The sequence below is a fragment of the Rhizobium giardinii bv. giardinii H152 genome, from assembly GCF_000379605.1.
Classification (GTDB): domain Bacteria; phylum Pseudomonadota; class Alphaproteobacteria; order Rhizobiales; family Rhizobiaceae; genus Pararhizobium; species Pararhizobium giardinii.
This window is the reverse complement of the sequence record NZ_KB902624.1, coordinates 57672-115342: the sequence shown is the minus strand read 5'-3', so window position 1 is coordinate 115342 and position 57671 is coordinate 57672. Positions and strand designations below refer to the sequence as shown.

Here is a 57671-nt window from a genome sequence, read left to right as displayed (position 1 = left end):
GGCAAGGGCAAGGTCGTAGCGCTCGGTGAACGGGATTGCTCTCTACAGCGCCGCAACCAGAAGGTCGTCGAGGAAACCCCGGCACCCGGCCTTACCGCTGCCACACGCACCCGCCTGCATCAGGCGGCTGTCGATCTGGGTAGCTCGGTCTCCTATGCCTCAGCGGGCACGGTCGAATTCATCTACGATCCTGTGGGAGAGGAATTCTACTTCCTCGAGGTCAACACTCGGCTGCAGGTCGAACACCCCGTTACCGAAGCCGTCTTCGGTATCGATCTCGTCGAATGGATGATCCGGCAGGCAGCAGGCGAAGATGTGCTTTCGGCCGTAGAACTCTTGAAACCGAAGGGTGCCGCAATCGAGGTACGCGTCTATGCCGAGATGCCGCATGCCGATTTCCGCCCGAGCGCCGGTCTGCTGACGGAAGTCGTATTCCCGCCGGACGTTCGCGTCGACAGCTGGATCGAGACGGGCACGGAGGTGACGCCGTTCTACGATCCGATGCTTGCGAAAATCATCGTTGCGGCCGACGACCGGCCGGCGGCGATCGCGAAGCTTCTGGCAGCCCTTGGCACGACTTCGATCACCGGGATCGAGACCAATCTCGACTATCTTCGTGAGATTGCTGCATCCGATCTCCTCGCAAGCGGCAGGGTGGCAACGACAGCGCTGCGCGATTTCATCTTCGTACCGGATGTCATCGAGGTCCTGTCACCCGGCGCGCAATCCAGTCTCCAGGAACTGCCCGGCCGTCTTGGCCTCTGGCATGTCGGCGTCCCGCCAAGCGGGCCAATGGACGAGCGCTCTTTCCGCCATGCCAATCGACTTGTTGGCAACGATGATACGACCGCTGCCCTGGAACTGACCGTGTCCGGGCCGACACTCAGGTTCTACACCGATGCGGTGATTGCGCTCGGGGGAGCGCAGATGTCGATGACCTGCGACGGGAAGCAGTTGCCGCACAACACGGCTGTGACAATTCGTGCGGGGCAAGTCCTGTCGATTGGGGCGATCGACGGCCCCGGCCAGCGTGCCTATCTCGCAGTTGCAGGCGGATTCGCCGCGCCGGTCGTGCTAGGCTCCCGCGCGACCTTCGGCCTCGGCCAGTTTGGCGGTAACGCCACCGGCGCGCTGAAGACGGGCCATGTGCTGCATCTTGCGCGGCAGGCACCGGTAAAACCACCGCAGGCCGCGAACGAGCCCGCCGATCTCACGCGCGAATGGGACGTCGGCGTTCTCTACGGCCCCCATGGCGCACCGGATTTCTTTCAACCAGGCGACATCGACACGCTGTTTTCAACCTCCTACGAAGTGCATTTCAACAGCGCCCGCACCGGCGTCCGCCTCGTCGGCCCGGCGCCGCGATGGGCGCGCAGCGATGGTGGCGAAGCGGGGTTGCATCCTTCCAACCTGCATGACAACGCCTATGCCGTCGGCGCCATCGATTTCACCGGTGACATGCCAATTATTCTCGGGCCCGACGGACCGAGCCTCGGCGGCTTCGTCTGCCCGGCGGTGATCGCCCGCAACGAGCAATGGAAGATGGGCCAGTTCAAGCCCGGGGACCAAATCCGCTTTCATGCCGTTATGCGGAGCCAAGACCCTATCGCCGGTCCTGCGGTTCATGCGTCTGCGCCGGATATCGGCTCGCCTATCGTTGGGACACACAACACTGGGCCCGTCTCCGTCGTCTACCGCCGCCAGGGGGACGACAATCTGCTCGTCGAATATGGCCCGATGGCGCTCGATATCGCGCTTAGGCTGCGCGTACACCTGCTGATGCAGGCCATCGCGGAAGCCCGCCTGCCCGGCCTCCTCGATCTGACGCCCGGCATCCGGTCGCTGCAGATCCATTATGATGGAACAACGCTGACAAGAAAGCGCCTGCTCGGACTGTTGGCGGATATAGAGACCGGTCTGCCGCCCGCACAGGCGGTGACAGTGCCGAGCCGCATCGTGCATCTGCCTCTGTCATGGAGCGATCCGGATGCCGAGCTTGCCATGCGCAAGTATCAGGAGTTGGTCCGCCCGAACGCACCCTGGTGCCCCTCGAACATCGAGTTCATTCGTCGCATCAACGGGCTTGCCGACGAGCAGGCGGTGAAGGACATCGTTTTTGACGCCAGCTATCTGGTTCTCGGTCTCGGCGACGTCTATCTCGGGGCGCCGGTCGCAACACCCGTCGATCCGCGTCACCGCCTCGTCACCACAAAGTACAATCCGGCCCGCACCTGGACCCCGGAAAATGCCGTCGGCATCGGCGGTGCCTATATGTGCATCTATGGCATGGAGGGACCTGGCGGCTACCAGCTGTTCGGCCGCACCATCCAGGTCTGGAACACATGGCGGCAGACGCCAGAATTCGCCAGGGACAAGCCGTGGCTGCTCAATTTCTTCGATCAGATCCGTTTCTTCCCCGTCAGCCATGACGAACTTACGGAGGCACGGGCTGCTTTCCCGCATGGCGGCTATCCCGTGAGGATAGAGGAGACGGAATTCTCCTATGCTGCGTATGAGACTGAACTGCAGGCGAACGCTGTGTCGATCAACCGCTTCAAGGCCACCCAGCAGGCGGCTTTCGACGCCGAGCGGCAAAGCTGGAAGGATGCAGGGCTCGACAGTTTCGTCAGCGAGGAAGGGACCGGAGAAAGCCTCAATGGCGACATTCCCGCTGGCTGCTTCGGTGTTGCCAGCAGCGTACCGGGCAATATCTGGAAACTCATGGTGAAGCCGGGAGCCTCTGTTGCTGCCGGCGAGACGATAGCCATTATCGAATCCATGAAAATGGAAATCAACGTCACTGCCCACAACGCCGGACGCGTCCGCGATCTGCGTGCAGGGCCTGGTCGAAATATCAAAGCCGGCGATATCATCGCCGTTCTGGAGAACTGCTGACATGCTGCCGACGATTCTCGATCTCTCAAGTCTTCGCGCCGCCTATAAATCTGGCCTGACGCCGCTCGATCTCGTTGAAGAGGTGATCAAACGCCGCGCCGCCTCCAAGGATCCGGCGATCTTCATCACCGCCACGCCGGAGGAGGATCTGCGCTCTGCTGCCCGCGACCTGATGGCGCGCGCGCCCGAGCCAAACAGCTTACCTCTTTGGGGTATCCCCTTCGCGGTGAAGGACAATATCGATGCCGCCGGCCTGCCAACCACGGCCGCCTGCCCCGCCTTTGCCTATGAGCCGGCAGCGGACTCAACCGTGGTCCAGCGCCTCAAGGCCGCAGGCGCCATAGTCATTGGCAAGACCAACCTCGACCAGTTCGCGACCGGACTGAACGGCACGCGGTCGCCCTATGGCGCACCACGCTCCGTCTTCGACCCCGCCTATGTGTCGGGCGGTTCGAGTTCCGGTTCGGCGGTCGCGGTCGCCTCGGGGCTTGCCACATTCGCGCTCGGCACGGACACCGCCGGTTCCGGTCGCGTACCCGCCGCCTTCAACAACCTTGTCGGCATCAAGCCGACCCCTGGGCTTGTGCCGAACGTCGGCGTCGTTCCAGCCTGCCGCAGCGTGGACGTGGTCACCGTCTTTGCCGCCACGGTTGGCGATGGTGTTGCGATCCGCAAAGTGATGGAAGGCTACGACGCTGCCGATCCATTCTCGCGTCATGCCGTGCCCGCAGTCCTGCCCGCCACCGGCTTGCGGATCGGCGTGCTGGAGAGCACGGAGCGTGAGTTCTTCGGAAACAGGGAAGTCGAGGCGCTTTACGATGCCGCGATCGAGCGGGCGAAATCGCTCGGCGCAACCATTGTGCCCTTCGATTATGCGCCGTTCCGGCAGGCAGCCGAACTTCTTTACAATGGCCCGTGGGTCGCCGAACGACTGGCGGCCGTCAAGAACTTCCTGGCCAGCAACGCGGACGATTTCGACACGACGGTTCGCACAATCATCGAAGGCGCGAAGGCCTATGATGCCGTCGCTGCCTTCGAGGGTAAATACAAACTCGAAGCGCTGCGGCAAAAGACGAAGGCCGAGTGGACGAAGGTGGACATCCTGTTGCTGCCGACCGCGCCCACCACGTACACGGTCGAGGAGATGCTGGCCGATCCGATCGCGAAGAACGGCCATTTCGGACGCTACACGAATTTCGTCAATCTCTACGACTATGCCGCAATCGCCATTCCGGCGGGCTTCGGCAGCAATGGTCTGCCCGGCGGCGTGACGTTGATCGGCCCGGCATTCACGGATGATGCGCTCGCCCCGTTTGCCGACGCCATGCACCGGGCGCTTGGGGCCGGCATGGGCAAGGACATGACGGCATCCCTGCCCGAAGAAAGCCGGATTTCGCCGCTTGACGACGGCTTTGTTCCGATCGTTGTCGTCGGGGCGCATCTGACCGGCATGCCACTCAATCACGAACTGACCGGACCCGGTGGATATCGCCTGAAAACCTGCCGCACAGCCGGTGACTACAGGCTTTTCGTGCTGCCGAACACCGTGCCGCCGAAACCCGGCCTCATCCGCGAACCCGGTTTCGCCGGCAATGGCCTCGAGGTCGAAGTCTGGGCGCTGCCACCCGCCGCCTTCGGCAACTTCGTTCAGAAAATTCCTGGGCCGCTCGGCATTGGAAAAGTAACTCTCGAAGATGGCAGCAGCGTCTCAGGTTTCCTCTGTGAGGCTTATGCCGTCGCAGACGCCGAGGAAGTGACCGCGCTCGGCGGATGGCGGGCTTACGTCAGGACCCGAATTGCAATCTAACCAGAGGGATGACAAAGGCGATGGCAACTATGATTATTCGTCTTCTCCGACACGGATTCATTGCTCGAACCCAAGCGATCGGCCTCAAATTAGCGCCGAGGGCCGGGATCGACCTTGGGCTATTGAAATCAACCGCAGCCTGACGCCGAAGCTGGAAAAGGGCTTTACCTTGCTTGCGAGGGTATTGACCCCGCAAGAGGCATTCTCGTCTATCCAGGAACAGAAGCTTCCCTTTTAGAGAGTGCGTTGAAGCCATGGCACCCTGAAGAGCACTGCTCAGGCGGTTGTCGACCTGCGCCAAGTGAAGGATGCAGGATCCGCAGGCGCCCAAGAGCCTTGGTCGGTCCTAACGGCGCAGGTCACACCCGTCGCTGCCGGGGCAAAGTTGATCGTTTGGCCGACACTAGGTGCCCGCGCCGGATGGCACATCGATTTCGCAACTGACTGATTGCGGTTCTTCCTCTGGCGAGGCGCTCGCAGATCAAACTTATCGACGTACTTATAAACAGCACCACACACTAGCGGCCCCAACCGCCGCGGGCGCGGGGTTTCCTTTCATGAAGTCATCCAGAGCCAGATGGTATTTTTCAACAGCTTGCTCGAAATCAGTGGCGTCAAGGGACACGTCTTCCTCCCTGTCCTTAATCTCTGATCTGGACTGGCGGCTCGCGCTGGTCAACGAGATGTCTGTCCCCAAGGGCGAGCTATATTCCGCCACTGCAGCGCAGTGCAGGTTGGCTGACAATATAACACGATGCGAGACAAGATTCCGACAATGCCGCTATCCGCCGATCTGACGCCGGGGCGGCGGTGGGCAGAGCACCAAGAAGGCGCCGCGGCCAGCGATAACATCGTAGACGGCATGGTGGAATGAATACGAAAAACGCTCCCTAGACGTAAAGCTAAAGACGCTAAGCAGTCGTGTACGTTCGGCGAACCCCTTATCTTTGCCCCGTGCCTCACCATCAAACGTGCTGACACCGTATTGGTACGGATGGATCGGAAGGCGAAGCTTGGCGATGGCCTGATATCAGTCAACACGTGGCTCGGCCGAACTATGTCGCTGACCTGTACGTCGTATCTGCGTACATCCATACGGAAAGCCAAACGAGCGCGATCGCAAACAGTAGCAGCGCTGAAATCATCCAAAATCGGCTCGATACGGCAGCTATCAATAACCGGTTAGACCACCCTGGTGACCTGCTTAAACGGCAAGAACGATCCTGCCATCGCTCCGAAAAGGGCGGCGGGCGCGAGAACGGTTCACTGCTCCTCCTTCGTTTTCCCAGGCCTGTACGTCGACGTCGTCGGCTTCAGGGGGCGGACTGCCCCTTACAGGGGACTTGCTCAACGTGCCTGGCGGACGTTGGATCGCGTAGCGCGGAATATTATGGAGCACTGCTTTGTCTTGCGTCTGGTCGAAACTGTACTCAACTTGCGCAGTTCGGGAATAGGCGCATTTGCCGCTCAGGAACGGTTTCATCATGAGCAAAGCAGTCTTGTCGAAACGCGGTTGAGCCGAGGCGATAGAGCTGGCGTCACAGTCGGCCTGGTCGAGGACGGACTGGATTGTTTTGAAGTCGGATGGGGAGATAGGGCGGCCGAAGCTGAATTTGGTGGACATGTGTTCCACTTTTTGGTCGGGGCGGGGGTAAAAAGCCCTCAAGCAGCAGCGCCCGTTATATGACTGCTGAGGCATTCATTCTCGGCGATCCAACGCTCATTAGCAAACTGTGAATTAAGGTCAATTCGAGGCAGTCATCCCGTTGAGGACAGTCGTGTTCTCTCACCTATTGCAGGCAGCGCCCTTTCTTTTGGTGGTGTCCATGCCCAGACTACGAGGGTTGGAAGATCGCCCGGTGGAAAGCTGCCACGGACGAAATCTTCCATCAGTCAAGCGTGTGGCACCAAGCTGGAAGGGATGCCTTAGGGCGCCTTACGAGGTACTGCTGCGAAAGCGCTAAGACCAAGCCACTTCTGTATGGTTCGGGCCAAATCCGGGTCTCCCTGAACGTCGAGCTGGTGGGCGTCCGCTTCCTGCATAACTGTGGAAAGACCCATCCAGATCGCGGTCATGGACTTAAGCGAGCTACGGACCAAAAGATCAAGTTCATAGCCGGGATCAAAATTGCAGAGATCCACCACGCCGTTTTCAACGACGAGCCACCAACTTTTCTGAGATGCCGAGAGTTCCGGATATAAAAACTGAATTGTGCAACGGTGTCTCGGCAGGTGGCTGGTGTCGACATTTCGCCGCATATCCCACATCAGCAACGACGGGTCTAGTTTTTGGAGGAACAGTCTGGATTCCATCCATCGTTGCGCCCAATTGCCGAGGCCCATGATAATGGGCCGGAGATCTTCGCCCGCCTCTGACAACCGGTATCGGCTGGTGCCATTCGGAAAACGGTCCACTATGACGATGCCAGCCTGCTCCAATTCTCTCAATCGTTTGGAAAGAAGTGCGGGAGACATTTTCGGGACACCTCGGCGCAACTCATTGAATCGCACCGAGCCACAAAGCATTTCGCGTATCACGAGCGTCGTCCATCGGGAGCAAAGGATTTCCGATGCCATCGAAACTGGACAGAACTGCCCGTAACCTTCATGCTCATGCATGTTAACACCCGCCCGGTCGGCCTGTTGGGAAAGTAGCTTCGAATGGACGAATTTCAACTCGAATATGACCAGTGGTCGGAGCGGTACAGTTCCTGAACTGGACCAACAACGCGGGGTGCTTCACCTTCAGCCCGTGGATATAACCATTGGAGGGTTAGTCATGTCAGGATTGGAACACGCTACGGGACACGCTGAAGCATTTTTATCCGGACGCCAGGGTGTTGCAGCCATCGCATCGGCGCTCGCACCTATTATTGAAAAAAACTCGGGAACGGCAGACGAAAACGACCTTTTTGTATCCGAGAATTACACGGTGTTGAAAGAAGCGGGTCTTGTGGAGGCCGGCGTACCTGCCGAACTTGGCGGTGGGGGAGCCTCGATCCCTGAACTGGCTGAAATGCTACGTATTCTTGCGCAGACCTGTGGCTCCACAGCGCTCGCTTTCTCTATGCATACGCATCAGGTGGCTATCCCGGCTTGGCGGTGGCAACATCAGGGCGTGACCGCAGTCGAACCGTTGCTTAAAAGAGTAGCCGCCGAACGGCTGATCTTGCTGTCCAGTGGAGGTTCCGATTGGATTGCGGGCTCAGGACATGCCAAAAAGGTAGACGGTGGGTATCGAATAAATGCGCGGAAGGTATTCACATCTGGAGCAGCAGCAGGCGACATTTTGATGACAGGTGCCGTTGAGGAGGCTGCAGATGGAACCCAGTCGGTCATTCATTTCGGCGCCCCAATGGCATCGCCCCATGTCAAAATCGAGGACACATGGAGAACACTTGGAATGCGAGGCACCGGGTCCAACGATGTCCATATTGATGATCTGTTCATCCCGGATTCGAGCGTCTCGTTTTCGCGCAAAGCCGGCGAATGGCACCCAGTATTCCATGCGATCGCCACGATCGCCTTCCCTTTGATCTATGCGGTCTATCTGGGTGTCGCCGAAAGCGCCCGAGACATCGCAATCGAATTGGCAAAGAAGAAGTCTTCAGAGCCGACACTCATGCTGGCGGGACGAATGGACACTTCACTGAGAGCCGCGCAACTGGCTCACCGCTGGATGCTCGAGGTGGTTGCCAGAAACCAACCTTGCGCCGAGAGCGTCAACGAGATCATGATCGGCCGTTCGCTAGTTGCCCGCCATGCGATCGAAAGTACCGAACTTGCCATGGAATTGGCCGGCGGCGCGGCATTCTATCGAGAGCATGGCTTGGAGCGTCGTTTTCGGGACGTACAGGGTGCACGCTATCATCCAATGCAGCCGTGGGCACAGGCGCGGTATGCCGGCGCCATGGCCCTCGGTCAGCCGGTTACCACGATCTTCTAGGCTGCCCGTGCTCAGGTGAGTGCCAGCACATCGGACCTCGCGTTAGCCGAGAAGCATTTCCAGAGCGCGTTCAGCAGTACCTTGGGAAGCACAAAGCCTGCCCTTCGGCGTCAATTATGCCGGAGGCCATTGGTTGAGTAGACGATTGACCATTTCCGGCTACGGCGTGAGCCGATGCTATGATTTGCGCACAGTAACCGGTCGCTGCCTGGTACTCAGCCTCGCTATCACGGGCCAATTTTACCTCGCGCTTCCGGCCAAGTTCAATCATCAGTCCGCTCAGGTCGGAAGTGCTTCTGATGAACGTAGTGACGGCGCAAGCCTTCCCAGAGTTCGCCATCTCGACCGAGGACGTCATCGGCAAATGCGAACGGGACACAGTTGGCGGGCCTGCGGCCGGATGACCCACTCCTCAATCGGACGGCCACAGCCCAATCGGATTCACTGTCCACACGGGGTTTGGCGTCGCTCCATTGTACTACCGATTAACTAACTGATATGAGTATATATTTTTTGTCTCAACTGGCCTATACTGGATCATAGAGGGTGTCTACGCCCATCCTCTTCTTGGAAGGTCATCCCGCCCCGGAGCACTTCCGTCGCGATATCGAGAAAATCTCTCCATCCTGCCCGCGGGTCTTCTCCGCGGGCATTCTTTCTTGCAGGGAGTCCGATCCATCGCAGCGCCAGGAGGAAAATCGTGGAACAACCGGAGCGCCCACATTGGAAATTTGACAGGAACGATCAATTGAGGATCCAGGTGCTCGTCGAAGGGGGTGTTACCTCGCCACCCGTACCCAGTACGGTCGTTCTTCGTCTTGGGTCGGCGCTATCCCAGCAGGAATGGGACTTCTATCAATGCGTAGGCCACCCGTTCCCCCAGATTGAGGCAGCCATGTCTGACGCCGGTGCGAGAGAATTGGGCCGTCGTCCGCTGCGTGCGCAGACTCGTGGGGCGCTCCCGCAGACCTGCGCGAAAGTCCGCTCGAAGGCGGCGCCTGAGGAACTGGAATGTCCGCGCGGTATGTCCTGCTTATCATGATCACAGCCTTCTTTTTGGCGGCCTTGCTCCTCGTCTACAATGGTTTCTACAGACCAATCTCCGTTAGTGGCATCGAGCCTCCCTCTTTGACGGATCAGATCCAGTAGGCGGCGAAGTCAATGATCCTCCTCCAATCCAAAATCAGCGGATTTCCAGCTAGAATCGCCATTGCCTGACTACTTGGTCGCTGCACGTGGTTGTGCCAGGGTGAGGCAACATTCCTCGCAGACGCCACCCGCAGTGGCCGAAAGCACGAGATATGCACCTTATGCCGGCAGCGTTCCAGTCTAGTGCCAATATAGGAAGCCGGAAGAGGTCCATCGCGGTCCTCACCGAGCCCTGATCGCCGAGGCGCCGATGTTCGCCTGGGCGGGGGTAATTCCGAAAACGTGCCGCATTCTGCGCCGATTTTACACCGGATTCCAGAATTCACCCCTCGCCGTGGATCGACCTCGGCCGTGGGGTAGAAACGTTCCGAGCAATACCCTTGTCTCGCCGCCCCTGGAGATGCCCTGGGCATTGGCTTTCACAGAAAACAGACGGAAAAACCCAACAGCTCAGGCGAATCGCAAGCGTGTCAAAACAGTTCCTACACACTTCATTTGCAACGGCAGCCCGCCGTCAGATCAGACCAGGCACGACGAACACCAGCCAAGCAACGATCGGGCCGACGATGGCGATCAGGGCGCTGTAGATCAGCAACTGCCGTAGCACCTGCTCTCTCTTGTCATCCGGCGCATTGGCGACCACAAGTGCACCATTAGTGGAAAATGGGCTGGTATCAACGATCGTCGTCGAGATAGCGATTGCCGCTACCACACCGATGGCGCTGATGTGTCCTTGCAAGAGAAACGGCACAGCCAGAGGGATAATTGCACCGAGCAGCGCGGTCGAGGATGCGAATGCTGAAACGATAGCACCCGTAAAGCAGAGCAGGAGAGCGACCAGGAGCGGCATGCCGAGGCTGGATATACCGTTTGCTACATAGTCGACCGTACCAGCTTTCTCCATCACGCCGACATAGGTGATGATCCCTGCGATCAGCAGCACGGTCGACCAGCTGACCTTGTCGATTGCTGCCTTCTGGGTGGTCGGCGACAGCAGCGCGAGGGCGACAGCCACGGTCATGGCGACGAGACCAACGTTGAACTTGAAAATCAGGGCGCCGATGCCGAGCGCTGTCAAACCGATCAGGGTGGTAACTCTCTGGTTGTTCAGGCCCAACGCTTTTGCGGTGTCAGCCGCAGTGCCAAAGGCATGCTCTCTGATGGGCTTGGCAGGCGTACCGCCATGGCCTCTGATCGATGCCGAAACGCCTTCGGGATGCAGTTCAGGCAAGGGACCGGACGATGTCAATTGCTGTTTCATCGCGCGTGCGCCGCCAAAGACGAAAAACACCAGCACGGCGATCGCCAGGTTGAAGAAGAAGCTGGAGAGAAACAACGACGTTGGAGCGAAAGGCAGACCGGCCTTCGCAACGATCTGGTTGGTGATTCCACCATAGACGCTGATGGGCGAAAAACCGCCGGCCTGCGCACCATGTATCACCATCAGACCCATCATGACCGGGTGGATCCGGTACTGCACGGCAAAGCTCAACGCCACGGGTGCGAGGATGGCGACCGCAGCAGGGCCTAACGCCCCGAAACCGGTGATGACAGCGGCGACGAGGAACATGACCCACGGAATCAAGCCGATTCGCCCGCGAACGACGCGGACCGCGCCTTCCACGAGCCAGTCAATCGTGCCGTTGATCTGCGCGATGGCGAAGAGGTAGGTGACGGCAACAAGCGTCAAGAACAGATCACTCGGAAAGCCGGCAAAGATATCGCTGGTTTTCATCCCGAGGATCACGGAACCGAGGACGAATGCCCCGGCAAACGCCAATGCACCCATGTTGATTGGCTGAATCGTTGCGATGATGAACATAGCAACGAGCAGCCCAATGGACAGTAATTCGATACCCATGATTCCCCTCCCTCCGACGCCTCCAGCGCCGCAGTTGGTGTTTCCAAGATTGATGCGGGATGCCGACGCACTCTCCTCCCAGAGAGCGCGGTTGCCTCTACGGCCTGGCGTATAGATCGGCGTATTGCTGCCGCAGGATGTTTTTCTGAACCTTACCCATGGTGTTGCGCGGCAAGTCCTCTGTGAAGACAATACGCTTGGGTTGTTTGTAGCGCGCGAGACGATCCTGAAGGGCGCTGACTATGGCCTTTTCATCCAGGACGGCGCCGGGCTTGCGCACAACGACGGCCGTTACGCCTTCTCCGAAATCGGGATGCGGCACACCGATCACAGCGCTCTCAACCACACCCTCAATCCGGTCGATCTCGCCCTCGACCTCTTTCGGATAGATGTTGTATCCACCCGAAATCACCAGATCCTTTCCGCGACCGACGATGTGCACATAGCCGTCCCGGTCGATCTTGCCGAGGTCGCCGCTGATGAAGAAACCGTCGGCGGTGAATTCGGCCGCGGTCTTTTCCGGCATGCGCCAATAGCCCTTGAAGACGTTCGGTCCCTTGATCTCGATCATGCCGGTCTCTTCAGCCGGCAGCAGGAGCCCGGTTGCGGGATCGGTCACGCGCACTGTCACGCCCGGTAGCGGGAAACCCACAGTTCCGGCGAGCCGATTGCCGTCATAGGGGTTCGACGTATTCATGTTGGTCTCCGTCATGCCATAGCGTTCAAGGATCGCATGACCGGTGCGGGCCTGGAACTCGGCATGTGTTTCTGCAAGCAGTGGAGCCGAACCGGAAATGAAGAGGCGGATGTTGGCGACCGCCTCCCGGTCGAGGCGCGCGCTTTGCAGCAGCCGCACGTAAAATGTAGGAACGCCCATCAGCATCGTTGCCTGCGGCATCAGTGAAATCACCTCGTCGGCGTCGAATTTCGACAGAAGGAACATCGAGGCGCCAGCAAGCAGCGTGACATTCGTGGCGACGAACAGCCCATGCGTGTGAAATATCGGCAAGGCATGGATCAGTCGATCATCGGCGGTGACGCGCCAATAGTCGCGCAAGGTGAGGGCGTTCGAGAGCAGGTTCCCATGCGTGAGCATCGCCCCCTTGGAGCGTCCCGTCGTTCCTGACGTGTAGAGGATCGCAGCCAGATCATCGGCGGAGCGCGAGGCATCGACAAAGTCGGCCGGTTCATCGCGGGCAAGATCAAGCAACGAGCCGCTGCCATCAGCGTCGAGCGTTTCAACGATGGCGCCGCGAGGCTTGGCGATTTCCTCGACACCCCCTCGAGCGTTCGACGCGACAACCACCAGACGCGGCTCGGCATCGCCGATAAAGTAATCGAGTTCAGCCAGCGTATAGGCGGTGTTGAGCGGCAGGTAGACGGCGCCGCTTCGAAGACAGGCGAGATAGAGGATCAATGCCTCGGCACTTTTCTCGACTTGCACGGCTACTCGGTCTCCTGGGCGAACGCCGAGTGTGTCCATCGCGCCGGCAATGCGGCCAGAAAGTGCGAGCGCGTCATCGTATGTCAATGTACCCGTGCTATCAATTCGGATGAACGGTGCGTGCCCGGGCGCGGCGCTCCTTATGGCGTCGAAAAGATGGTTGCTCACTTTCGCCCTCCTCCAAGCGTTGAGTTCATTATTTGTGTGAATGGCCGGGAGCCTTGTCGGCCATTGCCACCGCGGTGGCTTTCATCGTTCTGGTTGAGCAAGTTCCTGACCGCCGGCGAGGCAATCACTTCACCCCGCTGCGCCAGAGCCTCGTGGTTGGCCACGATGTCGTCGAGCTTGTAAAGATAGTTGACCATCATGCCCTGTGCCTGCTGCAGGGCCTTTGTCGAGCGGTCGCCGAGAAAGTTCAGTCTTTCAAGTCGAGCGCCGTTGCCAAGATGGAAGCGGGCGACAGGATCGAGGGGACGGCCCTCCGGCGTCCGTTCGATCAGGAAATAACGCGCCGCAAGAGGCAGCAACACGCGCTCCACTTCGCTCGCAGCATGTTCGTTGTCGGGCCAGTTCGGATCGTCCAGCCACGTCAGCGTTTCGCGAATCGCTTCCGGCAGGAACTGATGGGTGGCCGAAGCGCGCACCTTGGCAAGCCAACGGGCAAAGCCTGGAACGGGCGAAAGCGTGACGAAATTCTTCAGGCCCGGCAGGTCTCTGCGCAGGTCATCCACGACCTGCTTGATCAGGAAATTGCCGAACGAGATTCCGCGCAAGCCATCCTGACAGTTGGAGATCGAATAGAAGACGGCCGTCGTCGCCTCGTCGGCAGTGATCTGCTGCCTGCCCTCGTCGAGTACATCTCCGATCGCGCTCGGCACGGAACGCGTGAGCGCCACCTCGACGAACACGAGCGGCTCGTCCGCCAGACGCGGGTGGAAAAAGGCAAAGCATCGGCGGTCGGCCGGCGCTAAACGACGGCGCAACTCCTCCCAGCCGGCTATCTCGTGCACAGCCTCGTACTTGATGATCTTTTCGAGGATGTAAGCAGGCGTCGACCAGTCGATGGGTCGCAGCGTAAGGAAGCCGCGATTAAACCAGGAACTGAATAGATGTGTAAAGTCGGCGTCAAGCGCGTGATATCCGTCGGATTGGTCTTTGGAAGAAAGAAGCTGTTGCCGCATCCGGACGAGTTTGGCAGTGCCGTTCGGCGCGTGATTTAGGCGGCGCAGGAGTTCCTGCCGACGCGGTTCCGCTGCCTGATGGAGAGCAATGATTGCCGCAGAGCCTTTGTCAGTGCGGTAATTTTCAATCGCCTTGTCGAGTAGGGTCGTATCGGCTCCGAACTTTTCATGAAGCATATGGAGAAATGTCTGAGCGCCGTCGCTTTCGAGCGCTCCCCAGCGATCGAGTATCTCGGCAGCAAGGGCCATGCCCGAAGCTTCGCCCCGGCTCGACAGCAGCATTTCACAAAGCGTCTGGAGATCGGCCTTGGCCGCGACCTGCGTGGCGCGCGAGCCGGAAAACAGAAGCTGGCGTCCGCGATCTGTGATGCTCTGAAGCATGTCGGTGAAGAAGGAAGCCTCAGACAATTGCTATTTCTCCTCTCTTCTAGCGGTCGGGCCGCGCAAACCGTTCGACGGCTGCTTCCCCTCGTCGGCTTTCGCCTGTAGTATGTAGAATGCCACTCTTCGTACACGAGGTCAATCTCTGTGTATACAAGATTAACAGTTATGCATTATGAAAGTGAAAGAATGTCCGAGAATGTCGGCCGATGGCTTCGGGATGAGATTGAAACCGCAATTCTTTCCAACGAGTTCTCTCCCGGTGAAAGGCTCGATGAAGTGGTGCTTGCCACGCGGTTCGGTGTCTCCCGCACCCCGGTGCGCGAGGCGCTTATGCAACTCGACGCGATCGGTCTCATCGAAATTCGCCCGCGGAGAGGTGCCGTCGTTATCGATCCCGGGCCGCACCGTGTCTATCAGATGTTCGAGGTCATGGCGGAACTAGAGGGCCTCGCCGGGTCGCTCGCCGCACGAAGGCTTGACGAGGCCTCTCGAGAAGCGATCGCGACCACCCACAGCCGGTGCGAGCAATCAGCCGGTGCCGGTGATAGCGACGCCTATTATTACGCGAACGAGGAGTTCCACAAGGCCATCTATTCGGCGAGCCGAAGCGATTTCCTTGAGGAGCAATGCGTGCAACTGCATCGACGCCTTCGGCCTTATCGACGCCTCCAGTTGCGCGTGCGCAACCGCCTGTCGACATCTTTTTCGGAACATTGCGCCATCGTTGATGCAATTTTTGCCGGCGACGGAGAGGAAGCCCGCCGACTGCTTCGGGACCACGTCGGCATTCAGGGTGAGCGGTTTAGCGACCTGGTCGCAAGTATGGCGGCCAGATGATTTCTGGAAAGGCTCTTGCGAAAGAGAACGCATGCCAAGGTGAGACGTCACCTCTATTGGGTTAGGCAACAGAAACCTCGTCAAAGGCGGCCGGCTAACACAGGTACATGACCCCAACGTGGGACATTTCACTACCTTTCTTCACCAGAGCGAGCCGGAACGGCGACAGCAGGCAAGCGCTTTTCCAGCTCAGATGCATAATGCTCGCCCAACGATGGATTCTCGTATGATCCATCGTGACACCGCGATCGCAGAGTATAGTTTAATGTTCGGTAGATTGGTGCACGGTGCTGGAGATGATCATCGTTACCACTGTCGCCGAAAGGCTTATATTATCCTACTCCACGACGAAGCATGTCGGAAATAGCGGAAGCTTATCATTGAAAGGAATGCAGCTATGCCCACCCAAAATACGAAATGGCACTGAGCATTCGAACGATGAATGACCGCCTTGAATCCCACAGATGGGCGCGCGCTAACACAATGCGCCAGGAGGTTCGATCTTGTCTGTTTCATGGGTGGAAGTGAACGACCGGATGCAGCAGGGCTACCGATATGCCTTGACAGCGCCCGTAGGGCAAAACTTCGACGCCGGCTTCACACCGGAGTTGACGCCGACCGAAATGCTGACGCTCGGAGTTTTTGGCGGCAAGTACATGACCGACTGCGCGGATGAATTTCCGGCCGAGTGGTTCGCCGAGGCCAGGTTTTCATCGGATCGCGATCCCGCATTGAACTTTTTCGGTGTCGATGCCAGCCAACCGCTGAGCGTGTGGCGAGCCAACGGCTGGATCCATCCGGACGATCCCCGCGGCTGGTTCCAATGGTACTGCCGCTACTTTCTTGGCCGTCGGTTAGCAGGCGAGGACAAACGCCAGATAGGACGGTGGAAGGCCATGCGGCGCCATCTGTCGCAGCTACGCCGCCACTGCGAGCCGCACAACTGGCGTTGCCGTCCACGACAGCGTCAGGCGCTCCTCCAGTGGGCGTATGACAGTCGATGCGTATGACCTCAAGCTCTTCCACCAGAGCGGCGCTGGGTCGTCCGTCACCCCATCCGCGTGCTGAAGGGTTGCACCCAATCACCAGGGCGTGCGGGCCGGCACCGCAGTCGTCAACGCCTTGAAAGGCCATTATGGCGTAGCGCATGCGGGCGAGTTCACGACGTCCATCGATCATGTCCGATGCTGCGAAGGCGGCTAGGATGTTCCAGTGGGACACCCGGCCATACTGGTCCCTGGGGATGCATTCGACGTCCCATCTTAACATTGCAAATGACTTGTGGGAGGCGCACGTACACTCGAACACACGTGGGCATTCCACACCGGGGGACTGCCCGGGGCGTTGCGTAGAAGTGTTGGATGGAACGCGGGTTCCCCTGAAGCGCTGTTGAGGACTGTCGTTTCATTTAAGTGCGACCAGTCCTATAATCCGGTGGGGGTGAGGCCGAACCAATGGACCGCAAGCTTTCCGCCATCCTCTCTGCTGATGTCGTGGGCTATTCCGCGCTGATGGAGCGCGACGAGGCTGGCACATTCGAGCGCCTTCGTGCCGGACACAAGGAACTGTTTGAGCCGGAGATTGCTCGGCATCACGGTCAGATTTTCAAGCTTATGGGGGACGGGATGCTCGCCGAATTTGGCAGCGTGGTGGACGCCGTGGAATGCGCCGTCTCGCTGCAGCGCGGGCTGGCGGAGCGGAATGCCGCCGTTTTCGAGGACCAACGGATCCGTGTCAGGATCGGGATCAATCTCGGCGAGGTGATCGTCGAGGGCGAGGACCGGTATGGCGAGGGCGTCAATGTCGCGGCCAGGCTTCAGCAGCTGGCAGATCCGGGCGGCATCTATGTTTCGGGAAAGGTCGCCAAAGAGGTTGAGAAGAAGCTGGCTTTCGGCTTCGAGCCGATGGGCGAGCAGAAGGTGAAGAATATCGCCGAACCGGTGCAGGCCTTCCGCGTCATCCATGAGGGACAAGCCCGACGCCAACCGGCGCGGTCATTGCCTCCGCGCTGGGTTTGGGCAGCAGCAGCCGTGTCCGTCCTTGTTCTGGTTTTGGTCGGGACGGCCTGGCAATTTTGGCCGACCGCGACCATAAGCGGAAAACCGTTGGTAGCAGTGCTGCCGTTCAACAACTATGGCGGCGACGCGGCGACCGGACGCCTCGCCGATGGCCTCACTGAGGACATAATCACCGATCTGGCGGGGTTCCCTGAATTCCATGTGATCGCCCGTAATTCGACTGAACAATACCGGGACAAACCAGCCCTGCCGAGTGAGGCAGGTAAGGCACTTGGCGCAGGATTTGTGGTCGAGGGTTCCATCCAGCGCCAGTCTGACCGCGTAAGAATTACGGCGCAGCTCATCGATGCCAAAACGGGCAAACATCTTTGGTCGCAGCGCTGGGACCGGCCGGACGAGGACTTGTTCGCAATCCAGATCGAAATTTCCGAGCAGATTTCGAACCGTCTCGGCGGCGGCGCAGGCTTGGTCCAGGAGGCGGGCCGCATCACCGCCCACCGAAAGCCGCCCGAGAATCTCAATGCCTACGAACTTTATCTGCTCGGCACCGAAAAACTCGAGCAAGTCAATCAGGCGGATGTCGAGGAGGCCGTCAGACTGCTCACCCGCGCGGTCGAACTGGACCCCGGCCTTGCCCGTGCCTGGGTAGAACTTAGCCATTCCCATGGCGTCTTGACCGGTTTTGGGGTTGAACCCGACAAGAACCGGGCTCTCTCTGCCGAGGCTGCCGAGCGCGCCGTCCGGCTCGACCCGAGCGATGCCGAGGCGCATGCTGTTTATGCTATGCTTTTAGGTGACAGGGGCGAATTCGAGCGCGCCAAGGCAGAGTTCGATACCGCACTGCGCCTCGCTCCCGGTCAGTTCGAAGTTCTGACCTTCTATATCGATTGGGCCTCGACTTTCGGCGAGCCTGAGCGCACCGCGGAACTGGTCGACAAGGCGGTCAGCCTCAACCCCGGTTTCCCGATGTGGAGTGCCAGGATTTTCACTCAGGCCTACTTCATGGCGGGCCGGTATGAGGATGCCCTGCGGATGCTGGACCGCTTGACGCCGGAAAACTATGGACGGAAACACTGGGTGATGCGTTCTGGCGCGCTTGCGGCTCTTGGCCGAAATGAAGAGGCGAAGGTCTCAGTAACGGACGCACTCAGGCGGTTTCCCAATATGACCGTCGAGGGATTTGTCAATATTCCCGCATTCAATGAAGTGGAGCGCCAGCGGTTGATCGCAACCATGCGGCTCGTCGGCTTTCCTGATTGCGCCAAGGCCGAAGAGCTCGCGAAGATCAAGAAGCCGCTGCGCCTGCCGGAGTGTGCTTCGCCGTAAAATGGCGGAGGTTTGAGCGCGAACGGTCGCCGTGGGATCGTAAATCGCGACAGAGGTGGATGCGCTGCTGCGGATAGTCTGAGGACTTCAGACGTTGCGATAAGCCCGTCTCCGATGGGGATAGGGCCCAGGCTTTCGACGGGGCACACCGACATGCGCTATGCTTTCCTTCTGTGGCGCTAATGAAGCACCCTTGCCAGACGGCCGACCACATCATTCCCAGAACTCACCGCAGGCCAAATCAGACAATCGAGGCCTCAATATTCTGTCGGAACCTCATATACCTCTGCAGATGGATCGCCGAGGAATGAGCGCACCGTCGGTGGTAACTGGCGCGACGATAGCGGGACAGGTCCACAGCGCGCAAGAAGTTCACGCAAGTCCGGCTCGGCGCCGACATGCCGCCAGATCATCCGCGAGGCATAGGGGAGGTTTTCCCTTCGCCAGGAAATTCCCATCGTCGTCCCACGTAGATAGACGCGCTGATACTCGTCGAATGGCAGGAGGATCGTCTGCGACAGCATGGCGTTCGGCCCGACGACTCGCTGCGTGATGAAGATCCGGTTCCGATAGAAGGCCGCCAAGCCCACATATTTCGAAAACTGCTGAATGCCGCTTCCGAGGTCTCGAAGCCGCTCCATCGATTTGGCCTGCACCAATCCACCCTGCTCGATAAGGCGGCTGCACGAACAGACAACCATCCCGGGCCAGGATGGCGAACGATAATAGGTCTGAAAATAGCCGATGTGACGCCTGAGCGCGGCTAGGTTTCCGGGAAACGCTTTGAGAAGCTCTGAACCTTCGTTGATACCGAGGTCGGGTTTGTGAAGTCGCTCGCGAAACTGCTTGGGAGCGAGGCCAAAGTCGGCTGCATCAAGATCGAAATAGTTGGCGATGCGAGCCAGATTATGGGCGGAAGGCCTCGTCTGGCCGTTGATGTATCGATTGAATTGTTGCCGGTTGATATCGATTGCACGGCACAGATGCGAAATTGAACGCTGCGTTGCGCAGGCGAATTTGAGGTTCTCGACCAAGTGAGGCATCCGTAACTCCGTCTTCTGGTGAAGTAGCGTAAACTCGCTTAAGGATGCGTCAAGTCGCGAAATTGCGTGAGCTGGCCCGGCCTCTACGTTCCCACTTACAAAATGAAAAGAGGGAACCGCCATGACGCATCAAAAGGATCAATCTTCGCAACCGAGAATCGGCCGCCGCCACTTCCTCGGCGGTGCCGTCGCGCTCGGCGCCTTGCCGGCCCTCGCCTCGGGCCTCCTGATGCCGCGTGACGCACGGGCGCAGGAAGCCAAGCGTGGCGGCCATCTGAAGCTTGGTCTCAAGGGCGGCGCCACCAGCGACGCGCTCGACCCGGCGACATACAGTGCCTCGGTACTGTTCGTCATTGGCCGCCTCTGGGGCGACACACTCATCGAATCCGATCCTAAGACTGGCGCACCCCTGCCCTCGCTGGCAACCTCCTGGACGCCGTCGACGGATGCTTCGATCTGGACCTTCAAGATCAGGAACGATGTACGGTTTCACGACGGCAGCAAGATGACCGTCGCCGATATCATCGCGACGCTGAAGCGGCACGCGGACAAAAACTCGCAGTCGGGCGCTCTTGGGCTCATGGCGTCAATTGCAGGCATTGAAGAAAAGGCGGGCGATCTCGTTCTGACGCTTTCCGAAGGCAATGCGGATCTGCCCCTCCTTTTGACCGACTATCACTTGATCATCCAGCCGAAGGGCGGCGTCGAAAAGCCGGCAGCAGCTGTCGGCACCGGTCCTTACATTCTGAAAAGCTTCGAACCCGGGGTCCGCGCCACATTCGAGAAAAACCCAAAGGATTGGCGCTCCGACCGCGGCTTTGTCGACAGCGTCGAAATACTCGTCATCAACGACAACACCGCCCGCGTTGCGGCGCTTGCCTCCGGCCAGGTCCATTTCGTCAACAGTATCGACCCGAAGACAGTTCCCATGCTGAAGCGGGCACCGACTGTGAGTATCATCCGGAATGCAGGCAAGGGCTTCTACTGCTTCCTGATGCATTGCGACACGGCGCCCTTCGACAACAGCGACCTTCGTCTCGCGTTGAAATATTCCATCGATCGCCAGTCGATCCTGGACAAGGTTCTCGCCGGCTATGGAACGATCGGCAACGACTATCCGGTCAACTCCAACTACCCCCTGGCGCCGACCGATATCGAGGAACGGCCGTATGATCCCGACAAGGCCGCCTTCTACTTTAAGAAATCGGGTCTCGACCGTCCAATTCTGTTGCGCACCTCCGACGCAGCCTTCCCGGGCGCCGTGGATGCGGCGATCCTGTTCCAGCAAAGCGCGCGCAAGGCCGGGATCACGATCGACGTGACGCGCGAACCGGAAGACGGCTACTGGACTAATGTTTGGAACAAGCAGCCCTTCTGCGCCTCCTTCTGGGGCGGTCGCCCGACACAGGATTCGCGCTATTCCACCTCCTATCTATCGACCGCCGAATGGAACGACACGCATTTCAAGCGCCCTGACTTCGACAAGTTGGTATTGCAGGCGCGGTCTGAGCTCGATGAAGCCAAGCGCAAGGTGCTTTATCGACAGCTCGCTCTGATGGTGCGAGACGATGGCGGTCTGATCCTGCCCGTCTTCAACGACAACATCATGGCCTCTTCAAAGACGCTGAAGGGCTATGTCGACGACATCGGCAACGATATGTCGAACGGCTACGTCGCGACGCGTGTCTGGCTGGACGCCTGATGCCCGAAGCCGGGCGAATAGGCTCTCATCTCTAAGGAAGCCGGGACCGCGGAAGCCTTTCGCAGTCCTGCCAACGCTTCAGGCAATTCGCAGGAAAACTCCGCTGCGGTTTTCCGTCCGGAATTGCATAAAACAACAAGATTGAACAATTCGGCCTCCCTGGGCACAGAACTGCTCGAAACGCGAGGCATCGGCCATGTCCAATCTGCCCCCCGGAACCGGTCTCACCGCTTGTTGCCATTGAAAAGCGCCCCACTTCGCCCATTCGCGAGACCGCATTTTCCCTTCAGAAATCCGCTTGCAGGGCTTGCCGTTCGGAAAAACGCGAATATACTCAGGAATAATTATTTCCACAGAGTGAAATATCGAGGGGACAAATCATGGCATTGAGCTGGCGTTTTTCCGCCCTAGCAGACCGGCATCGGGCGTTGGGGTCGAAGCTTGAGGACTGGAGCGGCATGGGAACCGCCTGGACCTACGAAAAGGATATCTACGAGGAGCACATTGCCGTGCGCACCAAGGCCGGCATCATGGATGTCTCCGGGCTGAAGAAGGTTCATCTCGTCGGCCCGCACGCGATCGCCGTGCTCGAATACATCACCACCCGCGACATGACCAAGATCTATCCGGGCAAGTCCGTCTATGCCTGCATGCTCAACGATCGCGGCCATTTCACCGACGACTGCATCGTCTACCGCACCGGCCCGAACTCCTGGATGCTGGTGCACGGCTCGGGATCGGGCTTCGAGGAAATCGTCAAGCAGGCCGCTGGCCGAAACTGCGCCGTCCTGTTCGATGACGACCTGCACGACCTGTCGCTGCAGGGTCCGCTTGCCGTCGACTATCTCGAAAAACACGTGCCCGGCATCCGCGACCTCAAATATTTCCATCACATGCAGACGACGCTGTTCGGCGCACCCGTGATGATCTCGCGCACCGGTTATACCGGCGAACGCGGTTATGAAATCTTCGTGCGCGGCCAGGATGCCGGCATGGTCTGGGACCGCATCGTCGACGAAGGCAAGGCAATGGGCATCATTCCCGTCTGCTTCAGCGTTCTCGACATGCTGCGCGTCGAAAGCTACCTGCTGTTCTATCCCTACGACAATTCTCAGATGTATCCATTTGCCAACGAGCAGCCCGGCGACAGCCTGTGGGAACTTGGGCTGGATTTCACCGTCAGCCCCGGCAAGACCGGCTTCCGCGGCGCCGAGGAACATGCCCGCCTGAAAGGCAAGGAGCGCTTCAAGATCTTCGGCCTGCTGGTCGATGCCGACGGTCCGACCGACCTTGGCGACGAGGTCTGGGCAGACGACAAAAAGGTCGGCGTCATCACCTGCCCGTCCTATTCCAAGCTCACCAACCGGTCGATGGCGATCATGCGGGTCGACGCGCCCTATGCCGTCCAGGGCGCCAAGCTCGAGGTGAAGGGCAAGACCGTCAACGCACCGGCGATCGCTCACACGATCACCTTCGACGATCCGGAAAAGAAGAAGCGAACGGCGCAGGGCTGAGGAGATCGGCATGCTCGTAGCAGGGATCAAAAGCAGACCGGAATACAAGGGGCTCGACGTCGATGCCCACGCCAAACGACACCTCTTCGTCCTCGAGGGCGAAGGAGCTCAGGCCCTGATCGATCAGGTCGGGGCCAAGGGCCGCGATTTCCTGGCGAAATCGGAAATCCTCTATCTGGCCGCGGCCGCCGCGCCCAAAGCCTATGATGTAGCACTTTCGGCGCTTTCGCCGGATGTCTTCTGGCATGCGCCGACACTCCAACCGCTTCTGTTTCGCCTGCGCGCCTGTCTCGATCTCGCCCGGATGGGAACCCGGCTCTACATCGCCGGCACCGAGGGCTTCATCGGCCAGATCATGCAGGTGGCGATGGAATACGGCATCGACTACCATTCGATCCACACCGAGCATCGCGGCTCGGCAGCGAGGCGCGTCCAGTGCGTGCACTGCAAGGGCATCACCGACAATGTGACGACGAGCCCCTTTGCCTGCACCCATTGCGGCCTGCCGCTTCTGGTGCGGGACCATTACTCCCGACGCCTCGGCGCCTTTCAGGGTGTCAATATCGATGCGGAAGAACCGGGTACCGCCCCGGCGCCTGAGGAGATGTTCCCGTGAGTTTGAATACGGATATGCCCGTCAGGGTCGCAGCGGTAACGCCGGTGACCGACCTTGTAAAACGCTTCCGCTTCGAGCGGATGGACGGCCATCCCATGCCGTTCTTCTCCGGCGGTGCCCATGTCGTCGTGTCGATGAACGACAACGGTATTCTGCGCCGGAATCCCTATTCGCTGATGTCCAATCCCGACGACAGCAGCGGCTTCGAAATAAGCGTGCTGAGGGTCCCCAACTCGCGCGGCGGCTCGATTTTCATGCATGAACAGGTCCGGCCCGGCGACCAACTGACCGTCAGCCAGCCGGTCAATCTCTTCGCCCCGGACCATCGCGGCCGCAAGCACATCCTGTTTGCCGGCGGCATCGGCATCACGCCGTTCATCGCCATGATGGAGCAGTTCAGCCGCGACAACATCGCGTTTGAACTGCATTACGCCATCCGATCGCGCTCGCACGGGGCCTATTGGCAACAGCTGCTCGAACGCTACGGCCCGCGCCGGATCAAGATCTACGTCGACGAGGAAAATACCTTCATTCCCGTCGCCGAGATCGCCGACAACCAGCCGCTCGGCACGCATCTCTACGTCTGCGGCCCGGCCGGCATGATCGACGGAGTTTTGCTAACGGCGTTAAGAGCCGGTTGGCCGAAGGAAAACCTCCATTCGGAGCGCTTCCTCGCGCCGCCCGCCGGCCTGCCTTTCCAGGTCTTCCTCGAGACGTCCAACATTCACATGACCGTCGGTGAGCATCAAAGCATCCTCGAGGCGGCCGAAGCCCATGGTTGCGACGCCCCCTACATGTGTCGCGGCGGCGCCTGCGGCCAATGCGAAACCGAAGTGCTCTCGTGCGACGGCACGCTGCAACACAACGATATCTACCTGTCGGACGAGGAAAGGGCGTCCGGCAAGAAAATCATGATCTGCGTATCGCGTTTCAAAGGCCAGAAACTCGTTCTTCAACTCTAGCACCGGAGAGCCGGAAAGATGACCATCACGTTCAGGAACGAGACGTTCCGCGACGACTTCACCTTCCGCAACAGCCTCTACAACATCAGGCGCTTTCCCTTCCCCTTCGACCGCGACGAGTACATGTATTCGGTCAACATGGAGCCGCATGTCCGGGGCAAAAAGGACAGCGTCTTTGAAAACCTGATCGATGTCGACGAGCACTACGTCGCCGAGATGCTCGACCGGGCGCTGGTGCTGAAGGAAGATCCTTTGCGCTGCCAGGCCCTGCCGCATATGATGGCGGCGCAATGGGATACGCTGGAACTCCTGATGGAGCATCAGGCGCAAGACTATTCCGAGCATTTCACGCTCACAAAGAACGGCGACCGCTGGCGCTGGATCAACCGGCCGATGGGGATCGACGACACCTTTACGTTCGGCGATCCTTCCACTCTGCCCTATCCGCCGATGGAATATATTACGCGTCAGGCGCAGGGCGACTTCTGCATCGTCGACCAGCGCGACAACAATCTCTGGATGGATGCCGGCATGGTCACCACGCAGGCCGACTGGTCGCTCGATTTCGACATCGGCATGAATTTCATGGAATGGCACGGTCCCGTGCCACTCGCCCACCAGATCGGCGTCTTCGACCGGGCGCTGAAATTTCTCTTGAACCTGCAACAAGGCAAGCCGACGCGGCGCCTGAACTGGACGATGACGGTCAATCCGCGCCTCGACACCAGCCCGGAAAATTACCACAAATGGGGGCCGGATCGCGCGACGGTGACGCCGGAGAATGTCGGCGAAAAGATGCATCTGCGCGTCGAACTGCAGAGCCTCTGGCGCCTGCCGCGCTCGAACGCCATCCTCTTCGTCATCCGCTGCTACCTCATCAGCTTCAACGAACTGGTGACCGTGCCGAAATGGGGCCGCCGCCTGCCGCGGGTATTGAAAAGCCTGCCGCCGGAGATCGTCGACTATAAGGGGCTGACGCGCAACCGGCCTATCATGCTGGACTGGCTGGAGAAATATGACGACGGCTCACCGACCAGCCCCGGCATTTTTCCAGATTGAAGTGCGAAAGCCCCTCCCCAACCCTCCCCGCAAGGGGAGGAGCGGCCACTCCCTCCTGCATCCTCGAAATTCTTTCAGGAAACAGCGTCGCTGGAATTTGATGGCAGGAGGTTCCAACGGGTTAAGCCTTCCCCCTTGTGGGGAGGGTTGGGAGAGTTCTTCTCCACCAAGATTGCAAATACGAAAAACTGAAGAGGGAACTGAAAAACATGACCAGAGTAGCCGTGATCGGCGCGGGGCCCTCGGGCCTTGCTCAATTGAGAGCCTTCCAGTCGGCAGCCCAGAAGGGCGCTGACATCCCCGAAGTGGTCTGCTTCGAAAAACAGGCTGACTGGGGCGGCCTGTGGAACTACACGTGGCGGACCGGCCTCGACGAATATGGCGAACCCGTCCACGGCAGCATGTACCGCTATCTCTGGTCTAATGGCCCAAAAGAGTGTTTGGAATTCGCCGACTATTCCTTCGAGGAGCATTTCGGCAAGCCGATCGCCTCCTATCCGCCCCGCGCAGTGCTGTGGGACTATATCAAGGGCCGCGTCGAAAAAGCCGATGTGCGCAAATGGGTCCGCTTCTCGACCCCGGTGCGTATGGTCCGCTTCGATGACGCCACGAAGAAGTTCACGGTCACGGCCCACGACCGCGTCGAAGACCGGATGTATGACGAGGAATTCGACTACGTCGTCGTCGCCTCCGGCCACTTCTCGACCCCCAACGTCCCCTATTTCGAGGGCGTGAAAACCTTCAACGGCCGCGTCATGCACGCGCACGACTTCCGCGACGCCCTGGAATTCAAGGACAAGGACGTGCTGATCGTCGGCCGGAGCTATTCGGCCGAAGACATCGGTTCGCAGTGCTGGAAATATGGCGCCAAGTCGGTAACCACCAGCTATCGCTCCAAGCCGATGGGCTTCAAGTGGCCGGAGCGCTTCGAAGAACGCCCGCTCTTGCAAAAGCTGGTCAACAAGACCGCCCATTTCGCCGACGGCTCGGCCAAGGAAGTCGATGCGCTGATCCTGTGCACTGGCTATCTGCACCACTTCCCGTTCCTGCCGGACGATCTGCGCCTGAAAACCGCCAACCGCCTCTGGTCCGACAGCCTCTACAAGGGCGTCGTCTACGAGACCAATCCGCAGCTGTCCTACATCGGCATGCAGGACCAGTTCTACACGTTCAACATGTTCGACGCGCAGGCCTGGTGGGCTCGCGACGTGATCATGGGGCGCATCGAACTGCCGGGACCGGAAGAAATGAAGGCGCATTTCAACAAATGGCGCGCTCGCGAGGAAAAACTGGAGAACGCCGAGCAGATGATCTGGTTCCAGGGCGACTATGTGCTGGAGCTTCTGGAAGACACAGACTACCCCAAGTTCGATGTCGAAGGCACCAACCAGACTTTCATGGAATGGGAACACCACAAGGCCGAAAACATCATGGGCTTCCGCGACCACGCCTATCGCTCGCTGATGACCGGCAACATGGCGCCGAAACACCATACGCCCTGGCTCGAAGCACTCGACGATACGCTCGAAGTCTATCTGAAGAATTGAGGAACGACGTGCTAAAACCGATACGCCGGCTTGGATCGTCAAGCCGGCGTATTTTATAAGGCTGACGAACCATTTTCGTTATAGGCGTTTTGGTGATTTGGGGTGACGTCCCTCCTTCACGAGCGCGGCTTCAGCTTTTCCGGATCGTAGTGGGCAAACGGCACGATTGTCGCCGGCAAACGCTTCTGCTGGCCATCGAGCTTGCCAATCTCGACTTCGGTACCAAGTGTCGAATGCAAGACATCCATCCGCGCCAGTGCGATTGTCTTCTTCAACAGCGGCGAGCGTGTCGAACTGGTGACGACACCCACCTGCGCCCGGCCGATATGCACCGTATCGCCATGACCGACTGCCTCATTGGCGTCTATATCGAGGCCGACGAGCTTGTAGCGCGGGTTTTCCTTGCGCTTGATCAGCGCCTCGCGGCCGATGAAATCCTCGGTCTTGGATTTCAACGGCACCGTGAAACCAATACCGGCTTCAAACGGGTCGGTCTGATCAGAGAAATCGTAGTGGGCAAAGACGAGGCCCGCCTCGATGCGCACCATATCAAGCGCTTCAAGCCCCATCGGCTTCAACCCATATTTCTGCCCAGCTTCCCAGACCGCGTCGAACACGGCGAGCGCATCCTTTGGATGACAGAAGATTTCGTAGCCGAGTTCGCCGGTATAGCCGGTGCGTGAGACAATGACCGGCGCGCCTTCGAAATGGCCGATCCGGCCGACGGCGAAGCGGAACCATTCGAGTTCGCCGATCGATGGCTGCGAGGGCGCGCTCCAGATGATCTCCTTGATGATATCCCGGCTCTTCGGTCCCTGGACGGCCAGATTGTGCATCTGGTCCGTCGAGGACCGAACCCAGGCCTTGAAGCCCTTCTTCTCGGCCTGTTCGCGCAGCCAGAGACCACTGACGTCGTCCCCACCGATCCAGCGGAAATTGTTCTCAGCCAGCCGGAAGACCGTGCCATCGTCGATCATGCCGCCATTTTCGTAGCACATGGCCGTATAGACCACCTGCCCCGGCGACAGCTTGCGGATGTCGCGGGTGACGCAATATTGCAGCAGCGCCTCGGCATCCGGCCCGGTCACCTCGAATTTCCGAAGCGGCGACAGGTCCATCACCACCGCGTTCTCGCGGCAGGCCCAGTATTCCTCGATCGGCCCCTCGTTGTTGAAGCGGTTCGGCAGCCAATAGCCGCGATATTCCGCATGGTTGCGGGTCAGCGCCGAAAAGCGCGGATGAAAGGCTGTTTCCTGGGTCATTTCGGGCTCTGCATCAGGGGTCATTCGGATGGCGATTGCGCGCGAGAATTTCTCTTTGTCTGAATAGGTGCGGACATGGATATCCGTCGGATCCCAGCCATTCGCAGCGTCGATGTCATCCGGGCAGGACGACGAGACGCAGACGAGATCGGTCAGCGCCCGCATCAGCACGTAATCGCCCGGCCGTGACCATGGCTCGTCGAGATAGAGCTGGTTCTGGTGGTCGATGTTGGTGTTGTAGAAATAATTGAGCGCCTCCCAGCCCTTGCGCGGAGCAATGCCATAGGGACTGAGCGCATGGTTGAAATTGTCGGTGCAATTGACATGGCCAGGGTAGCCCATGTCGTCGTAATAGCGCGAATTGCACGCCGTCGCGAAAGCATCATGACGCCCGACCGTATCCTGCACGATCTCCACCAGAGGCTCGAAATCGCGATCGAACGCCTTGGAAGGCAGCCCCGGCGTCGGATAGCTGCGTCCCAGCAGCGTGCGCGTCACCGTCGCGTCCAGCGCCAGATCAAGCCCCTTGTCCACTTTGCGGGCGGAAAAAGCCTGAAAGTCCGTGCATTGCCGGCCGCTGACGTCAATAATCTGGATGAATTCGCCCGCTCTTACGAAATAGGCCGAGGCCGTAGCAGCACGGACGCGCAAATCCTGCACCGGATCGGCCATCGGCTCGGGCAGCAGTTCCTCATAACTTCGTTCAACATTGGCGCGTGCGACGCGCAGTTCAAGAGCTGTCGCTGTATTCTGCAGTTCCGCATCCATCGCCGGCGCTGGTGCCGAGACAATCAGCAGCCCGTCGAGCATGATCGTCAATTCTGCCGAGGCGCCCGGCGACGAGCTTTGACCGAAAAGCACGAGCGCCTGCGCTCCGGCAGGATCGACATTGCGCCGTTTCAATGCGCTCAACGTCCGCTTGGCGCTGTCGCCGTCTCTGGCAAAAATATCCTGAAGGCCAGCTGCCGGCCGCGAAAAACCAACCCCGAGACCGACCGCGTTGAACCGGCCCTTTCCATCGACAAAGCTGACCTCGCAGAGCTGACCGCCTTCGACATCGTTGACGGTAATGCGGTCACCGGCAGCCACCTTGACGACCGTCGTGCCTCGCCCCTTGACGCGGTACCGCTCGACGCCGGCGGGCAGCGCCGGAATACCCGGCCTTAAAATCCTGCTAGGCCGCGGCGGCATGAGCGCGCCTGCAAATCGTCCGGAATTGGTCATCTCAGCTCCCACCCGATGGCACGGTCGTTTCGGCAGTCTTAAAGCGCCGCTTTATGCACCGGCAATATGGCCAAACTATCCTACGGGAGACCTTGGAAAGTAAAGAGAGACTTGACCCAGAGGAAAAAAAATTCACTATGAGGATAAGCTTGGGTCGAAAAAACAAGACGGGAACCGGGTGGGGACACTGCGGAATGCAGGCTCCGCCCAACGGCAAAGACCGAAGCGAAAACCATCAATTCAGGGGACGCGCGACATACGCGCTAAGACAAAACTGGTCGAGGAGACTGTTCATGGCATCTATTGTTGAGACCGAGGGATCAGCCGCTGCCTCGGGCACCGGGCTGATTCGCGCGCTGGATTGGAAAGGAGCATTCTGGGTCGCCGCCGGCGTCCCCCCGCTCGTGCTTTTCTCCATCGGCGGCATAGCCGGCACGACGGGCAAGCTCGCCTTCGTCGTCTGGATCATTTCAATGGTGATGGGGTTCCTGCAATCCTTCACCTATGCCGAAATTGCCGGGATGTTCGGCAACAAGTCCGGCGGCGCGTCGATCTACGGGGCAACGGCCTGGCTGCGCTATTCGAAATTCATCGCCCCCCTGTCGGTCTGGTGCAACTGGTTTGCCTGGTCGCCGGTGCTGTCGCTCGGTTGCGCCATCGCCGCAGGGTACATTCTGAATGCCCTGTTCCCGATCCCCGGCGCCGATTCGCCCGCCGTTATGGAATGGATCAACGCCAACATGGCAACGCTGACGGCTGAGAGCCCGCGCGTCGCGGAATGGCTCGCTGCCAATGCAGGCAAGACCCCGCAGGACGCCATCGCGGCCCTGCTGTCCGCCGACGCCGGCACTGCGCTGACGCCTGCGATCCGCAGCTGGTCGCTCGTCACCTTCGACATTCCGTTGCTCGCAACGGCAAATCTCAACGCCACTTTCGTGATCGGCGCCATACTGATGCTGATTATCTTCGCGATCCAACATCGCGGTATCGAAGGCACGGCAAGCGTCCAGAAATGGCTCGCCATCATCGTCCTCCTGCCTTTGCTGGTCATCGGCCTCTACCCAATCTTCTCCGGACAGATCGACAGTGCCAACATCACCGGCCTGATCCCCCCGACGGCGGCTTATTCCGGCCTCGATGGTGTCTGGAGCAATGGCGGCTGGACGCTGTTCCTCGGCGGTCTCTATATCGCGGCATGGTCGACCTACGGCTTCGAGACGGCCGTCTGCTACACCCGTGAACTGAAGAACCCGAAGACGGATACCTTCAAGGCGATCTTCTATTCCGGTCTCCTGTGCTGCCTGTTCTTCTTCCTCATACCCTTCACGTTCCAGGGCGTTCTCGGCCATGCGGGCATGCTCGCACCCGGCATCGTCGATGGTACAGGCGTAGCCGAAGCGCTCGGCAACCTCGTTCATGGGGGCAAGATCGTCACGCAGATCCTCGTCATCCTGATGATCATGGCGCTGTTCCTCGCGATCATGACGGCGATGGCCGGTTCGTCGCGGACCCTTTATCAGGGCGCAAAGGACGGCTGGCTGCCGAAATATCTCGACCACGTCAACGAACACGGCGCGCCCACCCGCGCCATGTGGACCGATTTCGCCTTCAATCTCATCCTGCTTGCCATCGCATCCGACGTGGCCGGCTATTTCTTCGTGCTCGCCGTCTCCAATGTCGGCTACATCATCTTCAACTTCCTCAACCTCAATGCCGCCTGGATCCACCGCATGGATTCAGGGCATGTAGCGCGCCCGTGGAAGGCACCGACCTGGCTGATCGGCGTCAACACCGTTCTCGCCTTCGTTAATGCGCTCTTCCTCGGCGCGGGCGCCAAGGTCTGGGGTTATTCCAACGCGCTCTGGGTCGGCTTCATCTTTGCCGCGCTCATCCTGCCGGTCTTTGCTTATCGCCACTATGTGCGTGATGGCGGCAAGTTCCCGGCAGGCGCGATGGAAGACTTAGGGCTCGTCGGCCAGGACTTGGGCGTCAGGAAAGCGGGCATCCTGCCCTACGCAGCACTGGCTGCCGGTCTGGCTGTGGTCCTGGCGGCAAACGCCTACTTCCAGCTTCCAGCCTGATCGACCAGAGCAAACAGCCAGAGGCCGCGCATCAAAAGGTGCGCGGCCCTTTTTTATGATGTCTCAGGCCAGTCGGCGTAGCCCGAGGACAGCACGCTGTTTTCCGACCCTGCCGAAGCGCCAGCGATTTCACGATAGCCGGCCGGCGAAAGCCCGGTCCTGCGCTTGATAACATGGCTGAAATAGGTCGGGTCGCGAAAACCGAGACCGTCGGAGATTTCATAAATATTGCGGGCCCAACGCTCCAGCCTGAGCTTCGCCTCCTGCTGTCAACGCGGCAGGATTATCCCGCCGCTTCCTGATCCATGCATGTACCGCTCGCTGTGAACACTTAATTGGTGCCCAAAGGTATGCAATCCGATTGCCGGCGGGGAGGTGACGGTCTTCTAGACGCCGTTCCAATCGAAGCGATGTGGGATCCTGTGAGCCAGAGCGAACCGCTTGCATATGACCGTCAGCGCCAGAAGCGCCGGATATCGACGAACGATCCGTGCGCCTCTTCGGCAGCCTTAAGCAGCTTTTCCTTGTCGGCCGCGCTGAATAGGTCTTCCGCCCCCGCCACGTCCGAGAGGTCGAGTTGCGACAGCATTGCGGGCGCGGTCGCGAGATCATTGAGGCTGCCAAGGTGATCCTGCAGACCCTCCAACGCCACGAGGAAGCGTTTGGAACGTTTGATTTCCTTCTTGCTCTGATAAAGTGGCCCGAAAAACTCCGCGGCATACCGCAGTTTCTTGGCGATGATCCGCAGTTCGTGGCGGGCCTCGTCATCGAGATCGGCCAGATTGCGGCCACCCTTCGCCACTTTCTTCCAAAGTCTGTCGAGAACACCGGCGGCAAAATCTCTGGCGGGCTGCAGCCGCAAGGCTTCACCATTTTGGTCGCTGCGCCAGTCGCGGATCGAAATCCATTCGGCCAGATCAATCATCAGTGCGCGAGCCCGCGCCGAGGACAGCGAGGCCTCGACAGCGCCGTAGGCCCCGTCGCGAGCTTGTTGAAGGCGGCTGGACAGGTCGTCGTTGGTGGCGCGGTCGATCATCACGTCGATGTTGCGCGCATTGCCGAGGTCCGAGGCGAGCCACCGCAATTCGCCGCGCAGGTGGTCGAACCGGCTGTCGGCGAACAGCGATCGGCAGATCGAGAAAAGCGACCGCAATCGGCGCAGCGACACACGCGCCTGATGCAAAGCATCGGCGTTGCGGGACCATGACAAGGCCAATTCGTTGAGACGAAACTGTCTGAGACACGCTGCAGCGATGTGCGCGAAAACTGTGGCGGCGTTCATGTCGGTGCTCAGCGGAATCGCGCTCGCCTTCACGGCGCCGGCCGCTGCGCCCAGCAGACGATAACCCCGTTCCGCTTTGCTGAGAACGCCGACGTGCGCTGGCGCAATCCGATCGACCTTTCGAGCCAGCGCAAACAGCGCCGCCGGTGATCCCGCCCTCCTTTCGAGCTCGATCTCGCACAGCAGTGCCTCACGATCGGCTGCAACGACCTTTCCGACATCCAGAGCGACCTCGATCGTCGCCTCGCCTTCGATTACATTCCAACGATGTCGTTTGACATGAATCTCAAACATGGGCGCCAATCTTCGGTCGGTCTCGCCGAGCAGATCTCGGATCTGCGGATCGTCGAGAACCGGTATGTCGTCCGCGACCGGTCGCTCCCACTCGTCGCGCGTGAACGATCCAGCCGCAACACCATCGCCGACTTTGACGGTCTGAACCCGTTCGTTGCCCGACTGCCGGATTCGCAGCGACAGGCCGCGCTTGGAGAGATCCGCTCCGGCGGTATCGAAATAAATGGACTTCTGCTGCATGACGGTGGGCGCCGCATCGAACGGATTCTTCTTCAGCAGCGCTGTTGCTGCTGCCTGGGAGAGCTCGAGCTTCAGTTCGGTTTCTTGCATGGCTTTGTGGATCCTCCCCTTATCAAAGGAATTCCCGCGGGCCTGTCATGAAACCCTCATAACCGACCCGCGCTTGAGGTTCATGCCGGCAGATCCTCCCCGGACTGTGCCTTTGCCGTCGTCTTAACGTGGCGATCGAAGGGCCCAGTTGCGTCGGATCATCGTCGTGCCGATCGTCATCGGAGCGGACCGTGTCCAAGCGATGCTTGATCGCCAATGCGTAGATGGTGCTGAGAATATTGTGGTCCTTAAGGCCGGGGTCGCTCAGCGCCAGCAGCGAGGCGCGGACGCTTTTCTTGCTGGATGCCTTGGGACAGCGTTTCCGCACGAAGTCATACAATTGCCCGTCGCGGTGGCCCTCTGTCGCGCCATCGACCAATGCTTCGTACACACGTTTTTCACCCATTTTTGTCCTGCAGGATTCTGTCAATCGCCGGCAACTATTCGTCATGAAACTGTCACAAACAAGATGTCTCGACGGAATGGCCCTCGGCTGCTGCGGCAACCGCACGCTGTGATGGAGCAGACCAGGCCGAAGCCGATTTTCTTGCCACAGGGGTTGTGAAACGAAGCCGCATGCAACGATTTTCGGGACGGGCGAGTGACATTGCTGCTCATGCTTGTTCTCGCGATCGGTTTTCTCCAACTCCACTGTCGCGATAGGCGCCTCGCTTCCTCCAACCCGCCAGCATGACGCCCGCGGCTATCATTCGGCCCCTCTTGCGAAAGCTCATTTCGCCTTCGTGCCGCGGCAAACTTGCGTAGCCTGTGAACTCACCGCGACCACCCGCGTGCTTAAACGTGGTGGTCACATGTTCTGAAGCTGTTCCAGGCCGTTCAGGTACTTCGACGCGTCCAGCCCCGCCTGCTCGGCCTGAACGCGGTTATCCTCAAGGTCGGCCAGCTTCACCGGCCGTGCCAGCGGGTTCGACGCGGCTCGCCGTACGAACGCGTCGTCGGCTTCCCCAACCCTCTTGGTCAATGCTTCGACGGCGGCGATCACCGACGGGGAGAAGCCTTCCTGTTTCAGGCGATCGAGCGTCCAGCCCGATCCCTTTTCCGGAACGTCGTGGAGAAATGCGATGATCCGCTCTTCATCGCCAACCACGAGATCCGCGACACGCCGGCAGTGGTCGAAGTATGGATTCCCGAGCTTGTCCTGCTGCCCTTTATGGGCTTCTGCCGCGATCTGAATGGCGCGCTGGAGATGTTGCTCGGTCTGCATGACTGTCACTGTCGGTCTACGTCTTGGGTTCGCACTGCCCGCAAGAGCAACGGTCCAAGGCTCGTTACGTTGCACTCGATGGATAACGCGCGCCGATTCGAGAAGTTGCATCGAACGGGACAGATGTTTGACTGTCAGGGTGCAAGTCGATCGGCGCGCCGGCCGGCAAGCGATCACTTCGGCAAAGACAACCAAACCGCCACGGCGGTCTTGTCTGGCCAGGGAGTGGGGCGACTTAAATTAAATTGTAAATAATCTGCCCAAGCGAGGTCTGGCCAACCTCCTGGCTACCGACGTCGATCGGCACCCATTTGATCTTTCGACGGTCCTTCTTGACATGCACGAGGTGAACGGCAACTCGATATCGCAACAGGGTTCTATCCTTGGTGTAGACAAACGACCCGACGACCCGTTCCATTGCCGTGCCGATGATGCCGGCTTCTTCGAAAGCCTCCCTCTCTGCCGCCTGCCGAGACGTCTCGCCGGGCTCGACGTGTCCCTTCGGAATGCCCCATCGGCCGTTGCGAAGACTGCCGATCAAAGGCACCTCGACCTTTTCCCGGCCGCCTGCCTTGCGGAGACAGATGGCTCCAGCCTGCTCGATCAACGGCGCTGAACGCTCGGCATGAGCGAACCCAGCCTCATCTTCGCGGATTTCGATCCTCATCGCGGTTTGTGTCATGATGCGACCGTCCCCCTCCAGATCGGCTACCAATCTGGCACGTGAGATTACCCTTGTTTGTGACGGTTCGATGGCGCCTCGCCGCTCAGTGAAAAGCGCCGCCAACAGGCGACGGGACCCCTCGGTGTCGCCGCCCTTGCCCGCAGCGCTGCGTTGCGAACACCCGTCTGTTTCCGCCACGCAAGGGGCGGCGCGGCTCTAGCGGGCTTTGCCCGCCTGCCCATGGCCTGGTACGCCCTAAGGTGCCCGGGGCAACACCTGGTCGGTTGAGCATGCAGGGACACTCCGTCGCTTGGGAGATTGTCGTGCTTTCGCCAAAACCGAGGGAAAACCGTGTCCCTGGAGTCGATCGACGAGAAGTCGCTTGCGATAATGGGACGGTTGCTTCTCGGCGAATGTGCTCGCCGCGGCATCAAACCCAAAAGCATTGATCTTGCACTCTGCCAACTGCGTGCGTTTCGCACCGGCTGGATCGAAGAGTGCGAACTCGCTGTGCTATTGCGGAATCTGACTGACTGAATACGATGGCAAAGCGTCCAGCAAGCCAACTGCCGATGTTCGTGCCGAAGCGGAACCGCCACTGCGGAGCCGTGCGCCAGCTCGATTTGGTCAGCAGCAATCTTGCGGGCCTTACGGATGTCGGAAGCAGAGTCACTTACAGGGTCTGTGGCAACATATTCAGCCGCGCCAACTTTTCGATGGATTATTTCCCTCAGTCGTCGGCTGTGTCGGCGTCGGATGGCGGAAAGCCGGAGCTGATGACAATGAACCAGGTAGATACCGTCCTGCAGGGAACGGCCACGGCGCTGGAAGTGGCTGGCGTCGGGGTTATCGTCGTTGGCGCGCTCTTTGCGCTCGTCAGTTCTCTCGTCAGGCTGCGCAAGGGAGAGTCGGACGCCTATTACCACTTCCGCCGGCGTCTGGGACGGGCGATACTGCTCGGCCTCGAGCTTCTTGTCGCCGCTGACATCGTCGGCACGGTCGCTGTGGAACCGACGCTGGAGAATGTCCTGGTCCTCGCTTTCATAGTCTTGATCAGAACCTTTCTCAGCGTTTCACTCACTGTCGAGATCGAGGGCCGTTGGCCGTGGCAGGGCAGCGAGAAGGAAGGATGAAAGGGGTGCGCGCATGAGCGAACTGCCGGCGGAAGCGCTTGAGATCCTCCTTAGGCTATGTGCCGCAGCCGTGCTCGGCGCTGCCATTGGCTTCGAGCGACGCGTACATCACAAGGCGATCGGCATCGCCGGCATGGTGCTGATCGCGATCGGATCGACGACATATATGCTACTTGGTCGCCACCTCGCCGAGACTGATCCGAGTTCTCTCAGCCGCACGCTTCAGGGTTTTCTCTCCGGCATCGGCTTTCTCGGCGGTGCCGTCATCTTCAAGAGCGGCTTCGACGTAAAGGGAATCAAAGCAGCGGCAGCCGTCTGGATCACCGGCGCGCTTGGCCTTGCGATCGGGACGTCCTATTGGGGTCTTGGGATCGTCGTCGGCATCGTCACGGCAGCCGTACTCTTCGTTGCCGACAGTTTTCCAGACGAGGTTAGGGAGAGCAAGCAGGAGCCGGCTGATCTAAAGAGTGACTCCAGTAAGAATGACTAACAATCGGTCGGGCGCCTCCCGCCCGGAAGAGGAATTGGTCGAACGGACCGGTTTCCCCACTACGGATGTGGCGGAAAGTGCGTCCTGTCTAAAGCAACGGGAGGCTGGTTGGCCCAGGCAATGGTGACCATGAAGGTTTAGGTCGGCTCAGATGGAACCGAGGGGTAGACCGAGCCCACGGCCGCAACGAAGGTGACAAGAAAACTTCCAATGACAACTGATCCCAACTGTCGAGCTGTAGCTTCATTGCGAAGCGTCCACCAACCAGCCCAACGACGAAAAAGAAAAGCTTTGGAAAACAGGCGGCTCGATGCTGCCAAGCTCCCCGTCCCGACGGGAACGTTTGCATCCTCCTCACCGGTCAGTTTACCAACCAGACGCATGAACCAGCTGTCAGAGGCCTTTACATACAGATACCATCGCGGCAGGTTTGCTGTGTTTGACGGCGTGTCGCGGAGAAGCCATATGCGCGTATGCTGAAAGAGCGGTTGGACCATCAACAGCCGGATAGGTTCCCGGCGCCGTGCAATAGCGGACGGATATGGCGCTGATGCGCCAGTTGCCCATCGGCGAGCGAGAAATTCGTGAAATTGGAGCGATTGCCGCGAGAAATGGAACGCAGGTGATCAGAGAGATCCCGGGCCAGTCAGCGGACTTTCACCCATTGGCTTCAAGTGTCGCCAATGTGCGCTCTACTTCAACGAAACGTCGCTCAAGCATCGCCTTTCGCAGTTCTTCTCGCTGGTAGCCCATTCCGGACCGTCCAGTGGCAAGAGAGGCGAGCTTATAACTTTTTGCATGGGCGGTTCTTCAACATCGGGCGACGATTGTCACGGGGTGATCTGCACGGCAGGATTGACCTGCCGTGCAGCAACATTCAATCCGCTAGAATTCGCATGCCAGCAGAGTCTTGCCGTAACCACTGGCAAGACATTCTGCGAGAAACCCGGGTCTTTGATGTTATCGTGCCTGGCGCGGGCGAGGATACCATCGTCACGCTGATGCAGGCGATGGAGAATGGACTGGATCTGTCAACAGTGCGTGGCATCGCCTACCGCGATGACAAGCATCAACTCGTGGAGACACAGCCGACGCCGGATGGTGACGAAATCAACTCGGCGATTGTACCCAGGCACAGACGCGCGACCCGTCCGATGGTCATCAGCTCCACGCGTGCAGTGGTGGCTTCTCGCCATTCAGGAAATACTTGCCAAGAATGGCGTATTTCCAGCGGACCGGGTCGTGCAACGTGTGCGTCCGGGCGTTGCGCCAATGGCGGTCAAGGCCGTGTTCGGCAAGTGTCGAACGCGTGCCGGCCAGTTCGAACAGCTTGTTGGTTGCAAGAATGGCGATTTCCGTCGAAAGGATCTTCGCCTCTGCCGTGACGATCTGGGCTTCGGCAACGGTTTCGGCGTTCGGATCGAGGATCGCCCGGTCGATGGCGTATCCTGCCTTTTCCAGCAAGGCTTGCGCCGCGTGCAGGCGCAAAGTGAGGTCGCCGACCGCCTGGATCGTGTAGGGGTCCTCCCAAGCATTGTCGACGCCGGAATCCACCCAAGCCCGGCTTTTGGTCCGGACGAAATTTACTGTTTCCTCGATCGCAGCCTGCGCGATGCCGGTATCCACAGCCACCTGGATGATCTGGAAGATCGCACCGTCGGCCGTCGGAACCTCGTAGCCCTTGTACCCTGGCACCAGATGGGTCTTCGGCACCTTGACGTTGTTGAGCAACACGGTTCCCGAGAGCGTGGTGCGCTGGCCGAAGGACGACCAGTCGTCGATCACTGTCAGTCCTTCAGCGCCGCGATCGGCGATCGCATACCAGGCCCGGCCCTCATCGTCGAGCGCGACGATCGGCACCAGATGCGCGAGCAACGCACCCGACGAATAGAATTTCTGGCCATTGACGACGACATGATCGCCGGCATCGACGAATTTCGTTTCGAAGTCTACAGCCCGCTTGGAGCCGAACTCCGAGAAGGCATTGCCGAAGCGCGTGCCCTTCAGCACTTCCGAAAACAACAGCGTCTGCTGCTCTTCATCCGAAACGGTGCGGATCGCCGCCACGACACCGAGATGGTTCTGCGCAACCTGTCCGATCGAGGAATCGGCAGCCGAGATGATCTCGATCACCTTGGCGAGCGTCGCATAGGAGACTTCCGGACCGCCGAATTTTTTCGGTACGTTGATCGACCACAACCCGCTTTGTGAGAAGGCATCGAGTTCTTCGACCGGCCAGATCCGGTCACGGTCTCTTATCGCCGAACCTTTGACGAATTCGGCAGCGAGCGCCTTGGCAATAGCGATCGCCTCGGCATCGGTCCTGATGATATGGGCGGGCTCGAGGGGACGCGGAACTGGCGGCACCGCCTTTGCGGCATTCTCGGTATCGACGTTGGATAGGGTCATGGACGTTTCTCCTCTTGGATTGGGGTTAGCTGGCAAGCGCCGGATTGATCGGAGCCGCGGCCTTCTTGCCGAGATAAAAGGACTTGATGTCGTCGCGCTCGCGCAATTCGCGCGCTTTGCCGGAAAGCACGGCCACGCCGTTTTCCAGGATGGTGGCGCGATCGGCGTAGTTCAGCGCGACGGCGGAGTTTTGCTCTGCTACCAAAATGGATAGCCCTTCCTCGCGGTTGAGCCGGCGCAATGTGCGGAAAATGTTTTGGACGATGATCGGTGCCAGGCCCATGGATGGCTCGTCGAGCACCAGCAGACGCGGCCGCGACATCAGCGCCCGGGCAATCGCCGTCATCTGCTGCTCGCCGCCGGATGTCAGTCCGGACAGGGCTCGCCGCTTCTCCTTTAACCTGGGAAAGTATGTGTAGATCTTCTCCAGATCTTCGGCGATCTCGGCACGGGAACTGCTGCGGCCAAGCCCGCCGGACACGAGGTTTTCCTCGACCGTCAGACTGCGGAAACAATGGCGGCCTTCAAGAACCTGGACAAGCCCTGCGCGCACCAGATTGGCGGGGCTTATCCGGGTGACGTCGAGTTCGTCGAAGCGGATGCTGCCGGATACGATCTGCCCGCGTTCGGCAGGCAGGAGATTGGAGACCGCCTTGAGCGCCGTCGTCTTGCCGGCGCCATTGGCCCCCAGCAAGGCCAGAATCTCGCCGCGTGCCAGGCTGAAGCTGACGCCGTCGAGCGCTGTGATGGCATGGTTGTAAGTCGCCCTCACACCGGCAACGGTCAGCAGAATGTTCTCTTGAGCCATGATCGTGTTCCTGTCAGCCCGCAGGCCGAATGAAAGCGGGTGCGGGACTGGTTGTAAGGGAGGAGGCCCCGCGACGGGACCTCGAAGCTGCGCGAGGCCGCGCGGTTCGGAGGGATGATTAGTTGGTCGCTGTCTCGGCATCTTCCGCGGTGCGCAGCTTGATGCCCTTTTCAGCGGCATAGGCCTTGGACGACTTCTCGATGATCGGACGCAGCAGGGCCCAGTCGGGCGCGATCCAGTCGGAAACGACGTTCCACTTAGCACCATCCCACTGCTGGAAGGTCACGTAGCCGTTGCCCTCGTGATTGTCCCAGGTGACGTTGATCGAGTGGAACAGACCCTTGGCACCAAGCGCCTCGACGCGGGCCGGATCGAGCTGCAGATGTTCGAAGCCCCAGCGGACTTCATCGCCGGTCAGCGTGCGTTTGCCGAACTTTGCCTGTGCGATGCGGATTGCCTCGACGTTGAGGATGCCGTTGACGATGCCGAGATTGTGGTAGACAGAGCCGATACGTTTCTTGTCTTCCAGGTTGCCCTTGCCGGCATCGTAGATCGTCTTGACGATCTCCTGGACCACCGGATATTCGGCGCCCGATGCCTGCGTTGTGATCGCCGTGTAGCCCTTGGCGGCCTCGCCAGCCGGAATGGCGTCCTCTTCGGAATTCGACCAGACATTGCCGATGATGTGATCGACCGGGAAACCGGTCTTGGCGGCGGTCTTCAGCGCCACCGGGTTCATCACCCCCCAGCCGCGCAGGACGACGTAATCCGGCTTGGCACGGCGGATCGCCAGCCATTGCGACTGCTGTTCGTTGCCCGGATGCGGCACTTCGATCTGCTGCAGTTCAAAGCCGTATTTCTGCGCCAGCAGTTCGTAGATCGGGATCGTCTCCTTGCCGTAGGGCGAGCCGTGATAGAGCACGGCGATCTTCTTTCCCTTGAGGCTTTCAAGCCCGCCTTCCTTCGAGGCGATATAGTTCACGATACCGGATGTTTCGCTGTAGGGATTGAGCAGCAGCGGGAAGACATACGGGAACACGCGGCCGTCGCTCGAATCGGTGCGGCCATGGTTGATGGTGATCAGCGGCACCGTGTCGGCGGTGATCCGGTCGATCATCGCATAGGCGATGCCGACTGAAAGCGGGTTCCAGGCGGCAACATTCGGGTTGCTCTTCAGGCGCTCGTAAGCCTCGACACCACGCTCGACCTCGTACTGGGTTTCGGCCTCCGACCAGGTCAGCTTGACGCCGTTGACGCCGCCGTCGCGGGTGTTGATCAGGTTGAGGTAGTCGATGAAACCGCCGAAGAAGCCCGTGCCGCCGGCGGCATAGGGGCCGACGCGGTAACTCTGCAGCGGGAAATACTGCTCGTCGGCGTGGGCGGCCGGCAAGGCGATTGTGAAGGCGATGCCGGCAGCGAGCGCGGCTGCCTTGAACGTGCTGAGGATCGTCATTTCTGGACACACTCCGGGTATCTACCGGGCAAAGCACCGGTTTTGGGTTGATCGGATGAAGGACTGACTGCGGATGAAGAGCGATGAGGCTCCTACTGGGATCGGGACCGTCTGAGCGCGGTACCGATCCGTTTTCGGACTCGGTGCCAGAGAGCCACCAGGCCATCCGGTTCGAGGATCAGAAAGAGGATGATGAGCACGCCGAGCACGATACGCTGGGTCATGTCGAGGACGCCCGAATCGAACACATCTCCGAGCAGAAACGAACCGAGCCGGGAGAGCAGCAAAGGAAACACCACGATCAGAGCCGCCCCAAAAAAGGCGCCGCGGATCGAGGCCAGGCCGCCGATGATGACGATGAACAGGATCTGGAACGAACGGTCCAGATTGAAACCGGCCGGCTCGACGGTTCGCAGATAGGCAAATGCCCACAGAACACCGGCGATACCCATGATGAAGGAGGAGACCGCAAAGGCCAGAAGCTTGGTCTTGAGCACCTGCACACCGATGATACGGGCGGCCGTCTCGTTGTCGCGCACTGCGATGAAGTTGCGCCCCGTCTGGGAATTGACCAGCCTATAGGAAAGAAAGGTCAGCGCCGCAACGACGTTCAGCGCGAAATAATAGCGCCCTACGGGACCTTCGAAGACAAAGCCCGCGACGGAGAGCGCCGGAGCGTCGATGACGCCGGAGGCGGAGTCATTGGAAAACCAACTGAACTTGGTCAGCGCCCACTGCACGAAAAACTGCGCCGCCAGGGTCGAAACCGCGAGATAAAAACCCTTGAGGCGGAGGCTTGGGAGGCCAAACACCAGGCCGATGGCGGCAGCAGCAAATCCGGCCAGTACGATGCTGGCGATCAACGGCAATCCATCGACCCTGAGATTGAAATTGTAGGCGGCAAAGGCCCCGACCGCCATGAAGGCGGCACTTCCCAGCGACACCTGGCCGGCATAGCCGGTGAGGATGTTCAGTCCGACGCCGGCAAGGCTGAGCGCCAGGAACGGCAGAAGAATGGCCTCGAACAGATAGCTGGAGCCAAGAAGGGGCACACCGACATAGGCGATCGCAAGCAAAGCCAGCGTCACGGCCCACCTTGCTGGGAAATGGGAATGCGGGAGATCGGACGCGATTGCCGACATGTCTCAGACCCTTTCCACAAGCTTTTGTCCGAACAGGCCGGAGGGGCGAACAAGCAGGAAGGCGAGCGCGATCACATAGGCGAACCAGCCTTCTATGCCGCCGCCGAAATATTCGCCGATATAGACCTCGGCGAGCTTTTCGGATGCACCGATCAGCAGGCCACCGACGATCGCGCCGAGGATCGAGTCGAACCCGCCGAGAACGAGAACCGGCAGAGCCTTCAGCACGATCAGCGACAGGGAAAACTGCACGCCGACCCGCGCACTCCACAGAAGGCCTGCGACCAGCGCCACCACACCGGCCGCCGCCCACACCGTCGCCCAGATCCAAGGCAGTCTCAGCCCAACGGCGATGGCTGCGAACTGATCATCGGCGACGGCGCGAAACCCCAGACCGATGCGGGTGTAGCGGAAGAACAGAGAGAGCAGTGCCACCATGCCGGCGGCAACGACCGCGGCAAAAATATCGAACTGGCTGATATAGACGCCGCCGACATCGAAGGGCAGATCCTCAATACCGAGATCCAGACCATGGATCTGTGTGCCCCAGAGAAGTTGTGCGGCACCCTCGATCACGTAGGAAAGGCCAAGCGTCGCCATGAACAGCGTGATCGGCGGTTTGTTGGTCAGCGGCCGCAAGACCGTGCGCTCGATGGCAACACCGAGGAAGACCATGACGCCAAAGGTAATGATGAAGGCGAGCGGGAAAGAGATGCCGCGTTCGGTCAAGCTGACGAATGTCAGGGCCGCAAACAGCAGCATCGCCCCTTGCGCGAAATTGAGCACGCCGGAGGTCTTGTAGATCAGCACGAAACCGATCGCGACCAGCGAATACATGACGCCGGAAAGCAGGCCGCCGACGAGTACCTCGATGAAGAACAGCCAGTCGAAATCGGCCATCAGATCCCCTCCCCGTCATCATTTTCGGGAGCGACGCCCAGATAGGCGTCGATGACCCTCTGATTGGCCTGCACCTCGTCGGGCGTGCCATCGGCAATCTTGCGACCGTAATCGAGCACGACGACCCGGTCGGACAGCCCCATGACGACGCCGATATCGTGCTCGATCAGCACCACCGTGGTCCCGAGCGTATCACGCGCAGCGCGCACGAAATCGGCCATCTCGTTCTTTTCGGTGGCCGTCATGCCCGCCATCGGCTCGTCCAGCAGCAGGATTTTCGGCTCAGCGACGAGCGCCCGCGCAAGCTCCACGCGCTTTTGCAGTCCATAAGGCAGCGTGCCCGCCAGCCGGTCGCCGACATGGGAAAGATGCAGGAAGCCGAGAACCCTGGCAGCGCGATCGCGCGCATCCACCTGTTCCGCCCTTGCCTGACCCGACCCGGCGATCTGTCCGATGAAACTCGACCGCGTCCTGTAGGCCCGGCCAGCCACGACATTGTCGAGGACACTCAGGCCTCTGAACAGAGCCAGATTTTGGAAGGTGCGCGCAACGCCGTGGCGAGCGAGTGCCTGCGTCGGAACCTGCGTATGGTCTCGTCCGGATAGTCGCACACGGCCGCGATCCGGGCGGTACACGCCGCTGATCACATTGATGATCGAGCTCTTTCCCGCGCCGTTCGGCCCGATGATCGCGAGGATCTCGCCACGTCCGACCGACAGGTCGATATCGCTCAAGGCCACGACCCCGCCGAAGGAAAGGCGGACCCCCACCAGGTCGAGAACGCTGTTCTCGTTCGTGGCTGCATCGCTTGATGGAGTCTCGTCGGCGCGCGATGATCTATCAAGCCCCACCAGGTGCTCCTGAACGTCGGGCGGAAACGGCGCTGATCCCAAGCCTCCGAAAGCAAATGTCATTGCGTGCATGCCCCTGTTCTCCGTAGTGCACCACCAGGCCTTCCGGCCTAACAGGCGCGCACCGCACCTTCCCCACCACGAACCCGGTCCGGATTCGTCGTCTGTCATTGCCGGCGGCCGGTTCTCCGGCCGCCAATGCTCATGTGCGATTACTCGGCGGCGACAGCCGCAGCGCCTTCGTCCGCCTCCAGCTCCCGGATCAGCGGGATGACGTTCTTGCCGAAATACTCGACCTCTTCCTGGAAGTGCAGGAAGCCGAGCAGGATGAGATCGGCGCCGGCGCGCTTGAGGTCGACAACCCGCTCGGCCACCTGCCGCGGCGTGCCAATCAGGTTGGAGCGGAAGCCGTCATTGTACTGGACCAGATCCTCGAACGAGGATTTCGCCCAGTTGCCCTCGCCTTCGGGCGACGACTTGCCGGCATTCTTGACCTCATGGCCAAACGCGTTGACCGCCTCCGGATTGGCCTTCTCGATGATCTCGGCCAGAACGGCGCGGGCCTCCTCTTCGGTCTCGCGCACGATCGCGAAGGCATTGACGCCGACCTTGACGGAATGGCCATTGGCCTTTGCCTTGCCCTGGATATCGTCCACCTGCTTGCGGATTTCTTCCGGCGTGTTGCCGTTGGTGAAATACCAGTCCGAAACACGCGAAGCCATGTCACGGGCCGCGCGCGAGGAGCCGCCCTGGAAAATTTCCGGCTGCGGATCGATCGGCTTGGGCTTCAGCGAATAATTGTTGAAGCGATAGAAATCGCCGCTGAAGGTGAAATTGTCTTGCGTCCAGATGCCGCGAAGTGCTCGGATGAATTCCTCCGACCGGCGATAGCGCTCGTCATGATCCAGCCAGTGCTCGCCGATCGCATGGAACTCTCCACGGAACCAGCCGCTGACGACATTGACGGCGACGCGGCCATTGGTCAGGTGGTTGATCGTGGCGATCTGCTTGGCGGCCAGCGTCGGATTCCACGGGCCGGGCAGGATGGCAGCAATGACCCTGAGCGTCGTCGTCGATTCCAGCAGCGCATGACTGAACGAAACCGATTCATGCTGGAATTCGGCGCCATAGCCTGCGGTAAAACGGATCTGGCTCAGCGCATAGTCGAAGCCGCTGGCTTCCGCGATCTGCGCGAGCTTGCGGTTATACTCGATCGTCCAGCTCGTGCGCTGCTCGATATTGGAAATGACCAGTCCGCCCGAGACATTCGGCACCCAATAGGCAAATTTGACCAGCTCTCTGTTCGCGTAAGTCATGGTGTTCTCCTCTTCAAAAAAATCAAGCCGAAGCAGCGACGAGCGCCACGCGATGACCGGCCCCACCGGCAACAGCAGATTGATCGGCCGTCGGCCGAACCTGCGTGAGCTCTAACACTGCGCGATTGATGCGCTCGTGAACGGCGGTATTGCTGATGTCGTAGTCGGTGAAATCGGCTTCGGTAGCGTAGATGGCGGTTGGCAGCGTAAGGGCATTAAAGAAGCCGAACAGCGGCCGCAGCTGATGTTCAGTCATCAGCCCATGCAGCGGGGTTCCGCCCGTCGCGACGAGGATGACGTGCTTGCCGGTCAGCGCCCGGTAATCGACGAGATCGAAGAGATGCTTCAGCGCGCCGGTGTAGGAAGCCCGGTAGACGGGCGATCCGACAACGAGCACGTCGGCCGCCTCGACGGCGTCAATGATTGCGCGGCCCTCCGCATCGAGTTGATCTGCGCGCAGGGCTCTGAAAAGAACAGGGGCGGCGTCCACCAACTCGATCAGCCGACCGCTCGCGCCCAGGCGCTCCGCAGCCGAAGAAACGACAGCGTCGACAAGCGAGGCGGTGCGTGAAGGCCGTTTGACGTTCCCGGATAGACCGAGGATGGTTGGACCAGTCATCTGAAATTCCCATTTTCTTTATTTCATATAGATTATGTAGATAATCGCTATTGAACAGGAATGGATTTTCAAAAGACACGGAAGATTTGGAAAACGTCGCTTTCTTTAATACGACCATGGTGAGCCAACTGGGTGGCGCTGCGGGAGCTTGCCGAAGACAAGATCAAGGAGCTAACCAGCAGAGAAGCGCGCAAAGGAGGCCATGAGGAGAGCGGATCCGGGCCCGTCGACATCCTCGGAGCCGCACGCTTTGCTATCTCCGTATCCGCCCTGATGATTGCCTTGACCGAAATGGAACCGACAGTCTCCGGTTAGCAATCGTGGCTTTGGCCGTCTTTGTCATTGCTCTTGCCGCGTTCATCTGGCAGGAGCGACGGCGCAGAAGCACCCATGGTCACTCCTGGCCTGTGGTTGAAGCGACCGATAGCATTCGCAAATTTAGCAGTGTTTTTCGCGAGCATGTCGATCATGGGATTGACGACCTTCTTGCCGATGTACGTGCAGACGGTTCTCAACCGCTCCCCGCTTGTGGCAGGTTTCGCACCGACGATGCTGCTCTTGGGTTGGCCATGCGGCGCGACGATTGCGACGCGCAGTTTCGCCCGCATCGGCTTGCGACCGATCATGATAGTCGGCAGCCTCTGCATGCCACCCGGAACGTGCTTGCTCGTCCTGCTCACATCCTCCAGTTCGGCATTATTGGCTGGTGCCGGTTCGCTTGTCATGGGTTTCGGTATGGCGTTGCTCAACATCAGCGCTTGATCCTTACCCAGGACAGCGTGAGCTGGTCTGAGCGCGGCAGCGCCACCGCTTCAAATGTTTTCTCGCGCAACTTGGGCAGCACGCTTGGCGCAGCCATACTCGGTGCGGTGCTGGCCTATGGCCTGGCCAACGCTACGGATGGCCAGTGGATCACGGCGGAACAGTTGCAGGCCCGCTGAATGTACGGGTCTTGATGCCGGACGCAGAATCCATCCGGCTTGAAACACGCGCTGCATTCCACTTTCATCGTCATGCTGGTGTTCGCCGTGTTGATTGTGCCGGCTTGCTTTTTCGTGCCGAACCCCAGGTGGGCAGCGGACATGAAGCTTCAGGCAAAGCAATGCCCTACTGACCAATTTCTTGATATAAAAATTGGTCAGTAGATGCCATTGGGATTGCCACTCCGCCGCGACTACCGGGGCCGCCTGTGTCATACGTCCAAGACGAAGGTCGGAGGAAATGATTGCTCCTGACCATTGTCAAAGCGGTGTTCCTCCTCCAGAGTTTAGACTGCCTGCAGGAGTTGGCGCCACAGCGGGGACGCGTCTGTTGGACCTCGAAGCAGCGGCCGCCTCTGTGGCAAGCTCTCATCACTCAGGAAAGCTCCCCAGCTTCATTCTTGGTCCATCATTTCCTCCGTGCCTGGTGGGTCCACGCTGAGACGCAGTGCTCGAAAGTAGGGACAAGTGCCAGGAATTCACCCAACCACCTATCTGTTCGCAGCGCGCGCTTTACGAGACTTCGGCGACGGGTTCGTGGCCATTCTCCTGCCGGTCTATCTGCTCCTTCTAGGATTTTCTCCGCTGCAGGTCGGCATCATCGCCACCGCATCGCTCTTTGGCTCGGCGCTCTTGACCATTGCAGTCGGGTTTCTCGGCGCTCGCCGCAATCTCCGCTGGTTGCTTCTCGCTTCCGCGAGCCTGATGACGGCCACGGGTGTCGCCATGTCCCTAGCGGACGATTACTGGCTGCTGCTGGTGATCGCATTCGCCGGCACAATCAATCCGTCTGCCGGCAGCGTGAGTGTGTTCGTGCCGCTGGAGCACGCGGCGCTCACCCGCGAGGTGAGCCATGCGGAGCGGACAAGGATGTTTGCGCGCTACAGCCTCGTCGGGGCGCTCGCCAGTGCCGGCGGCGCGCTTTCGGCGGCCCTTCCCGATTTCACAACTGGCATTGGGCTCGAACGATTGACATCAATCAAGCTGATGTTCGTGATCTACGCCCTTGTCGGGATTGCCGGCGGCCTTCTTTATGCACGCATACCAAAGCGCGGCGCCAGCCACGAAACCTCCAGGACCCCCGCCCTCGGACCGTCGCGCGCTATCGTCTTGAGGCTTGCGGCCCTCTTCAGCCTGGACGCCTTCGCTGGCGGCTTCGTCGTCCAGTCGCTGCTCGCCCTGTGGCTGTTCGAGCGTTTTGATCTGTCGCTCGCGCAAGCTGGGGTGTTCTTCTTCTGGTCGGGCGTGCTGTCGGCGTTCTCGTTTCCTGTCGCAGCATGGCTGTCGCGACACATCGGCCTCATCAACACCATGGTGTTCACCCACATCCCGTCGAGCGTTGCGTTGATGCTGGCGGCATTCGCGCCCACCTTGCCGTTGGCGCTGGCGTTGCTGCTGGTACGTGCGGCGCTCTCGCAGATGGATGTGCCAACGCGCTCGTCCTATGTGATGGCTGTCGTGACGGAGGCAGAGCGGGCCGCAGCCGCGAGCTTCACATCCGTGCCGCGCAGTCTAGCCGCGGCGGCCAGCCCCGCCCTTGCGGGTGCACTCTTTGCGGCATCCTACCGTTCTTGGCCGCTCGTCATCTGTTCTGCCCTAAAGATCGTCTATGATGTGCTGTTGCTAATGCAGTTCCGACACCTCAAACCGCCGGAGGAAGATTGAGAACCCGCACGCACCGTTCTCAAGGGCAATTAGCGTGGCATAAAGGCAGCCGCTCCATTGCTGGCAGACGTTCGTCTGATCGAGGTTCTGGCTGATTGGTGCCCATGAGGGTTATTATCTCTGCTATCCGAGCCGCAAGCAGCACTCCCGAGTGGGATGGCGCAGCTTGCCGTCGTGGCTCCAGGCTCGGTATTCGACCTCGACGATGATCGTCGGCTGCGCAAACAACACGCTGACGCCGGTACTAATCGCAATAGGCGGCTTCTTCACGTTCAGGAGATCCAGCAACTCCTTCAGCTCCCGCGCCACGACTTGGGAAAAGCCAGTTCCAGCCGAGCCGACTGCCTGATCGGAAGCTCGCCCGATCAATTGATCTTAGTTGCGATGATCCAGCCGTTCGACCACGCGGTCACCGAACCACTGGATGCCGCAAACCAGGACGATGAGAACAGCAACCACGGCGACCATGACGGCGGTCTCGAAACGCTGGTAGCCATAGCGGATTGCTAGATCCCCGAGGCCACCGGCGCCAATGGCACCTGCCATGGCGGAGGCGCCGATCAGAGTGACGATCGTCACCGTAAAGCCGGCAACAATACCCGGCAAAGCTTCCGGGATCAGCACTTCGCGGATGATCGTCCAGCGATTGCCGCCCATGGCCCTGACCGCCTCGATCAATCCCCGATCCACCTCTCGCAGCGAGACTTCAGCGATACGGGCATAATAGGGCGTTGCCGCGATCGACAGTGGCACGATCGCCGCCCAGGTGCCGATTGAGGTGCCAACGATCAGCCGGGTGACCGGGATCAGGGCGACCAGTAGGATGATGAACGGCACGGACCGGAAGGCGTTGATGACGGCGCCGAGCACGCCGTTCAGCCAGAGATTTTCGGCGATGCCGCCGCGCGACGTGATCACCAGCGCCAGCCCGAGCGGCAGGCCGAAGACCAGGGAGATAACCCCGGACGCCGCCGTCATCAGGATCGTTTCCCAGAGCGACTGCATAAGAAGTTCAAGCATGATCGGCGACATGACCGAGCACCTCCACCTGTGCGCCGAGGCGCTCTGCAAATGACACCAGATTGCTGACAGAAGCCGCACTCACGGCAACGAAGAAGCGGCCGACAGGCTGCTCACGAATATGATCGACGCCGCCATGAACGAGGCGGCTATCGTTTGGAAAAGCAGCCGAAAGGCTTCGCAGGAATGGACCCGCAGCGGCGAGCCCTGCAATGTCGATGGCGACAATGGCATCCCCTTCCCCGCTCGGAGAAAGGCGTTCCGCGATGTTGAGGGGCAGTTGCGGACGAATGCCACTAAGAAGGCTCTTGGTGGTCTCGGTCTGCGGCCGAGAAAACACCTGCCAGACAGGCCCCTCTTCGACGATGCGACCTGCATCCAGCACCGTAACGCGATCAGCGATGTTGCGCACCACTTCCATCTCGTGAGTGATGAGCAGGATGGTGAGCCCGAGCTTGCTGTTGATATCCTTGAGCAGTGCCAGGATCGAGCGTGTCGTTTCGGGATCAAGCGCCGAAGTGGCCTCATCCGACAGGAGAAGCGCCGGGCTTGCAGCGAGCGCCCGGGCGATACCGACGCGCTGTTTCTGGCCACCCGAAAGCTCTGAAGGATAGGCCTTTGCCTTGCCGGAGAGCCCGACAAGTTCCAGAAGTTCGGCGGCCCGTGCCAGTCGCTTTGCCTTTGGCCACCCTTCGATCTTCAACGGCAGCGCGACATTCTCTTCCACGGTCTTGGCCGACAGCAGGTTGAAGTGCTGGAAAATCATGCCGATCTTGCGGCGCAGCGGCTGCAAGCTGGCTTCGGTGAGGCCGGTGATCTCGCGCCCGTCGATCTCGATCTTGCCGCTATCGGGCCGCTCCAGCCCGTTAAGGCAGCGGATCAGAGTGGATTTGCCGGCACCACTTCGACCGATGATACCCAGGATTTCGCCACGCTGGACGCTCAGCGAAACACCATCGAGCGCCGCCGTCTCGCCGAAGCGGCGGCGCAGATCGGTGAGCCGGATAACGTCTTCGCTTGTCTCTGTCTCGCTCGCTGTCCATGAAACATGCTTGTTCATTCTTCTCTTTCCTGAAACGGCCACAAGCCCGCGACGCTTCATGCGCATCGCGGGCCCCATAGGATTGAGGCTCAGCCGCTTAGTAAGCGCTGATGCCGGTGCCCTTATAGACGCGATCGAACTCCGCCTTCACGACGTCATTCTGATAGGCTTCAACCAGCGGCTTCACCCAAGGCTCATCCTTCGATTCCTCGCGCACGGCGATAAAGTTGCGGTAAGGATTGTCCGCGACCTGCTCCTGGGCGATGCGGTTTTCCGGCGTCAGGCCGCTCTTCAGCGCCCAGTCGGTGTTGACGACGGCGGCATCGAGATCATCGACCGAGCGACCGACGATACCGGCATCGAGTTCCTTGATCTGGATGTTCTTCGGGTTCTCCGCGATATCGGCGATGGTCGCGAGGATGCCGGTACCGTCCTTGAGCTTGATCAGGCCTTCATTCTGCAGAACGCGCAACGCACGGCCTTCATTGGATGGATCGTTCGGCACGCCGATGATGGCGCCATCCTGCAGTTCGGCAACCTTGGTGTGCTTCTTCGAATAGAGGCCGATTGGCCAGACGCCGGTGTAGCCGACCGGAACGATCTTGTAGTCCTGCGTCTTGATCTGGTTTTCCAGATAGGGAAGATGCTGGAAGGCGTTGGCGTCGATTTCGCCGCGCGACAGCGCTTCGTTCGGTTGGGTGTAATCGTTGAAGACCACGGTCTGAATGGTGAGGCCCCTCTTGGCCGCTTCTGCCGTCACGACGCGCCAGACGTCTTCGTCTTCGCCTGAGATGATACCGACCTTCAGTTCCTTCTTGTCTTCGGCAAAGGCCGGAGCGGAAGCCGAGAACGTTGTGATTGTCACGGCAACCGTCGCAAGGGCGGCAAGCGCGACACGACGGGAAAAGAGTTCATTTTCAAAGAGTTTTTTCGACATAATGTTTTTGCTCTCGCATTTGGGAGGACCCGGCTTCGAAACGTCAGCATTTCTGTGAGCAAGATCGCAAATGCCGCTTTTGTGAACAACGAATGGCAATTTATGCGGCAGATCGAAGAGGAATTTTCCCTATCGCCAATCCGCGCGAGAAAAGAAAATATTTCTATAAAAATTATATACTATCGATCATCTGGAGCTGAGCCACCACGCATCGGGACATCCGGGGTTTCATCAAAAACGGGCATGAAAGTTCGCGCCCGGATGGCTGGAAGGCAGCCGGTTGCCTTCACCGATAAGGCGATTGCGCAGGCTAACTCGGGTCGCCTCTTTCGCAGTTGAATATGTAAATCGTATTTTATCTGTTTTTTTGATCCACCAAAGTACCCTTGACGGAAGGGGGCCCTAACCAGCTGAAATAATTTTCTTTTCCACCCCTCCCGAACGCAAACCGCATCCTTGCGAATGGCCTGTGCGCCTTGGCAAATAGCCATCAATCCAATTGGTGATACCCATGCCCCTTCTTCAAGCCCAGGCGCTTTCCCGGTCCTTCGGATCGACACGGGCGCTTGCCGATTTCAACTTTTCGATCGAACGCGGCGAAATCGTCGCCCTGATGGGGGCGAACGGGGCGGGGAAATCGACCTTCGTCAAAATCATCTCCGGCGTGCTGCCCGCCGACAGCGGCAGCGTCACCTTCAAGGGCCAAGCCTTTGCGCCCGCGACGCCTGCGGAGGCAAGCGCGGCCGGCGTCGTGACCGTTCATCAATCGACCGATCTTGTCGGCATTCCCGGACTGACGGTTGGCGATGCGCTGTTGCTCAACCGGTTTGTCGATCGCAAACAGCCGTTTTTCGCGTCCCGCGGCCGCGTGCGGCGCGAGGCGCAGGCGATGTTGCGGGAGGCGGGATTCGATCTGCCCGTCGACCGGGATTTTGCCGAGCTTTCCGCCGCCGAACGGCAGCTGGTAGCGATTGCCCGCGGGCTCGCCGACAAGGCGGAGCTCTTGATCCTCGACGAACCAACCGCCAGCCTTTCCGCAACCGAGTCCCGCAGGCTTTACGCGGCGCTGCTCGACCTCAAGAAACGCGGCATCGCCATTCTCTATATTTCCCACCGCACAGCCGATCTCGAAGCGCTGGCCGACCGTGTCGCCGTGTTGCGTGGCGGGCGGCTTGTCGAAAGCTTTGCCCGGCCGGTGAACTTCGATCTCGCCATCGAGACGATGATCGGCCGGCCGCTTGTCTCGGCACGGCCGGATGCGCGCGGAGGCGCCGGCGATCCGGTGTTTGAGCTTTCCGGAGCGCGGCTACTGCCCGGCAGCCATCCGTTCGACTTGACGCTGCATCGCGGCGAGGTGGTGGCAATTACCGGCGTGCTCGGCGTGGGCAAGAGCCGGCTGCTTTCAGCGATCTTCGGCAACGTCGCTGTGGCCGAAGGCGAAATGCGACTTGCGGGGCGGGCCTATGCGCCCTCAAGCCCACGGGAAGCCGTGGATGCCGGCGTTGCCATGGCAGGCGAAGACCGGCACCGCTCGTCGCTGATGCCGGCGGGCTGGCCGGGGGAATCGATCGTCGCGACCATCAGCCTGCCGCATCTGCACCGCTGGTATCCCACCGGATTTATCCAGCCGCGCCGCGAGCGGGAAAAGGCGGAAACCGCGATCAGGCGACTGGGCATTCGCCCTTCCGGTCCGAATACGTCCGTCTGGACGCTTTCCGGCGGCAACCAGCAGAAGGTCGTGCTGGCCCGTTGGGAGGCGGAGCCCTGCAAGCTTCTGCTGCTTGACGAGCCTTTCCAGGGCGTCGATGTCGGCGCCCGCCACGACATCATCACCGCCATTCGCAGCCGCAACGATCGCGCCACGCTGATCGCGACCTCCGACCCGGAAGAAGCCCTCGAAGTCGCAGACCGGGTGCTGACCATGGATCACCACACCATTGTCCAGAGCAGCCGCCATGGCGACAGTCTCGTCAGTCGCCATGATGATGGCAGTCTTACCGGCCGTCACGATAGCCGCGAGAACAGCAGCAGGGAACACGCCTGATGACAGCCCAAGACAACACGCCGGCCGCCAAGTCAACGACCAGGACCGATGACGGCATCCGCGATATCCTGCGCTCCGGCGCGGTGTTCATCCTGCTTGCCGCACTGATGATCGGCTTTACCCTCGCCCAGCCGGCCTTCATCAACATCAACAACCTGATGAGCATTCTGCAGGCGGTCTCCGTCGTCGCGATCCTCGGCGCGGGCGTGACCGTGACGCTGGCCGTCGGCGGCTTCGATCTCTCGATCGGGACGGTTGCCGCCTCAAGCGTGATGGCGGCGAGCTATTTCATGATCGTCTGGGGTTTTGGCGCCGGCGAAACCGTCGTTCTGGTGTTGGCTCTGGGGGCGGCGATCGGGCTTCTCAATGCGCTGCTGATCGTGCGCTTGAAGGTGCCGGATCTGCTGGCGACGCTCGCCATGATGTTTCTGCTGACCGGGCTGCAGCTGATCCCGACCGCCGGGCGCTCGATCTCGCCGGGGCTGATCCTGCCCGACGGCTCTACGGCGACGGGGAAATACGATCCGCTGTTTCTCACCATCGGCCGCTCCAGCCTGTTCGGTGTTGTGCCGCTGCCGGTGATCCTGATGGCCATCGTGGCCGTCGCACTCTACGTACTGACGGAGCGGACGCGGATCGGGCGGCTTCTGTTTGCGACGGGCGGCAATGAGCTGGCGACGCGGCTTGCCGGCGGGCCGACTGACCGGCTGAAGACGCTGGCCTATGTGATCTCCGGCACGCTCGCCTCGCTCGGCGGCATCGTGGTTGCGGCGCGCGTGGGACGAGGCGATGTGTCGTCCGGCGGCTCGCTGCTGATGGATGCCGTCGCGGCCGCACTGATCGGCTTTGCCGTTCTCGGGCTTCGCCGTCCGAATGTCTTCGGCACGCTTGTCGGTGCCGTCTTTGTCGGCGTGCTCTTGAATGGGCTCACCATGCTGAACGCTCCGTATTACACCCAGGATTTCGTCAAGGGCGCGGTGCTTGTCGGCGCCTTGGCACTGACCTACGGCATCGCCCGCAAAGCCTGACGCGCCGCTCGCTCAAAACCAGTTGCGATATGAAACCGGTTGGTCTACGGTACGATCGGTTGTCAATGCCAAGCAGGGATATCCGGTTCCGGGAGGAAGGGCCCATGGCGAAGCTCGTGTTTGGAATGAACCAGTCGCTGGATGGCTATGTGGATCATATGGCCTTTGCGCCGAGCGCCGAGCTCTTCCGCCACTTCATCCAGGAAGCCGAGAAGCAGACGGGCAGCCTGTACGGGCGTCGGATCTATGAGATCATGCGTTATTGGGACAACGAGCATCCTGAGTGGGATGCGGATGAACGGGCTTTCGCGGACGCATGGCGCAAGCAGCCGAAATGGGTTGTCTCGCATTCGCGACCGCCTGTCGGGCCAAATGCCAGTCTTCTGGACGGCGATCTTGAGCGTGCCATTCGAAAACTGAGGGCCGACTATGACGGCGAAATCGAGGTGGCGGGACCGAATCTTGCGCAGAGCCTCACCGAACTGCGGTTGATCGATGAATATCGCATCTACCTCCATCCTGTCGTGTTGGGCCAGGGCACCCCCTACTTCGCCGGTCCTCTGCCGGCGCTTCGCCTTGTCACACATGACCGGATTGCCGGGGATGTGATCAGGCTGACTTACGTTCCGGGTTGAGGTGAAGTGGATTTACGGGCAAGCGGCAGACACGATCGTACCCTCTCCCCGCAGGCGGGGAGAGGGCTAGGGTGAGGGGCAATTTCTCATCCTCGAAAACGCCGATGTTTTTACCCCTCATCCGGCCCTTCGGGCCACCGTCTCCCCGCAAGCGGAGAGAAGGAAGAACCCCTCACCCATTCACCGATTTCAGCGACGGCGCCTGCTCCGCCTCGCGGCGTTTAACGGCCTCTATGTCGCGGTAGCCATCGGCCGGGTGGGATACCGGCAGATACGGCCCCTCCCCGAACAGCTTTTCGCGCAGCGTGCCCGGCTTGTAGGCGGTCGGATAGGCGCCGCGCTTTTGTAGTTCCGGCACGATATGGGCGACCACATCCTCAAAACTGTCGGGCGTGACGGCATAGGCAATGTTGAAACCGTCGACATCCGTATCCTCGACCCATTCCTGCAGGATATCGGCGATGCGTTCGCGCGAGCCGACGAAGACCGGACCCATGCCGCCGATGCCACCGAACTGCGCCAGCTCGTCGATCGTCCAGGACTTGTCGCCGCCGGCGATGTGCTCGACGAAGGAGTGGATCGCGTTGGTCTCGATGCGCTCCACGACATCGGTCGGCGCATACTGGCCGAAATCGATGCCGCTCCAGCCGGACATGAAGGTCAGCGAGCCGTCATAGGAAACGTAACGCTTGTATTCCTCGATTTTCGCCTGCGCCTTGTCTTCCGTCTCGTCGGTGATGATGCTGATGAGCGTGTAGATATAGACCTTCTTTGGATCGCGCCCGGCCGCCGCGATGCGCTCTCGAATATCGGCGACATAGCCCTTCAGCACCGATTTCGTCGGCGCCGCCACGAAGATGCACTCGGCATGGCCGGCCGCGAATGTCTTGCCCGGCCCGGAGGCGCCGGCCTGATAGAGAACCGGCGTGCGCTGCGGAGAAGGCTCGCTCAGGTGATAGCCGGGCACGTCGAAATACTTGCCCTTGTGGCCGATCTCGTGAACCTTGGAGGGATCGGTAAAGATGCGGTTTTCGCGGTCGCGCAACACCGCGCCTTCTTCCCAGCTGCCTTCGAAGAGCTTGTAGAGCACCTCGACATATTCGTTGGCAACCTCGTAGCGGTTGTCGTGCCGGCGCAAGCCGCCCTGCCCGACATTTTTCGCGCCGCTTTCGAGATAGGAGGTGACGATGTTCCAGCCGACGCGGCCCTTGGTGTGATGATCCGCCGTCGCAAGCCGACGGGCGAAGGTGTAGGGATGCTCGAAGGAGGTGGAGGCGGTGATGCCGATGCCGAGATGCTCGGTTGCGAGCGCGATCGGAGCGGCAAGCTGCAGCGGGTCATTGACCGGGATCTGCGCTGCCTGATGGATCGCGTGATAATTCGAGCCCTTGTAGACATCGTAATAGCCGATGACATCGGCGATGAAGATGCCATCGAAAATGCCGCGCTCCAGCGTGCGGGCGAGATCCTGCCAGTAGTCCAGATCCTTGTATTTCCACGATTTGTCGCGCGGATGCGCCCAGAGACCGGGCGACTGATGGCCGAC

45 protein-coding genes and 2 pseudogenes (2 of these 47 cut by a window edge) are annotated in these 57671 nt (G+C 59.9%); 21 read left to right on the top strand and 26 right to left on the bottom strand.

Going from position 1 to position 57671, the window contains the following annotated elements; genetic code table 11:
- Together uca and atzF are read left to right on the top strand one after the other, a co-directional pair.
- Nucleotides 1–2895 carry the 3' portion of an urea carboxylase gene (uca, locus tag A3AY_RS0111420; RefSeq protein WP_026203342.1) on the top strand. Its footprint begins 645 nt before the window's first position, so 2895 of the gene's 3540 nt are visible here — the last part of the coding sequence; its start codon lies beyond the left edge, outside the window; it ends in the stop codon at nt 2893–2895.
- Nucleotide 2896: 1 nt separating this feature from the next.
- On the top strand, nt 2897–4702 hold the full coding sequence (atzF, locus tag A3AY_RS0111415) for an allophanate hydrolase (protein ID WP_018325812.1): 1806 nt from the start codon (nt 2897–2899) through the stop codon (nt 4700–4702).
- Nucleotides 4703–5906: 1204 nt separating this feature from the next.
- On the opposite strand, the gene A3AY_RS35075 is transcribed toward atzF, so the two are convergent.
- Nucleotides 5907–6326, bottom strand: coding sequence for a hypothetical protein (locus tag A3AY_RS35075; RefSeq protein ID WP_018325810.1), 420 nt, complete (start codon nt 6324–6326; stop codon nt 5907–5909).
- Nucleotides 6327–6628: 302 nt separating this feature from the next.
- Nucleotides 6629–7321 carry a winged helix-turn-helix transcriptional regulator gene (locus tag A3AY_RS0111400; protein ID WP_026203341.1) on the bottom strand — a complete coding sequence of 231 codons (693 nt, stop codon included), beginning with the start codon at nt 7319–7321 and terminating at the stop codon, nt 6629–6631.
- Between the two features lie 160 nt (nt 7322–7481).
- Here A3AY_RS0111400 and A3AY_RS0111395 point away from each other — a divergent pair, with 160 nt between their 5' ends.
- Entirely contained in the window at nt 7482–8648 is a 1167-nt protein-coding gene (locus A3AY_RS0111395) for an acyl-CoA dehydrogenase family protein (RefSeq protein WP_051108343.1), read from the top strand.
- A gap of 1663 nt (nt 8649–10311) precedes the next feature.
- On the opposite strand, the gene A3AY_RS0111380 is transcribed toward A3AY_RS0111395, so the two are convergent.
- From A3AY_RS0111380 to A3AY_RS0111370, 3 genes are all read right to left on the bottom strand, one after another.
- A complete protein-coding gene (locus A3AY_RS0111380; RefSeq protein WP_018325805.1) occupies nt 10312–11658 on the bottom strand; it encodes an SLC13 family permease in 1347 nt (448 codons plus the stop codon).
- A gap of 97 nt (nt 11659–11755) precedes the next feature.
- Nucleotides 11756–13270: a malonate--CoA ligase gene (locus tag A3AY_RS0111375; RefSeq protein WP_026203338.1), complete on the bottom strand. Its 1515-nt coding sequence runs from the start codon at nt 13268–13270 to the stop codon at nt 11756–11758.
- Nucleotides 13267–14691 (bottom strand): malonyl-CoA decarboxylase, encoded by a 1425-nt coding sequence (locus tag A3AY_RS0111370; protein ID WP_018325803.1) that lies wholly within the window; start codon nt 14689–14691, stop codon nt 13267–13269. Before A3AY_RS0111370 ends, A3AY_RS0111375 begins: the two co-directional genes overlap by 4 nt.
- A gap of 162 nt (nt 14692–14853) precedes the next feature.
- Between A3AY_RS0111370 and A3AY_RS0111365 the strand changes: the two genes are divergently transcribed.
- The 3 genes from A3AY_RS0111365 to A3AY_RS0111355 all read left to right on the top strand — a co-directional run bounded on the left by A3AY_RS0111365 (nt 14854) and on the right by A3AY_RS0111355 (nt 18848).
- Nucleotides 14854–15504, top strand: a complete 651-nt coding sequence (locus A3AY_RS0111365; protein WP_018325802.1) for a GntR family transcriptional regulator — start codon at nt 14854–14856, stop codon at nt 15502–15504.
- 536 nt (nt 15505–16040) lie between these two features.
- The gene (locus A3AY_RS0111360) at nt 16041–16514 is read left to right on the top strand and encodes a hypothetical protein (RefSeq protein WP_018325801.1); all 474 of its coding nucleotides are present in this window, start codon (nt 16041–16043) and stop codon (nt 16512–16514) included.
- 444 nt (nt 16515–16958) lie between these two features.
- Nucleotides 16959–18848, top strand: coding sequence for an adenylate/guanylate cyclase domain-containing protein (locus A3AY_RS0111355; RefSeq protein ID WP_018325800.1), 1890 nt, complete (start codon nt 16959–16961; stop codon nt 18846–18848).
- A 257-nt stretch (nt 18849–19105) separates the two neighbouring features.
- Here A3AY_RS0111355 and A3AY_RS0111350 read toward each other — a convergent pair whose 3' ends face one another.
- Nucleotides 19106–19891: a helix-turn-helix domain-containing protein gene (locus tag A3AY_RS0111350; RefSeq protein WP_018325799.1), complete on the bottom strand. Its 786-nt coding sequence runs from the start codon at nt 19889–19891 to the stop codon at nt 19106–19108.
- 121 nt (nt 19892–20012) lie between these two features.
- Here A3AY_RS0111350 and A3AY_RS0111345 point away from each other — a divergent pair, with 121 nt between their 5' ends.
- From A3AY_RS0111345 to A3AY_RS0111320, 6 genes are all read left to right on the top strand, one after another.
- Nucleotides 20013–21593, top strand: a complete 1581-nt coding sequence (locus A3AY_RS0111345) for an ABC transporter substrate-binding protein (protein WP_018325798.1) — start codon at nt 20013–20015, stop codon at nt 21591–21593.
- A gap of 380 nt (nt 21594–21973) precedes the next feature.
- Nucleotides 21974–23107, top strand: a complete 1134-nt coding sequence (locus A3AY_RS0111340) for an aminomethyl transferase family protein (RefSeq protein ID WP_026203337.1) — start codon at nt 21974–21976, stop codon at nt 23105–23107.
- Between the two features lie 10 nt (nt 23108–23117).
- Entirely contained in the window at nt 23118–23723 is a 606-nt protein-coding gene (locus A3AY_RS0111335) for a dimethylamine monooxygenase subunit DmmA family protein (protein WP_018325796.1), read from the top strand.
- 14 nt (nt 23724–23737) lie between these two features.
- Nucleotides 23738–24685, top strand: coding sequence for a PDR/VanB family oxidoreductase (locus A3AY_RS0111330; RefSeq protein WP_210312571.1), 948 nt, complete (start codon nt 23738–23740; stop codon nt 24683–24685).
- An 18-nt stretch (nt 24686–24703) separates the two neighbouring features.
- Nucleotides 24704–25744: a heme-dependent oxidative N-demethylase family protein gene (locus A3AY_RS0111325; protein ID WP_018325794.1), complete on the top strand. Its 1041-nt coding sequence runs from the start codon at nt 24704–24706 to the stop codon at nt 25742–25744.
- Between the two features lie 209 nt (nt 25745–25953).
- Nucleotides 25954–27291, top strand: coding sequence for an NAD(P)-binding domain-containing protein (locus A3AY_RS0111320; protein WP_018325793.1), 1338 nt, complete (start codon nt 25954–25956; stop codon nt 27289–27291).
- Between the two features lie 116 nt (nt 27292–27407).
- Here A3AY_RS0111320 and A3AY_RS0111315 read toward each other — a convergent pair whose 3' ends face one another.
- Nucleotides 27408–29777, bottom strand: coding sequence for a trimethylamine N-oxide demethylase (locus A3AY_RS0111315; protein ID WP_018325792.1), 2370 nt, complete (start codon nt 29775–29777; stop codon nt 27408–27410).
- Nucleotides 29778–30070: 293 nt separating this feature from the next.
- Between A3AY_RS0111315 and A3AY_RS0111310 the strand changes: the two genes are divergently transcribed.
- Nucleotides 30071–31858 (top strand): trimethylamine N-oxide permease, encoded by a 1788-nt coding sequence (locus tag A3AY_RS0111310; protein WP_018325791.1) that lies wholly within the window; start codon nt 30071–30073, stop codon nt 31856–31858.
- Between the two features lie 53 nt (nt 31859–31911).
- Here A3AY_RS0111310 and A3AY_RS37735 read toward each other — a convergent pair.
- The 5 genes and pseudogenes from A3AY_RS37735 to A3AY_RS0111290 all read right to left on the bottom strand — a co-directional run.
- Nucleotides 31912–32124 (bottom strand): annotated as a pseudogene (locus tag A3AY_RS37735) (helix-turn-helix transcriptional regulator); the annotation flags it as partial.
- Nucleotides 32125–32312: 188 nt separating this feature from the next.
- On the bottom strand, nt 32313–33764 hold the full coding sequence (locus tag A3AY_RS0111305; protein ID WP_018325790.1) for a CYTH and CHAD domain-containing protein: 1452 nt from the start codon (nt 33762–33764) through the stop codon (nt 32313–32315).
- A gap of 148 nt (nt 33765–33912) precedes the next feature.
- Nucleotides 33913–34170: pseudogene (locus A3AY_RS35070) on the bottom strand (hypothetical protein); the annotation flags it as partial.
- Between the two features lie 402 nt (nt 34171–34572).
- Nucleotides 34573–34989 (bottom strand): HD domain-containing protein, encoded by a 417-nt coding sequence (locus A3AY_RS0111295; protein WP_018325788.1) that lies wholly within the window; start codon nt 34987–34989, stop codon nt 34573–34575.
- Nucleotides 34990–35224: 235 nt separating this feature from the next.
- A complete protein-coding gene (locus A3AY_RS0111290) occupies nt 35225–35671 on the bottom strand; it encodes an NUDIX domain-containing protein (protein ID WP_026203335.1) in 447 nt (148 codons plus the stop codon).
- 764 nt (nt 35672–36435) lie between these two features.
- On the opposite strand from A3AY_RS0111290, the gene A3AY_RS0111280 reads away from it, so the two are divergent.
- Together A3AY_RS0111280 and A3AY_RS0111275 are read left to right on the top strand one after the other, a co-directional pair.
- On the top strand, nt 36436–36786 hold the full coding sequence (locus A3AY_RS0111280; RefSeq protein WP_026203334.1) for a DUF1622 domain-containing protein: 351 nt from the start codon (nt 36436–36438) through the stop codon (nt 36784–36786).
- A gap of 13 nt (nt 36787–36799) precedes the next feature.
- The gene (locus A3AY_RS0111275) at nt 36800–37276 is read left to right on the top strand and encodes an MgtC/SapB family protein (protein WP_018325784.1); all 477 of its coding nucleotides are present in this window, start codon (nt 36800–36802) and stop codon (nt 37274–37276) included.
- A gap of 1161 nt (nt 37277–38437) precedes the next feature.
- On the opposite strand, the gene A3AY_RS0111270 is transcribed toward A3AY_RS0111275, so the two are convergent.
- From A3AY_RS0111270 to A3AY_RS40470, 9 genes are all read right to left on the bottom strand, one after another.
- A complete protein-coding gene (locus A3AY_RS0111270) occupies nt 38438–39685 on the bottom strand; it encodes an SfnB family sulfur acquisition oxidoreductase (RefSeq protein ID WP_018325783.1) in 1248 nt (415 codons plus the stop codon).
- A 25-nt stretch (nt 39686–39710) separates the two neighbouring features.
- Nucleotides 39711–40493: an ABC transporter ATP-binding protein gene (locus A3AY_RS0111265; RefSeq protein ID WP_018325782.1), complete on the bottom strand. Its 783-nt coding sequence runs from the start codon at nt 40491–40493 to the stop codon at nt 39711–39713.
- A gap of 118 nt (nt 40494–40611) precedes the next feature.
- On the bottom strand, nt 40612–41946 hold the full coding sequence (locus tag A3AY_RS0111260; protein WP_018325781.1) for an ABC transporter substrate-binding protein: 1335 nt from the start codon (nt 41944–41946) through the stop codon (nt 40612–40614).
- Nucleotides 41947–42038: 92 nt separating this feature from the next.
- Entirely contained in the window at nt 42039–43088 is a 1050-nt protein-coding gene (locus A3AY_RS0111255) for a branched-chain amino acid ABC transporter permease (protein ID WP_018325780.1), read from the bottom strand.
- A gap of 3 nt (nt 43089–43091) precedes the next feature.
- Entirely contained in the window at nt 43092–43988 is an 897-nt protein-coding gene (locus A3AY_RS0111250) for a branched-chain amino acid ABC transporter permease (protein WP_018325779.1), read from the bottom strand.
- A complete protein-coding gene (locus tag A3AY_RS0111245; protein ID WP_018325778.1) occupies nt 43988–44911 on the bottom strand; it encodes an ABC transporter ATP-binding protein in 924 nt (307 codons plus the stop codon). The genes A3AY_RS0111250 and A3AY_RS0111245 overlap by 1 nt, the downstream gene beginning before the upstream one ends.
- Before the next feature lie 140 nt (nt 44912–45051).
- Nucleotides 45052–46155 carry a dimethylsulfone monooxygenase SfnG gene (gene sfnG, locus A3AY_RS0111240; RefSeq protein WP_018325777.1) on the bottom strand — a complete coding sequence of 368 codons (1104 nt, stop codon included), beginning with the start codon at nt 46153–46155 and terminating at the stop codon, nt 45052–45054.
- Nucleotides 46156–46177: 22 nt separating this feature from the next.
- Nucleotides 46178–46774, bottom strand: coding sequence for an FMN reductase (msuE, locus tag A3AY_RS0111235; protein WP_018325776.1), 597 nt, complete (start codon nt 46772–46774; stop codon nt 46178–46180).
- Nucleotides 46775–47085: 311 nt separating this feature from the next.
- Nucleotides 47086–47526 carry a hypothetical protein gene (locus tag A3AY_RS40470; protein ID WP_018325774.1) on the bottom strand — a complete coding sequence of 147 codons (441 nt, stop codon included), beginning with the start codon at nt 47524–47526 and terminating at the stop codon, nt 47086–47088.
- A 27-nt stretch (nt 47527–47553) separates the two neighbouring features.
- On the opposite strand from A3AY_RS40470, the gene A3AY_RS40465 reads away from it, so the two are divergent.
- Together A3AY_RS40465 and A3AY_RS0111210 are read left to right on the top strand one after the other, a co-directional pair.
- Nucleotides 47554–47715: a hypothetical protein gene (locus A3AY_RS40465; RefSeq protein WP_234913145.1), complete on the top strand. Its 162-nt coding sequence runs from the start codon at nt 47554–47556 to the stop codon at nt 47713–47715.
- Nucleotides 47716–48222: 507 nt separating this feature from the next.
- A complete protein-coding gene (locus tag A3AY_RS0111210) occupies nt 48223–49419 on the top strand; it encodes an MFS transporter (RefSeq protein WP_026203333.1) in 1197 nt (398 codons plus the stop codon).
- A gap of 123 nt (nt 49420–49542) precedes the next feature.
- Here A3AY_RS0111210 and A3AY_RS35060 read toward each other — a convergent pair whose 3' ends face one another.
- The 4 genes from A3AY_RS35060 to A3AY_RS0111190 form a co-directional block, all read right to left on the bottom strand.
- A complete protein-coding gene (locus tag A3AY_RS35060) occupies nt 49543–49788 on the bottom strand; it encodes an ATP dependent DNA ligase (protein WP_018325770.1) in 246 nt (81 codons plus the stop codon).
- Between the two features lie 6 nt (nt 49789–49794).
- Nucleotides 49795–50451, bottom strand: a complete 657-nt coding sequence (locus tag A3AY_RS0111200) for a methionine ABC transporter permease (protein ID WP_018325769.1) — start codon at nt 50449–50451, stop codon at nt 49795–49797.
- Nucleotides 50432–51499: a methionine ABC transporter ATP-binding protein gene (locus tag A3AY_RS0111195; protein WP_018325768.1), complete on the bottom strand. Its 1068-nt coding sequence runs from the start codon at nt 51497–51499 to the stop codon at nt 50432–50434. The genes A3AY_RS0111200 and A3AY_RS0111195 overlap by 20 nt, the downstream gene beginning before the upstream one ends.
- Before the next feature lie 79 nt (nt 51500–51578).
- Nucleotides 51579–52418 (bottom strand): MetQ/NlpA family lipoprotein, encoded by an 840-nt coding sequence (locus A3AY_RS0111190; protein WP_018325767.1) that lies wholly within the window; start codon nt 52416–52418, stop codon nt 51579–51581.
- A 54-nt stretch (nt 52419–52472) separates the two neighbouring features.
- Between A3AY_RS0111190 and A3AY_RS39105 the strand changes: the two genes are divergently transcribed.
- The 4 genes from A3AY_RS39105 to A3AY_RS0111175 all read left to right on the top strand — a co-directional run bounded on the left by A3AY_RS39105 (nt 52473) and on the right by A3AY_RS0111175 (nt 56125).
- On the top strand, nt 52473–52757 hold the full coding sequence (locus A3AY_RS39105) for a hypothetical protein (RefSeq protein ID WP_154663279.1): 285 nt from the start codon (nt 52473–52475) through the stop codon (nt 52755–52757).
- A gap of 172 nt (nt 52758–52929) precedes the next feature.
- Nucleotides 52930–54462 (top strand): sugar ABC transporter ATP-binding protein, encoded by a 1533-nt coding sequence (locus A3AY_RS0111185; protein ID WP_018325766.1) that lies wholly within the window; start codon nt 52930–52932, stop codon nt 54460–54462.
- Nucleotides 54462–55490, top strand: coding sequence for an ABC transporter permease (locus tag A3AY_RS0111180; RefSeq protein ID WP_018325765.1), 1029 nt, complete (start codon nt 54462–54464; stop codon nt 55488–55490). Before A3AY_RS0111185 ends, A3AY_RS0111180 begins: the two co-directional genes overlap by 1 nt.
- 104 nt (nt 55491–55594) lie before the next feature.
- Nucleotides 55595–56125, top strand: a complete 531-nt coding sequence (locus tag A3AY_RS0111175) for a dihydrofolate reductase family protein (RefSeq protein ID WP_018325764.1) — start codon at nt 55595–55597, stop codon at nt 56123–56125.
- 172 nt (nt 56126–56297) lie between these two features.
- Here A3AY_RS0111175 and A3AY_RS0111170 read toward each other — a convergent pair whose 3' ends face one another.
- Nucleotides 56298–57671 carry the 3' portion of an LLM class flavin-dependent oxidoreductase gene (locus tag A3AY_RS0111170; RefSeq protein ID WP_018325763.1) on the bottom strand. It continues 42 nt past the right edge of the window, so the window shows 1374 of its 1416 coding nt (coding positions 43–1416); the start codon falls outside the window, past its right edge — the gene reads right to left on this strand; the stop codon is at nt 56298–56300.

Excerpts from the sequence above, each read along its gene's own strand:
- atzF (WP_018325812.1), top strand. The coding sequence starts at position 2,897 with ATGCTGCCGACGATTCTCGATCTCTCAAGTCTTCGCGCCGCCTATAAA.
- A3AY_RS35075 (WP_018325810.1), bottom strand. The coding sequence starts at position 6,326 with ATGTCCACCAAATTCAGCTTCGGCCGCCCTATCTCCCCATCCGACTTC.
- A3AY_RS0111400 (WP_026203341.1), bottom strand. The coding sequence starts at position 7,321 with ATGCATGAGCATGAAGGTTACGGGCAGTTCTGTCCAGTTTCGATGGCA.
- A3AY_RS0111395 (WP_051108343.1), top strand. The coding sequence starts at position 7,482 with ATGTCAGGATTGGAACACGCTACGGGACACGCTGAAGCATTTTTATCC.
- A3AY_RS0111380 (WP_018325805.1), bottom strand. The coding sequence starts at position 11,658 with ATGGGTATCGAATTACTGTCCATTGGGCTGCTCGTTGCTATGTTCATC.
- A3AY_RS0111365 (WP_018325802.1), top strand. The coding sequence starts at position 14,854 with ATGTCCGAGAATGTCGGCCGATGGCTTCGGGATGAGATTGAAACCGCA.
- A3AY_RS0111360 (WP_018325801.1), top strand. The coding sequence starts at position 16,041 with ATGCAGCAGGGCTACCGATATGCCTTGACAGCGCCCGTAGGGCAAAAC.
- A3AY_RS0111355 (WP_018325800.1), top strand. The coding sequence starts at position 16,959 with ATGGACCGCAAGCTTTCCGCCATCCTCTCTGCTGATGTCGTGGGCTAT.
- A3AY_RS0111350 (WP_018325799.1), bottom strand. The coding sequence starts at position 19,891 with ATGCCTCACTTGGTCGAGAACCTCAAATTCGCCTGCGCAACGCAGCGT.
- A3AY_RS0111345 (WP_018325798.1), top strand. The coding sequence starts at position 20,013 with ATGACGCATCAAAAGGATCAATCTTCGCAACCGAGAATCGGCCGCCGC.
- A3AY_RS0111340 (WP_026203337.1), top strand. The coding sequence starts at position 21,974 with ATGGCATTGAGCTGGCGTTTTTCCGCCCTAGCAGACCGGCATCGGGCG.
- A3AY_RS0111335 (WP_018325796.1), top strand. The coding sequence starts at position 23,118 with ATGCTCGTAGCAGGGATCAAAAGCAGACCGGAATACAAGGGGCTCGAC.
- A3AY_RS0111330 (WP_210312571.1), top strand. The coding sequence starts at position 23,738 with ATGCCCGTCAGGGTCGCAGCGGTAACGCCGGTGACCGACCTTGTAAAA.
- A3AY_RS0111325 (WP_018325794.1), top strand. The coding sequence starts at position 24,704 with ATGACCATCACGTTCAGGAACGAGACGTTCCGCGACGACTTCACCTTC.
- A3AY_RS0111320 (WP_018325793.1), top strand. The coding sequence starts at position 25,954 with ATGACCAGAGTAGCCGTGATCGGCGCGGGGCCCTCGGGCCTTGCTCAA.
- A3AY_RS0111315 (WP_018325792.1), bottom strand. The coding sequence starts at position 29,777 with ATGACCAATTCCGGACGATTTGCAGGCGCGCTCATGCCGCCGCGGCCT.
- A3AY_RS0111310 (WP_018325791.1), top strand. The coding sequence starts at position 30,071 with ATGGCATCTATTGTTGAGACCGAGGGATCAGCCGCTGCCTCGGGCACC.
- A3AY_RS0111305 (WP_018325790.1), bottom strand. The coding sequence starts at position 33,764 with ATGCAAGAAACCGAACTGAAGCTCGAGCTCTCCCAGGCAGCAGCAACA.
- A3AY_RS0111295 (WP_018325788.1), bottom strand. The coding sequence starts at position 34,989 with ATGCAGACCGAGCAACATCTCCAGCGCGCCATTCAGATCGCGGCAGAA.
- A3AY_RS0111290 (WP_026203335.1), bottom strand. The coding sequence starts at position 35,671 with ATGACACAAACCGCGATGAGGATCGAAATCCGCGAAGATGAGGCTGGG.
- A3AY_RS0111280 (WP_026203334.1), top strand. The coding sequence starts at position 36,436 with ATGAACCAGGTAGATACCGTCCTGCAGGGAACGGCCACGGCGCTGGAA.
- A3AY_RS0111275 (WP_018325784.1), top strand. The coding sequence starts at position 36,800 with ATGAGCGAACTGCCGGCGGAAGCGCTTGAGATCCTCCTTAGGCTATGT.
- A3AY_RS0111270 (WP_018325783.1), bottom strand. The coding sequence starts at position 39,685 with ATGACCCTATCCAACGTCGATACCGAGAATGCCGCAAAGGCGGTGCCG.
- A3AY_RS0111265 (WP_018325782.1), bottom strand. The coding sequence starts at position 40,493 with ATGGCTCAAGAGAACATTCTGCTGACCGTTGCCGGTGTGAGGGCGACT.
- A3AY_RS0111260 (WP_018325781.1), bottom strand. The coding sequence starts at position 41,946 with ATGACGATCCTCAGCACGTTCAAGGCAGCCGCGCTCGCTGCCGGCATC.
- A3AY_RS0111255 (WP_018325780.1), bottom strand. The coding sequence starts at position 43,088 with ATGTCGGCAATCGCGTCCGATCTCCCGCATTCCCATTTCCCAGCAAGG.
- A3AY_RS0111250 (WP_018325779.1), bottom strand. The coding sequence starts at position 43,988 with ATGGCCGATTTCGACTGGCTGTTCTTCATCGAGGTACTCGTCGGCGGC.
- A3AY_RS0111245 (WP_018325778.1), bottom strand. The coding sequence starts at position 44,911 with ATGCACGCAATGACATTTGCTTTCGGAGGCTTGGGATCAGCGCCGTTT.
- sfnG (WP_018325777.1), bottom strand. The coding sequence starts at position 46,155 with ATGACTTACGCGAACAGAGAGCTGGTCAAATTTGCCTATTGGGTGCCG.
- msuE (WP_018325776.1), bottom strand. The coding sequence starts at position 46,774 with ATGACTGGTCCAACCATCCTCGGTCTATCCGGGAACGTCAAACGGCCT.
- A3AY_RS40470 (WP_018325774.1), bottom strand. The coding sequence starts at position 47,526 with ATGTTGAGCAACGCCATACCGAAACCCATGACAAGCGAACCGGCACCA.
- A3AY_RS0111200 (WP_018325769.1), bottom strand. The coding sequence starts at position 50,451 with ATGTCGCCGATCATGCTTGAACTTCTTATGCAGTCGCTCTGGGAAACG.
- A3AY_RS0111195 (WP_018325768.1), bottom strand. The coding sequence starts at position 51,499 with ATGAACAAGCATGTTTCATGGACAGCGAGCGAGACAGAGACAAGCGAA.
- A3AY_RS0111190 (WP_018325767.1), bottom strand. The coding sequence starts at position 52,418 with ATGTCGAAAAAACTCTTTGAAAATGAACTCTTTTCCCGTCGTGTCGCG.
- A3AY_RS0111185 (WP_018325766.1), top strand. The coding sequence starts at position 52,930 with ATGCCCCTTCTTCAAGCCCAGGCGCTTTCCCGGTCCTTCGGATCGACA.
- A3AY_RS0111180 (WP_018325765.1), top strand. The coding sequence starts at position 54,462 with ATGACAGCCCAAGACAACACGCCGGCCGCCAAGTCAACGACCAGGACC.
- A3AY_RS0111175 (WP_018325764.1), top strand. The coding sequence starts at position 55,595 with ATGGCGAAGCTCGTGTTTGGAATGAACCAGTCGCTGGATGGCTATGTG.